Annotated in this window: 52 protein-coding genes (1 of these 52 only partly in view); 25 read left to right on the top strand and 27 right to left on the bottom strand. The window is 69.2% G+C overall.

Annotated elements, in window-relative coordinates:
* From ACFXN1_RS08665 to ACFXN1_RS08640, 6 genes are all read left to right on the top strand, one after another.
* A protein-coding gene (locus ACFXN1_RS08665; RefSeq protein ID WP_379435836.1) for an ATP-binding protein crosses the window boundary here: on the top strand, positions 1–3,944 show its 3' portion. Its footprint begins 85 nt before the window's first position; only the last 3,944 of its 4,029 coding nucleotides appear in the window; its start codon lies beyond the left edge, outside the window; its stop codon occupies positions 3,942–3,944.
* The gene (locus ACFXN1_RS08660) at positions 3,941–4,354 is read left to right on the top strand and encodes a roadblock/LC7 domain-containing protein (protein ID WP_029930951.1); all 414 of its coding nucleotides are present in this window, start codon (positions 3,941–3,943) and stop codon (positions 4,352–4,354) included. Before ACFXN1_RS08665 ends, ACFXN1_RS08660 begins: the two co-directional genes overlap by 4 nt.
* Before the next feature lie 7 nt (positions 4,355–4,361).
* Positions 4,362–4,736: a DUF742 domain-containing protein gene (locus ACFXN1_RS08655; RefSeq protein ID WP_033085504.1), complete on the top strand. Its 375-nt coding sequence runs from the start codon at positions 4,362–4,364 to the stop codon at positions 4,734–4,736.
* Positions 4,717–5,319, top strand: coding sequence for an ATP/GTP-binding protein (locus tag ACFXN1_RS08650; RefSeq protein WP_174391578.1), 603 nt, complete (start codon positions 4,717–4,719; stop codon positions 5,317–5,319). Before ACFXN1_RS08655 ends, ACFXN1_RS08650 begins: the two co-directional genes overlap by 20 nt.
* A gap of 145 nt (positions 5,320–5,464) precedes the next feature.
* Positions 5,465–7,015, top strand: coding sequence for a carboxyl transferase domain-containing protein (locus ACFXN1_RS08645; protein ID WP_379435837.1), 1,551 nt, complete (start codon positions 5,465–5,467; stop codon positions 7,013–7,015).
* Between the two features lie 119 nt (positions 7,016–7,134).
* Entirely contained in the window at positions 7,135–7,992 is an 858-nt protein-coding gene (locus ACFXN1_RS08640) for an aldo/keto reductase (RefSeq protein ID WP_379435839.1), read from the top strand.
* A 2-nt stretch (positions 7,993–7,994) separates the two neighbouring features.
* Here ACFXN1_RS08640 and ACFXN1_RS08635 read toward each other — a convergent pair whose 3' ends face one another.
* A complete protein-coding gene (locus ACFXN1_RS08635; RefSeq protein ID WP_379435840.1) occupies positions 7,995–9,125 on the bottom strand; it encodes an NAD(P)-binding domain-containing protein in 1,131 nt (376 codons plus the stop codon).
* An 82-nt stretch (positions 9,126–9,207) separates the two neighbouring features.
* Here ACFXN1_RS08635 and ACFXN1_RS08630 point away from each other — a divergent pair, with 82 nt between their 5' ends.
* The 4 genes from ACFXN1_RS08630 (at position 9,208) to ACFXN1_RS08615 (ending at position 13,900) form a co-directional block, all read left to right on the top strand.
* Complete coding sequence (locus tag ACFXN1_RS08630) at positions 9,208–9,933, top strand: enoyl-CoA hydratase (RefSeq protein ID WP_379397837.1); 726 nt, start codon at positions 9,208–9,210, stop codon at positions 9,931–9,933.
* 41 nt (positions 9,934–9,974) lie between these two features.
* Positions 9,975–11,096 (top strand): MBL fold metallo-hydrolase, encoded by a 1,122-nt coding sequence (locus tag ACFXN1_RS08625; RefSeq protein ID WP_379435842.1) that lies wholly within the window; start codon positions 9,975–9,977, stop codon positions 11,094–11,096.
* A 35-nt stretch (positions 11,097–11,131) separates the two neighbouring features.
* Positions 11,132–11,452: an antitoxin gene (locus ACFXN1_RS08620; RefSeq protein WP_379435866.1), complete on the top strand. Its 321-nt coding sequence runs from the start codon at positions 11,132–11,134 to the stop codon at positions 11,450–11,452.
* Between the two features lie 171 nt (positions 11,453–11,623).
* A complete protein-coding gene (locus tag ACFXN1_RS08615; protein WP_379435843.1) occupies positions 11,624–13,900 on the top strand; it encodes an ATP-dependent DNA ligase in 2,277 nt (758 codons plus the stop codon).
* 9 nt (positions 13,901–13,909) lie between these two features.
* Here the strand turns inward: ACFXN1_RS08615 and ACFXN1_RS08610 are convergent, their stop codons facing one another.
* Both ACFXN1_RS08610 and ACFXN1_RS08605 read right to left on the bottom strand, forming a co-directional pair.
* Entirely contained in the window at positions 13,910–14,554 is a 645-nt protein-coding gene (locus ACFXN1_RS08610; protein WP_379397831.1) for a cysteine hydrolase family protein, read from the bottom strand.
* 122 nt (positions 14,555–14,676) lie between these two features.
* Positions 14,677–15,333: a hypothetical protein gene (locus ACFXN1_RS08605; protein WP_379435845.1), complete on the bottom strand. Its 657-nt coding sequence runs from the start codon at positions 15,331–15,333 to the stop codon at positions 14,677–14,679.
* A 15-nt stretch (positions 15,334–15,348) separates the two neighbouring features.
* On the opposite strand from ACFXN1_RS08605, the gene ACFXN1_RS08600 reads away from it, so the two are divergent.
* From ACFXN1_RS08600 to ACFXN1_RS08585, 4 genes are all read left to right on the top strand, one after another.
* Positions 15,349–15,543 carry a TetR-like C-terminal domain-containing protein gene (locus ACFXN1_RS08600; RefSeq protein ID WP_379435846.1) on the top strand — a complete coding sequence of 65 codons (195 nt, stop codon included), beginning with the start codon at positions 15,349–15,351 and terminating at the stop codon, positions 15,541–15,543.
* 214 nt (positions 15,544–15,757) lie between these two features.
* Positions 15,758–17,836: an ATP-binding cassette domain-containing protein gene (locus tag ACFXN1_RS08595; protein WP_379435867.1), complete on the top strand. Its 2,079-nt coding sequence runs from the start codon at positions 15,758–15,760 to the stop codon at positions 17,834–17,836.
* A complete protein-coding gene (locus tag ACFXN1_RS08590) occupies positions 17,833–18,597 on the top strand; it encodes an energy-coupling factor transporter transmembrane component T family protein (RefSeq protein ID WP_379435848.1) in 765 nt (254 codons plus the stop codon). The genes ACFXN1_RS08595 and ACFXN1_RS08590 overlap by 4 nt, the downstream gene beginning before the upstream one ends.
* A gap of 161 nt (positions 18,598–18,758) precedes the next feature.
* A complete protein-coding gene (locus tag ACFXN1_RS08585) occupies positions 18,759–19,397 on the top strand; it encodes an ammonium transporter (protein ID WP_379435849.1) in 639 nt (212 codons plus the stop codon).
* 38 nt (positions 19,398–19,435) lie between these two features.
* Here ACFXN1_RS08585 and ACFXN1_RS08580 read toward each other — a convergent pair whose 3' ends face one another.
* Positions 19,436–20,665, bottom strand: coding sequence for a lipase family protein (locus ACFXN1_RS08580; protein ID WP_379397821.1), 1,230 nt, complete (start codon positions 20,663–20,665; stop codon positions 19,436–19,438).
* Positions 20,666–20,958: 293 nt separating this feature from the next.
* On the opposite strand from ACFXN1_RS08580, the gene ACFXN1_RS08575 reads away from it, so the two are divergent.
* The 3 genes from ACFXN1_RS08575 (at position 20,959) to ACFXN1_RS08565 (ending at position 22,624) form a co-directional block, all read left to right on the top strand.
* Positions 20,959–21,600, top strand: coding sequence for a YitT family protein (locus tag ACFXN1_RS08575; RefSeq protein ID WP_379435851.1), 642 nt, complete (start codon positions 20,959–20,961; stop codon positions 21,598–21,600).
* 84 nt (positions 21,601–21,684) lie between these two features.
* Positions 21,685–22,110, top strand: coding sequence for a DUF4260 family protein (locus ACFXN1_RS08570; protein ID WP_379382886.1), 426 nt, complete (start codon positions 21,685–21,687; stop codon positions 22,108–22,110).
* On the top strand, positions 22,103–22,624 hold the full coding sequence (locus ACFXN1_RS08565) for a TetR/AcrR family transcriptional regulator (RefSeq protein ID WP_379435852.1): 522 nt from the start codon (positions 22,103–22,105) through the stop codon (positions 22,622–22,624). The genes ACFXN1_RS08570 and ACFXN1_RS08565 overlap by 8 nt, the downstream gene beginning before the upstream one ends.
* Positions 22,625–22,648: 24 nt before the next feature.
* Here ACFXN1_RS08565 and ACFXN1_RS08560 read toward each other — a convergent pair whose 3' ends face one another.
* On the bottom strand, positions 22,649–23,800 hold the full coding sequence (locus ACFXN1_RS08560) for a lipase family protein (RefSeq protein WP_379435854.1): 1,152 nt from the start codon (positions 23,798–23,800) through the stop codon (positions 22,649–22,651).
* Positions 23,801–24,180: 380 nt separating this feature from the next.
* Between ACFXN1_RS08560 and ACFXN1_RS08555 the strand changes: the two genes are divergently transcribed.
* Positions 24,181–24,561, top strand: a complete 381-nt coding sequence (locus ACFXN1_RS08555; RefSeq protein WP_379435855.1) for a hemophore-related protein — start codon at positions 24,181–24,183, stop codon at positions 24,559–24,561.
* Between the two features lie 175 nt (positions 24,562–24,736).
* On the opposite strand, the gene ACFXN1_RS08550 is transcribed toward ACFXN1_RS08555, so the two are convergent.
* Entirely contained in the window at positions 24,737–26,191 is a 1,455-nt protein-coding gene (locus ACFXN1_RS08550; protein ID WP_379435857.1) for a flavin-containing monooxygenase, read from the bottom strand.
* Positions 26,192–26,286: 95 nt separating this feature from the next.
* Here ACFXN1_RS08550 and ACFXN1_RS08545 point away from each other — a divergent pair, with 95 nt between their 5' ends.
* Positions 26,287–27,354 carry an AraC family transcriptional regulator gene (locus ACFXN1_RS08545; protein WP_379435859.1) on the top strand — a complete coding sequence of 356 codons (1,068 nt, stop codon included), beginning with the start codon at positions 26,287–26,289 and terminating at the stop codon, positions 27,352–27,354.
* On the opposite strand, the gene ACFXN1_RS08540 is transcribed toward ACFXN1_RS08545, so the two are convergent.
* The 4 genes from ACFXN1_RS08540 to ACFXN1_RS08525 all read right to left on the bottom strand — a co-directional run bounded on the left by ACFXN1_RS08540 (position 27,335) and on the right by ACFXN1_RS08525 (position 31,328).
* Complete coding sequence (locus ACFXN1_RS08540) at positions 27,335–28,114, bottom strand: metallophosphoesterase (protein WP_379435860.1); 780 nt, start codon at positions 28,112–28,114, stop codon at positions 27,335–27,337. The genes ACFXN1_RS08545 and ACFXN1_RS08540 overlap by 20 nt on opposite strands.
* A 135-nt stretch (positions 28,115–28,249) precedes the next feature.
* Positions 28,250–29,038, bottom strand: a complete 789-nt coding sequence (locus ACFXN1_RS08535; protein WP_379463530.1) for an RluA family pseudouridine synthase — start codon at positions 29,036–29,038, stop codon at positions 28,250–28,252.
* 46 nt (positions 29,039–29,084) lie between these two features.
* Positions 29,085–30,443, bottom strand: coding sequence for a wax ester/triacylglycerol synthase family O-acyltransferase (locus ACFXN1_RS08530; RefSeq protein WP_379397801.1), 1,359 nt, complete (start codon positions 30,441–30,443; stop codon positions 29,085–29,087).
* 159 nt (positions 30,444–30,602) lie between these two features.
* On the bottom strand, positions 30,603–31,328 hold the full coding sequence (locus tag ACFXN1_RS08525; RefSeq protein WP_379397799.1) for a hypothetical protein: 726 nt from the start codon (positions 31,326–31,328) through the stop codon (positions 30,603–30,605).
* A gap of 222 nt (positions 31,329–31,550) precedes the next feature.
* On the opposite strand from ACFXN1_RS08525, the gene ACFXN1_RS08520 reads away from it, so the two are divergent.
* Complete coding sequence (locus ACFXN1_RS08520) at positions 31,551–32,414, top strand: LLM class flavin-dependent oxidoreductase (protein ID WP_379444436.1); 864 nt, start codon at positions 31,551–31,553, stop codon at positions 32,412–32,414.
* A 12-nt stretch (positions 32,415–32,426) separates the two neighbouring features.
* On the opposite strand, the gene ACFXN1_RS08515 is transcribed toward ACFXN1_RS08520, so the two are convergent.
* Entirely contained in the window at positions 32,427–32,831 is a 405-nt protein-coding gene (locus ACFXN1_RS08515) for a hypothetical protein (protein ID WP_379397797.1), read from the bottom strand.
* A gap of 251 nt (positions 32,832–33,082) precedes the next feature.
* On the opposite strand from ACFXN1_RS08515, the gene ctaD reads away from it, so the two are divergent.
* Together ctaD and ACFXN1_RS08505 are read left to right on the top strand one after the other, a co-directional pair.
* Positions 33,083–34,819 (top strand): cytochrome c oxidase subunit I, encoded by a 1,737-nt coding sequence (gene ctaD, locus ACFXN1_RS08510; RefSeq protein WP_379444438.1) that lies wholly within the window; start codon positions 33,083–33,085, stop codon positions 34,817–34,819.
* 169 nt (positions 34,820–34,988) lie between these two features.
* Positions 34,989–35,888, top strand: coding sequence for a zinc-binding alcohol dehydrogenase family protein (locus tag ACFXN1_RS08505; RefSeq protein WP_379444439.1), 900 nt, complete (start codon positions 34,989–34,991; stop codon positions 35,886–35,888).
* 45 nt (positions 35,889–35,933) lie between these two features.
* Here ACFXN1_RS08505 and ACFXN1_RS08500 read toward each other — a convergent pair whose 3' ends face one another.
* From ACFXN1_RS08500 to ACFXN1_RS08490, 3 genes are all read right to left on the bottom strand, one after another.
* A complete protein-coding gene (locus tag ACFXN1_RS08500; RefSeq protein WP_379397791.1) occupies positions 35,934–36,422 on the bottom strand; it encodes a MarR family winged helix-turn-helix transcriptional regulator in 489 nt (162 codons plus the stop codon).
* Between the two features lie 421 nt (positions 36,423–36,843).
* Entirely contained in the window at positions 36,844–37,605 is a 762-nt protein-coding gene (locus ACFXN1_RS08495; RefSeq protein WP_379444441.1) for an SDR family oxidoreductase, read from the bottom strand.
* 348 nt (positions 37,606–37,953) lie between these two features.
* On the bottom strand, positions 37,954–39,534 hold the full coding sequence (locus ACFXN1_RS08490) for a serine/threonine-protein kinase (protein WP_379444442.1): 1,581 nt from the start codon (positions 39,532–39,534) through the stop codon (positions 37,954–37,956).
* A gap of 329 nt (positions 39,535–39,863) precedes the next feature.
* Between ACFXN1_RS08490 and ACFXN1_RS08485 the strand changes: the two genes are divergently transcribed.
* Positions 39,864–40,706 carry a helix-turn-helix transcriptional regulator gene (locus ACFXN1_RS08485; protein WP_379444444.1) on the top strand — a complete coding sequence of 281 codons (843 nt, stop codon included), beginning with the start codon at positions 39,864–39,866 and terminating at the stop codon, positions 40,704–40,706.
* 15 nt (positions 40,707–40,721) lie between these two features.
* Here the strand turns inward: ACFXN1_RS08485 and ACFXN1_RS08480 are convergent, their stop codons facing one another.
* From ACFXN1_RS08480 to ACFXN1_RS08440, 9 genes are all read right to left on the bottom strand, one after another.
* Positions 40,722–41,711, bottom strand: coding sequence for a cation diffusion facilitator family transporter (locus tag ACFXN1_RS08480; protein ID WP_379397779.1), 990 nt, complete (start codon positions 41,709–41,711; stop codon positions 40,722–40,724).
* A 111-nt stretch (positions 41,712–41,822) separates the two neighbouring features.
* Positions 41,823–41,999: a hypothetical protein gene (locus ACFXN1_RS08475; RefSeq protein ID WP_354830724.1), complete on the bottom strand. Its 177-nt coding sequence runs from the start codon at positions 41,997–41,999 to the stop codon at positions 41,823–41,825.
* Positions 42,000–42,361: 362 nt separating this feature from the next.
* Entirely contained in the window at positions 42,362–43,018 is a 657-nt protein-coding gene (locus ACFXN1_RS08470) for a hypothetical protein (RefSeq protein ID WP_379444445.1), read from the bottom strand.
* Between the two features lie 153 nt (positions 43,019–43,171).
* Positions 43,172–43,357: a 4-oxalocrotonate tautomerase DmpI gene (gene dmpI / locus ACFXN1_RS08465; RefSeq protein WP_036545806.1), complete on the bottom strand. Its 186-nt coding sequence runs from the start codon at positions 43,355–43,357 to the stop codon at positions 43,172–43,174.
* 195 nt (positions 43,358–43,552) lie between these two features.
* Positions 43,553–44,437 carry a LysR substrate-binding domain-containing protein gene (locus ACFXN1_RS08460; RefSeq protein ID WP_379444446.1) on the bottom strand — a complete coding sequence of 295 codons (885 nt, stop codon included), beginning with the start codon at positions 44,435–44,437 and terminating at the stop codon, positions 43,553–43,555.
* A 69-nt stretch (positions 44,438–44,506) separates the two neighbouring features.
* Positions 44,507–45,418, bottom strand: coding sequence for a dienelactone hydrolase family protein (locus tag ACFXN1_RS08455; protein WP_379444448.1), 912 nt, complete (start codon positions 45,416–45,418; stop codon positions 44,507–44,509).
* Between the two features lie 119 nt (positions 45,419–45,537).
* Positions 45,538–47,028, bottom strand: coding sequence for a flavin-containing monooxygenase (locus ACFXN1_RS08450; RefSeq protein WP_379444449.1), 1,491 nt, complete (start codon positions 47,026–47,028; stop codon positions 45,538–45,540).
* The gene (locus ACFXN1_RS08445; protein WP_379444451.1) at positions 47,021–48,091 is read right to left on the bottom strand and encodes an FO synthase; all 1,071 of its coding nucleotides are present in this window, start codon (positions 48,089–48,091) and stop codon (positions 47,021–47,023) included. The genes ACFXN1_RS08450 and ACFXN1_RS08445 overlap by 8 nt, the downstream gene beginning before the upstream one ends.
* 69 nt (positions 48,092–48,160) lie before the next feature.
* Positions 48,161–48,790, bottom strand: coding sequence for a nuclear transport factor 2 family protein (locus ACFXN1_RS08440; RefSeq protein WP_379444453.1), 630 nt, complete (start codon positions 48,788–48,790; stop codon positions 48,161–48,163).
* A gap of 86 nt (positions 48,791–48,876) precedes the next feature.
* Between ACFXN1_RS08440 and ACFXN1_RS08435 the strand changes: the two genes are divergently transcribed.
* A complete protein-coding gene (locus tag ACFXN1_RS08435) occupies positions 48,877–49,290 on the top strand; it encodes a hypothetical protein (RefSeq protein ID WP_379444454.1) in 414 nt (137 codons plus the stop codon).
* 65 nt (positions 49,291–49,355) lie between these two features.
* Here ACFXN1_RS08435 and ACFXN1_RS08430 read toward each other — a convergent pair whose 3' ends face one another.
* Positions 49,356–49,991, bottom strand: a complete 636-nt coding sequence (locus tag ACFXN1_RS08430) for a DUF4097 family beta strand repeat-containing protein (protein WP_379444456.1) — start codon at positions 49,989–49,991, stop codon at positions 49,356–49,358.
* A 128-nt stretch (positions 49,992–50,119) separates the two neighbouring features.
* Between ACFXN1_RS08430 and ACFXN1_RS08425 the strand changes: the two genes are divergently transcribed.
* Positions 50,120–53,299, top strand: coding sequence for a BTAD domain-containing putative transcriptional regulator (locus ACFXN1_RS08425; protein ID WP_379463529.1), 3,180 nt, complete (start codon positions 50,120–50,122; stop codon positions 53,297–53,299).
* Here ACFXN1_RS08425 and ACFXN1_RS08420 read toward each other — a convergent pair.
* The 3 genes from ACFXN1_RS08420 to ACFXN1_RS08410 all read right to left on the bottom strand — a co-directional run bounded on the left by ACFXN1_RS08420 (position 53,283) and on the right by ACFXN1_RS08410 (position 56,334).
* Positions 53,283–54,092, bottom strand: a complete 810-nt coding sequence (locus ACFXN1_RS08420; RefSeq protein WP_379405850.1) for an ABC transporter permease — start codon at positions 54,090–54,092, stop codon at positions 53,283–53,285. The genes ACFXN1_RS08425 and ACFXN1_RS08420 overlap by 17 nt on opposite strands.
* A complete protein-coding gene (locus tag ACFXN1_RS08415) occupies positions 54,089–55,033 on the bottom strand; it encodes an ATP-binding cassette domain-containing protein (protein WP_379444460.1) in 945 nt (314 codons plus the stop codon). The genes ACFXN1_RS08420 and ACFXN1_RS08415 overlap by 4 nt, the downstream gene beginning before the upstream one ends.
* Before the next feature lie 101 nt (positions 55,034–55,134).
* Positions 55,135–56,334 (bottom strand): TetR/AcrR family transcriptional regulator, encoded by a 1,200-nt coding sequence (locus ACFXN1_RS08410; RefSeq protein ID WP_379444462.1) that lies wholly within the window; start codon positions 56,332–56,334, stop codon positions 55,135–55,137.
* Positions 56,335–56,487 lie beyond the last annotated feature (153 nt).

Genomic DNA, 56,487 nt, shown 5'->3' with positions numbered 1-56,487 from the left:
CCGTGCCGCTGTTGGTTGCTGTTGTGCTGGGAGCGTCCAGGATCTCGGCGGAGTTCGCCGACTCCAGCCGGCTCTCGACGGCGACCGATCATGTCGGGGTCATCCCGGCGATCACCGGTCTCAGTGCTGATGCGGCGCAGGTCGCCAGTGGTCAGATGGTCATGCTGGGTCCGACCCAGTCGCTGACCTCGGATCCGGAGCTTGCGCAGTTGGATACGGCCATCGCGTTCGCCGAGAAGGCCGCCGCGCGGTTGAGCGATATGCCCAGCGCCCGCTCGGCGCTGGACGAGATGATCGTGGGCGCCAAGGCGATCCGGTCCCAGGGCCTGGCGCCGTCGAAGTCGATCCCGGACACCGTCACCGCGGTCGAACGGATCCGCGGCGACAGCGTGCGCACGGTGGAGAACATCGTGTCCAGCGTCGCCGACAAGAACGTGGACCAGTCCAAGCTGCGCCTGGTCGACTCGCTGAACAGCCGTTGGATGCTGTTCAACGAGGTCGCCGGTATGGCCGAGGCGCTACGTAACAACCCCAAGGATGGCCTCAAGGACATCCAGATCGGCGTCAATACCGAGCGGCAGATGCTGGCCGTGCTCGCGCACCGCTTCCCGGACGGTGACGCCACCATCGCGGAGCTCGATCGGCAGGCCGACACCCGCGTGCAGCTGGTCAACGGCCCGCAGGCGCTGGCCGGGCAGCTGCCCGTCGCCGAGCTGAAGGATTCGCTGGTCGCCAGCATCAACGGCTACCAGTCCATCGCGACCGCCTCCACCAGGGACATCGTGTCCCGGGTGGACGATCTGGCCGCGGCGGCCCGCTCGGGCGCCATCCGCTACTCGATCATCGTCATCGCCACCATCCTCGGCGCCCTCGCGCTGGCCGTGCTGATCGCGCGCGCGATGATCGTCCCGCTGCGCCGTCTGCGCCTGGCCGCCCTGCGCGTCGCCGAATACGACCTCGGCCAGGAAGTTTCCTCGCTGCGTGACGGCGCGGATCCCGAAGACGTTCCGCTGGAACCGATGCCGGTGCACACCGACGAGGAGATCGGCCAGCTGGCCCGCGCCGTCGACGACATCCACGGTCAGGCACTCCGCCTGGCCGCCGACCAGGCCGCCATGCGTACCCAGGTCAACGACATGTTCGAGACCCTGGCCCGCCGCTCCAAGTCCCTTGTCGATCACCAGCTCTCGCTCATCGAGGCGATGGAGTACGACGAGAAGGACCCGCGCCTGCTCGAAAACCTCTTCCGCCTCGACCACCTCGCCGCCCGTATGCGGCGAAACGGCGACAACCTGCTGATTCTGGCCGGTACCAAGCAGCGCCGGACCAAGTCCGCGCCCGTCGAGATCGCCGACGTGCTGCGCGCCGCCATCTCCGAGGTGGAGGACTACGAACGCGTCAAGCTGGGCGCCACCCCGCGGGGTGCGCTCGTCGAGCCCGCCGCCTCCGACCTCGCGCACCTGTTCGCCGAGCTCCTGGACAACGCGCTGCGCGCCTCGCCCCCGGAGACGGACGTCAAGTTCACCTTCGCGCAGGCACACGATCAGGGGCTGCTGATCGAGGTCGCCGACCGCGGTATCGGTATGCCCCCGGCCGAAATGGCCGAGATCAACCGGCGGCTGGAGGCCGTGGCCGAGGTCGGTCCGGACACCGCCCGCCACATGGGTCTGTTCGTGGTCGGCCGCCTGGCCGAGCGCCACGGCCTGACCGTGCGGCTGCGCCCGACCTTCGACATCGCCCGGGACCCGGGCGTGACGGTCACCGTGCACGTGCCCAAGCCGCTGATCGTCTCGGCGGGCGGGCCGATCTCGGTACCGCCGCAGCAGGGTCAGACGCCGCCGTCGGCTCCGGCTCCCACGCCGGCCGCGCCGCAGGGTGCGGGCAACCAGGCCGGTGCGCCGTCCTCCATGCAGATGCGCGCGGTCACCCGCACGGCGACCGGCAATGTGATGGTCACCGTGGATCCGGGTGTGAGCGGGCCGATTCCGGCTCCGGCGGGACAGACGCCGGGCGCTGCCCCGGCCCCCGCCGCGGCCAGCGCCTCGACCGGACTGCCCACGCGGCAGCCGGGCGCCCAGGTGCCGGGCGGTCTGCCGACCCGGCAGCCCGGTGTGAACGGGCCCACCGTCAAGCACACCCTGGCGGCTCCGGGCGGGTCGAAGCCCGCCGGCCTACCCCAGCGTGATCCGGGTGCGCACGGTCCGTCCGCGCCCTCGGCCCAGCCGGGCGCCAATCAAGCGCTGGGAGGTGGAGCGACGCAGCGCGGCCAGAGCCCCGAGGGCCCGTCGCAGCCGCGGGGCGGTCTCGCCGCCAACATGCTCAAGCGTCAAGGTGCCCCGGGCGGCCTGCCGCCGCGACCGGGCGAGCCGGGGGGCGCGCCCAGCGGTCCGGGCCAGGGCGGTTTGCTGCAGCCGGGTCAGTCCGGTGCGATGCCGCAGCGCAATCCCTCCGTCGGCCTGCCGCAGCGCGATGCCGCGCCGGGTGGAGCTGCGTCGGGACCGGGTGGTCTGCCGCAGCGTCAGCCGGGCACCAACGGTGCGCCGGGCCGCGAGGCCGGCCTCGGCCAGCCGCAGCGCCCCGCGCCCGGCGGCCTGCCCCAGCGCGACCCGGGTAGCAATGGTGCGCCGCAGCAAGCGCGCGGAGCGGATTCGGGTCCGACCCGTCGTGAGCCCGCCGCTGGTGGTCTCCCGCAGCGTGACTCGGCCGCCGGTGGTCTGCCGCCGCGTGATCCTTCGGCCGGTGGTCTGCCGCCGCGTGATTCCGCTGCCGGTGGTCTGCCGCGTCGGGAGCCGGGCGCCAATGGCGCTCCGCCGCAGCGTGGTCCGGGTGCTCCGGGCCAGGGGCTGCCGCAGCGGGGCGCCGCGCCGCAGCGGGACGGGGGCAATGGCCTCGCCGCCGCTCCGGATTCGGACGTGCCGGGTCTGCCCAAGCGTGATGGCCTCGCGCCGCGCGACGGCGGCCTGCCGCAGCGTGATCCGGCCGCGGGTGGTCTGCCGCAGCGTGGTGCTGCGGCCGGTGGCCTGCCCCAGCGCGACGCGGGCAAGGGTCTTCCCCAGCGCGACGCGGGCAACGGTCTGCCGCAGCGTGGTGCCGCCGGTGCGGATCCGTTGTCGGGTGGACTGACTCAGCGTGATCCGCTGGGTGGGTCTCTGCCGCAGCGTGATTCTGCCGCCGGTGGTCTGCCGCAGCGCGGTGGCAACGGCCTGCCGCAGCGGGATGCTGGCAGTGGTCTGCCGCAGCGTGACGCCGGTAGCGGTCTGCCGCAGCGGGAGTCGGCCGGCGGTCTGCCGCAGCGTGGTGCCCCGGGCGCTGATCCGCTGTCGGGTGGTCTGACTCAGCGTGATCCGCTGAGCGGTCCACTGCCGCAGCGTGATCCGGGCGCGGGTCTGCCGCAGCGGGGCGCGACCGGTCTGCCGCAGCGTGATCCGGGTGCGGTGCTGCCGCAGCGCCCGAGCCCGATTCCGGGTGTGGGCCTGCCGCAGAACGGCTCCGACGCTGTCAAGGAGCCAGGACGGCACAGCTTCCGCTCGAATCCGCAGAAGGCGGCGTCGTTCTTCCAGACCCGTTTGCAGCCAGCCGATTCCGGTGGCGATGCGATCATGGGCGGTACGCCGATTTTCGCCGAGATGATGTCGGCGTGGCTATCGGATCCGAATGCCGACCGGTCCCAGGTGGCGTCGTCCTTCGAATCACCGGGTGACGAGGGCTGGCAGGCGGCTCGCCGCGTCAATGAGTCCGCGGCGGACAAGCGGACCGCCGCGGGTCTGCCGCAGCGCGATCCCGGTAACCGACTTGTGCCCGGTGGTGTCACCGGAAACGCTGACAAGGCGGCCCATCGGGACCCAGAATCCATCAGGTCAAGTCTGAGTCGTCACCAGCAGGGCGTCCGGGATGGCCGCGCGATGAAAGCTATGAACCTAACCGGAGATAAAGGAGACCGATGAACCCCGATCTAGGTGGTACGAAGCGTCAGCTGGATTGGCTGGTTTCGAATTTCGCCAATGAGGTTCCCGGCGTTGCGCACGCGGTCCTGGTATCGGCTGACGGCCTGCTGATGGCCGCGAGTGCGCAGCTGCCCGTGGACCGTGCCGAACAGCTGTCAGCGGTGACCGCGGGGCTCGCGAGCCTCTCGGTGGGTGTGTCGAACTTGTTCGAGGGCGGCACCGTGTTGCAGTCGGTGGTCGAGATGGAACACGGCTACCTGCTGCTCATGGCGGTCGGTGACGGCTCGTACCTGGCGGTGCTGACGAATACGTCCTGCGACATCGGCCAGGTGGGATACGAGATGGCCTTGTTGGTCGAGCGAGTGGGCCAGACGGTTCAGGCCACACCTCGCGTCACGATGGGTTCCTGATGGCGGGATGGACATAGATAACGAACGCGTTGGGAGCGCCGAGCCGAGCCTGGTTCGCCCTTATTCACTGACGGCCGGTCGCACCCGGCCGAAGGTGGAGCTCGCCCTGGAGGCGCTCGTCGCATCGCATCCGGTCGCCCTCGAGCGGCAGTTCGAACTCACCAATATCGAGACGTCAATCGTGGAGTTGTGCAGAGAATCGCCGTCGGTTGCCGAGGTAGCCGCGCGTCTGGGCATCCCGCTCGGGGTCGCGCGGGTGCTGGTCGCCGACCTCATCGATGCCGGCCATGTGCGGGTATCGGCGACATTGAAAGACGATTCCAGCGACGATGAACGTCGCGAGCTGATCGAAAGGGTTCTCAGTGGACTCCGGCGTATTTGATTCGACGACACAGGTCGACACGCGCACCAGCAAGCCCACGTCGGCCAAGATCGTCGTGGCCGGTGGTTTCGGTGTCGGCAAGACCACCCTGGTCGGTGCCGTGTCGGAGATCGTTCCGCTGCGCACCGAGGCTTTGGTGACCAATGCCAGTGTCGGCGTGGACTCCCTGACCGGGGTCCCGTCGAAGGCCACCACCACGGTGGCCATGGACTTCGGCCGCATCAGCCTGGCCGATGACCTGGTGCTGTACCTGTTCGGCACGCCCGGCCAGTACCGCTTCTGGTTCATGTGGGACGACCTGATCAAGGGCGCCATCGGCGCGGTGGTGCTGGTCGACACCCGCCGGCTGGAGGACAGTTTCGCCGCCGTCGACTACTTCGAGGCGCGGAACCTACCCTTCCTGGTGGCCATCAACGAATTCGATGATGCGCCACGGTATCCGGTCGAGGACATTCGCCAGGCCCTGGCGGTGCCCGCGGACGTGCCGATCCTCTCGATCGACGCCCGTCGCCGGGAGCCGGTGAAGCAGGCTCTGGTCGCGGTCACCGAGTACGCACTGCGCAAGGTTGTGCAGGGGTACTGAGTTGAATTGCGGCGGCTCCGCCGCCGCGGTTCGCGGCCCTGTTACCTCGGCCTTCCCTCCTCCGCTCCGCTCCCCCGCTCCGTCAGTCCAGGCCGAGGCGGGCCGCGAACTGAGGATGTGCCATCTGTAGCTACTCTCATGCCTCATGAAGATCTCGGCGCGGGAGCTGCTCGGCGCATTGCTCGATCCCGGTTCCTTCGTGAGCTGGGATCGGCCACCCGTTGCGGTGGCGGCATCGGCCGGGTATCGCGGGGATTTGCTGGCTGCTGCGGCAACGGCGGGCACCGATGAGGCGGTGCTCACCGGGGAGGGGTTGCTGCGCGGGCGGCGGGTCGCCGTGCTCGCGTGTGAGTTCGGGTTTCTCGCGGGGTCCATCGGGGTGGCCGCGGCCGAGCGCATCGTGTCGGCGGTGGAGCGTGCCACCGAGCTGGGACTGCCGCTGCTCGCCTCGCCGACCTCCGGCGGCACCCGAATGCAGGAGGGCACAGTCGCTTTCGTGCAGATGGTGACGGTCGCCGGGGCCCTGGCCGCACACAAGGCGGCGGGGCATCCATATCTGGTGTATCTGCGCGACCCGACCATGGGCGGGGTGTTCGCCTCGTGGGGATCGTTGGGGCACATGACATTTGCCGAGCCGGGCGCACTGGTCGGTTTTCTCGGGCCGCGAGTTTACAAGGCGCTGTACGGGAAACAGTTCCCCGAGGGCGTGCAGACGGCCGAAAACCTTTACCACAATGGCGTTATCGACGGAGTCGTCCCGGTGCCGGTCTTCCGCCGGATCGCACATCGCGCCCTGAACGTCCTGTGCGACGGACCGCTGCCGCTGCCCGAAAAGGACTGCGGCCCACACCGTTCCGAGGAGGGCGTCGGTTCCTTCCCGGCGGGTGCGGAGCAGCGGCGCGGCCCGGCGCTGCTCGATACCGGCGACGTCGACGGCTGGCAGTCGGTGCTCATCTCGCGGCGGGCCGATCGGCCGGGAATCCGGGAGTTGCTGCGCCACACCACCGATCGAGTTCCGTTGTCCGGCACCGGACAGGGCGAGCTGGATCGCACCGTCGTGCACGCGCTCGCCCGTTTCCGCGGGCAGCCCTGCATCGTCTTCGGTCACGATCGCGCGGGGCAGTCACCCGAGAACACCATGGGCCCGGCGGCGTTGCGCGAGGCCCGGCGCAGCATGCACCTGGCCGCCGAACTCCACGTCCCCCTGGTCCTCGTCATCGATACCGCGGGCGCCGCGCTGTCCCGGGAGGCGGAGGAGCGCGGCCTGGCGCCCGAAATCGCCCGCTGCATAGCCGATCTCGTCACCCTCGACACTCCGACGGTGTCGGTGCTGCTCGGTCAGGGGACCGGCGGTGGCGCGCTGGCCCTGCTGCCGGCGGACCGGGTACTGGCGGCCGCGAACGGCTGGCTGGCTCCGCTCCCGCCCGAGGGTGCGAGCGAGATCGTCTACCGCAACACCCGGCACGCCCCGGAACTGGCCGCTGCCCAGAGGATCCGCGCCCAGGATCTGCGGGCCGACGGAATCGTGGACCGCGTCGTGCCCGAGTATCCCGATGCCGCGGACGAGCCGGTGGATTTCGCGCTGCGCATGGTGGCGGCCATTGCCGACGAACTGGCCGGTCTCACCGGTAGGTCCGCCGCGGATCTGCTGGCCGCACGGCAGCTGCGATACCGTCGCCTGGGTCTCGGGTCGTAGTTCTCCTCATATCCCACCACGGCGACGCTGAGAAGTTGCCGCCGTGCGAATCAGATTCGGCTTCTTCCTTATAGTGTGTTCGGTTGACGGGGTGGAACAGCGCTTCTACCTTCGGAACGGTGACTTATCGGTTCGAGGCCAGCGACGTCCCAGCGATAGTGCTCAATGATGGCCAGGTCATGCCGAAGCTAGGGTTCGGTGTGTACAACGTCGTCGGCGACGAGGCGGTCGTCACCATTACGACGGCCCTCGAGCTCGGCTACCGGAGCATCGACACCGCCGCCTTCTACGGCAATGAGGAGGAGGTCGGCCGCGCGGTCCGCGAATCGGGCCTACCGCGGGACGAGGTGTTCGTCACCACCAAGCTGTGGAACGCCGACCACGGCTACGACGCCGCGATGCGCGCCTTCGACGCCAGCGTCAAGCGACTGGGCCTGGACACCATCGATCTGTTCCTGATCCACTGGCCGTTGCCCGCGGCCGATCTGTACGTCGACACCTTCCGCGCGCTGCAGACGCTCAAGCGGCAGGGCCGGGTGGTCTCGATCGGCGTCTCCAACTTCACCAGGGCGCACCTGGAACGGGTGATGGTTGAGACCGGTGAGGTGCCGGCCATCAATCAGGTTGAGCTGCACCCGTATTACGCGCAGTCGGAGCTGCGTGCCTTCCATGCCGCGCACGGCATAGTGACCGAGGCGTGGAGCCCGCTGGGGCGCGGGGCCGAGTTCAACGACTCGGTCATCATCGCGCTGGCGGACAAGCTCGGCCGGACGCCCGCGCAGATCATCCTGCGCTGGCACATGCAGCTGGGGAACGTGGCCATTCCGAAGTCCACGATGCCGTCCCGGATGGCGGAGAACCTGGCGGTCTTCGATTTCGAGCTGTCTGGCCGGGAGATGACGCAGATCGTCGGCATCGACAAGGGCGCGCGGCAGGGTGCGGATCCGAACATTTTCGATATGGACGCCCCCGCCTGAGCTCACGGCTCGTGCTGGGTGGGAATGCCCAGGTACGAGGTCAATTCGACGGCGGCGGCCCGGCCCGCGCGATTCGCGCCGATGGTGCTGGCGGACGGGCCGTAGCCGATCAGGTGGATGCGCGGATCGGCCTCGACCCGGGTGGCGAGCCGACCGCCCATGGCGATGCCGCCGCCGGGACCGCGCAGCCGCAGCGGGGCCAGATGGTCGAGGGCGCTGCGGAATCCGGTGGCCCACAGGACCACCTCGGCATGCTGGAAAGTGCCGTCGGCCCAGCGGATTCCGTCGGCCTCGAGGTGGTCGAACATGGGCCGCCGGTCCAGCACGCCGCGGTCGCGCATGGCCCGCACCCACGCGTCCTCGGGCAGGCCGGTGACCGAGACCACCGAGCCGGGCGGGAGTCCGCGCCGCACACGGTCCTCCACCATGGCCACCGCCGCCCGCCCGTCCTCGGGCGCGAATTGCCCCGAGCGGAACACGGGTTCGCGCCGGGTCACCCACGTGGTGCCGGTGACCTGCGAGATCTCGTCCAGCAGTTGGACGGCGGTGATCCCGCCGCCCACCACGACCACGTGCTTGCCCGCGAATTCCGTTGCGGTGCGGTAATCGTGGGCGTGCAGCTGACGCCCCGCGAAGGTGTCCGCGCCCCGGTAGTAGGGAATGAACGGCTTGTCCCAGGTGCCCGTCGCATTCACCAGCCCGCGCACCCGCAGCGTCGCGTCCGGTGTCAGCTCCGCGTGCAGCAGCCCGTCGACCTCCTGATCCGGGCAGGTGGCCGGGGTGGCCCGGTCGCACACCAGGCTGACCGATACCGGCCGGTGCACCCGCAGATCGAAGCGCTTCTCGTAGAGCTCGAAGTAGTGCGGCACGGCCGTGGCCGCCTGTGCGTTCTCCGAGCCCTCGGGCAGCGTCTCCGCGAACGGCATGCCCGGAAGATCGTGCACCCGATTGACGTTGCTCAATGTCAGTGACGGCCACCGGAACTGCCACGCCCCGCCGGGCGCGGGAGCGTGGTCGACAATGAGAAAGTCCTGCTCCGGCCGCAAACCGAGCCGTCGCAGGTGATATCCGACCGACAAACCGGCCTGCCCGGCGCCGATTACGAGGATGTCGACATCGGGTGCTGCAGTCACCGGCCCGACGGTACGCGCACCTAGAGTGAAGGCCGATCATGGGTCGAAAGTGCAGGTGAGTTGGACAGTGGGGAAGGGAAAGATGCTCGGAGTCAGCCGCGATGGCGAGGTAGTGACCATCGAACTGCAGCGTCCGGATCGACGGAACGCCCTGAACGAGGAGCTGATCGGGCTGCTGCGCGCGGCGCTCGAGGAGGCCGCGACCTCGGCCCGCGTGATCGTGCTGACCGGCCAGGGGCCGATCTTCAGCGCGGGCGCGGATCTGGACGGCGTGTATTCGGACGAGTTCCTGACCGGGCTGCTCGGCATGCTGCGCACCATCGAGACGATCCCGGTGCCGGTGATCGCGGCCATCAACGGCGGGGCGCTGGGCGCGGGCGTGCAACTAGCCCTGGCGTCGGACCTACGGGTCATGACGCCGGACTCCTTCATCGCCGTGCCGGCGGCGAAACTCGGTATCTCCGTGGACCGTTGGACCGTGCGCCGGTTGTCCAACCTGATCGGGCCCGGTCCGGCGCGCACCATCCTGATGGGCGCCGAGCGGGTGCAGGCCGCGGACGCGTACCACTTCGGCTTCGCCAACCGGATCGGCACGCTGGCCGACGCGCAGGCCTGGGCCGAGCAGATCGCCGAACTCGCGCCGCTGTCGCTGCGGCATCTGAAACTGGTCTTCAACGACGACGACACCCGCGGCCCCGACTCCCTGGAGCAGACCGCGGCTCTGGACGCGGCGTGGCAGAGTGCCGACGCGCAGGAGGCGCGCACGGCACGTCAGGAGAAGCGGCCCGCGAAGTTCGAGGGCAAATGAACGGGCAGCGCGCGACCGCGAAGGCGCGGAAACTGGTGGGTATGTCTGCGGGTGCATTCGGTCTTTCCTGGTTGGTGCGGGCGGCGTGGGGGATTCCCTCCGCCATGGGCGCCTCCATGTCCGCCATCGCGCCGACGGCGCGCGGGGCGACCACCTATCGCAATCGGCAGTTCCACAACACCGAACCGAGCAGCCAGATCACCGGTTCCCCGCTGGAACTGCTGTACCAGCTGGCCACCCAGCGCGACCGGGGCCGCCCGGCCGGGACGATCCCGCTGGTGACGCCCGCGCTGCCGGAGCAGGCGGGGGACCTGGCCGTCACCTGGTACGGGCACGCCACCTGCCTGATCGAGGTGGACGGCTACCGGGTGCTGGCCGATCCGGTGTGGAGCGAGCGGGTCTCGCCGTCGCCGCTGGTGGGTCCGGCCCGGCTGCATCCGGTGCCGTCGCCGCTGTCGGAGCTGCCGGCGCTGGACGCGGTGCTCATCTCCCACGACCACTACGACCATCTGGATCGCGACACCGTGATCGAGCTGGCGGACAGTCAGGACTGCGTGTTCATCGTGCCGATCGGCATCGGCGCGCATCTGCGGCACTGGGCGGTGCCCGAGCACCGCATTGTCGAATTGGACTGGGCAGCTTCGGTTTCGCTGTCGGAGCTGCAGCGGGATCATCGTGACGGCACCGATCTGGTGATCACCTGCGCGGAGGCGCGGCACTTCTCCGGCCGCGGGCTGGTGCGCAACACCACGCTGTGGGCGTCCTGGTCGATCGCCGGTCCCACCCGCCGGGTCTACTTCGGCGGCGACACCGGCTACACCAAGGCCTTCGCGGAGGCGGGTGCGCGGCTGGGCCCGTTCGACCTGACCCTGCTGCCCATCGGCGCCTACGACCGGCACTGGCCGGATGTGCACATGAACCCCGAGGAGGCGGTGCGCGCCCACGCCGATCTGTGTGTCGGCGATGCGGGCTACGGGCTGCTGGTGCCGATCCACTGGGCCACCTTCAATCTGGCCTTCCACGGCTGGTCGGAGCCGGTCCGCCGGTTGGCCGAGGCGGCGGAGGCGGCGGGGACACGCATCGCCGTGCCGAAGCCGGGCGAGCGGATCGACCCGATTGGCCTCCCACCACGGGATTCGTGGTGGGAGGATGTTCGCCAATAACGGACCGAGATTGAAGGAGCAGCGCTGTGAGTCTCATGGACACGCTCAAGGGCTTGGTCGGCAAGGGCAAAGAGGTGGCGGCCCAGAACGCCGAGAAGATCGAGCAGGCGGTCGATAAGGCCGGACATGTGATCGACGAGAAGACCGGGGGGAAGTTCTCCGCCCAGATCGACAAGGGCGCGGAGGCGGTCAAGTCGGCCATCAAGCCCGAGGCGGTCGCCGAGGCGCCGGCTGCGGCCCCTGCGGAGGCTCCCGCAGCCGAACCGGCCGCGGAGCCGGCACCCGCCGCGGCGGCGGCCGAACCGGCCCCGGAACCCGCTGCGGAGGCCGCGGAAGGCGAACAGCCCAAGGCGTAATCGTCGCGGCGTCTCGCAGTGGTCGCACCGGTCGTTCCACGGGCTGTTCGGGAGTGGCGGGATCCCCGTCGCTGACCTGAACGGCCCGTTGGCATTTCACGGATGGCGCGAGTTCCTCCGGGTCGCTTCGGGTTGCCGGTTTTTGCCGGGACCCGGACCTAAACTGCTGTCATGGGGTCCCGCAGGGATTTCGGGGGTATCGAGGTTGGGCTGACCAACCTCGACAAGGTGCTGTACCCGGCCACCGGCACCACCAAGGGGGCGGTCATCGACTATTTCACGGCCATCGCCCCGGCCCTGCTGCCGCATATCGCGCAGCGGCCGGTGACCCGCAAGCGGTGGCCGAACGGGGTGGACGAGCAGTCGTTCTTCGAGAAGAACCTCGCCGAGCACGCGCCGAAGTGGTTGGCGCGGAGGACGGTTCGGCATTCCGATCGGCCGGTCACGTACCCGCTCGTCGACAATCTCGCGGGCATGGCCTGGCTCGGGCAGCAGGCGGCGCTGGAACTGCATGTGCCGCAATGGCGTTTCGACGGGGCCGAGGTCGGGGACATCACCCGCCTGGTGTTCGACCTGGATCCCGGGCCGGGGGCCGGGCTGGCGCAGTGCGCCGAGGTGGCGCTCATCCTGCGGGACGTGGTGCGCGAGGTGGGGCTGGAGGCCTACCCGGTCACCAGCGGCTCCAAGGGAATTCACGTCTACGTGCCGCTGGACCGCAGACTCGGGCCGAACGGGGCGTCGGCGGTGGCCAAGCAGGTCGCCACCAACCTGCAGCAGCTGCGGCCGGAGCTGGTGACGGCCACCATGGCGAAATCGGCGCGTGGGGGCAAGGTGTTCCTGGACTGGAGCCAGAACAATCCGGCCAAGACCACCATCGCGCCGTATTCGCTGCGCGGGCGCACCGAGCCGTGGGTGGCCGCGCCCCGGGCCTGGACGGAGATCGAGAAACCGAAACGGCTGCGGCACTTGCGCTTCGACGAGGTACTGCGGCGCTGGCGGGAGCAGGGGGATCTGCTCGAAGGATTGGACGAGCCACTGCCGGAACCGGTTCCGGACCGGCTCGACACCTACCGCTCCATGCGTGACCCGCAGCGCACACCCGAACCGGTCCCGCCGGGCCCGCCGGACGCCGGTCCGGGGAATCGGTTCGTGGTGCAGGAGCATCACGCCCGGCGGCTGCACTGGGATGTCCGGCTGGAACGCGAGGGCGTACTGGTGTCCTGGGCGGTGCCCAAGGGCCCGCCCACCGATACCGGCGAGAACCGCCTGGCCGTGCACACCGAGGACCATCCGATGGAGTACCTCACCTTTCACGGGACCATCCCCGAGGGCGAGTACGGCGGCGGCGAGATGACCATCTGGGATACCGGCACCTACGAGACCGAGAAGTGGCGTGACAACGAGGTCATCGTCTGGCTGCGCGGGCAGCGGCTGACGGGACGGTACGCACTGATACAGACCAACGGCAACCAGTGGCTCATGCACCTGATGAAGGATCAGACGCCGCCGGGGATGGAAGGCAATGGGGCGCAGCCGGTTCCGGCCACGCCACCGCGCACCCCCGCGCCCATGCCGCGGGGACTGAAACCCATGCTGGCCACGGCGGGTGATGTGGGGACCCTCGACGCCGAGCACTGGTCCTTCGAGACCAAGTGGGACGGATTCCGGCTGATCGCCGAGATCGAGGACGGCGCGGTCACGCTGCGCAGCCGAGCCGGGCATGTGGTCACCGGGAAGTATCCGGGCCTGGCGGTGCTGGGTTCGGAACTGGCCGGGCACAGCGCGGTGCTCGACGGCGAGGCGGTGGTCTTCGACGATCACGGCGGCGCGAATCTCGGCCTGCTGCGGGAGGATTCGACGCGGGCGGTCTTCCTGGCCTTCGACCTGCTGTATCTGGACGGCACCTCCCTGGTCCGCAAACGCTACGACGACCGGCGGCGGGTGCTGGAAGCCCTTGCCGGGCAGGCGCGTTCGCTGATCGTGCCGAAACAGCTGGGCGGGTCGGGCGCGGAAGCCCTGCGGTACAGCCAGGATCACGGCATGGAGGGCGTGGTCGCCAAGCGGCGGGACTCGGTGTATCTGCCCGGGCGGCGCGGGCAGTCGTGGATCAAGACCCGGAACTGGCGGACGCTGTCGGTGGTGATCGGCGGCTACCGGAGATCGGAGGTGCGGCAGTTCGCTTCGCTGCTGGTCGGTGTTCCGCACGAGGGGGAGCTGTACTACCTGGGCCGGGTCGGCACCGGGTTCAGCGAGCAGGAGATGAGCGGCCTCGCCGATCGGCTGCGCCGCCTGACCCGCAAGACCAGCCCGTTCGACAATGAACTCACCGCCGACGAGCGCAAGGACGCGGTGTGGGTGACGCCGAAACTCACCGGCACCGTGCGCTTCATGAACTGGACCGAGACCGGACGCCTCTGGCATCCGGCCTGGATTCCCAGCTCCGACTGACCGTTTCGGCTAGCTCGACTTCTCGAGCAGCGGCACGATGGTGTCGATATCGGTCACGATGGCGTGGCCCTGGAAGGCGAAATCGTCCCAGGCGCGCTGCTGTCCGGGCTCGTCCCGCCCGCCGACGCCGTCCCGGATCACGACCGGGATGAAACCCAGATCGGTGGAGTGGCACACGGTCGGCGCGATGCCGATCTCGAGCGCGACGCCGACAATGGCGTACGCGCCGATCCCGAGGTCCCGCAGGGTGGAGGCCAGCGGGGTGCCCTCGAACGCCGACATCGAGGTCTTGTCGAAGACGGTCTCGCCCGCCTGCGGCCGAAGTTCCGGCACCAGCTCGAATCCCGGGGTGTCCCGCTGCAGGATCGGCACCACGTCGTCCGCGGAGTCCACGCCCTGCCAGCTCATTGCCATGCGCAGCGCGAAGGTTCCCATGAGGCGCTTCGGCAGGAAGAAGTGCCGCAGGAAGATCACGGGGTAGCCGCCGCGCCGCGCGGCCTCGACGACCCGCGCGACCCGTTCGGTGATCGCCGGGCCGTCGTCGAGTTGCCCGAGCACCCCGGCCTGCATGTCGTACACGACGACCGCCATCTTCTCCGGCGAACACACGTCCTCGAGCGTCTCCGGAATCTCCAGCCCGTTGCCGCGCCGCATAAGCCCTCCGCAATCTCCCACTGCCCCACCCTCTTTCGCCACCCTACCCCGCCGGCGAACCATGATCAGGGACCTCGCGGTGCGGGGAATCGGGCGACATCCCCAGGTGGAAGCTCCCTGGCTCAGGCGGCGGAGCGGGCTGGGCGGGGCGTGGGCACCAGGCCGAAGTGGATGAGGCTCTCCGCGGTGTCGAGCAGGGAATCCGCTACGGGGCGCATGGTCCAGTTCAGGTCGTGCTCGGCCTTGGCGGCGGTCAGGTGCGCTGCGCGGCCGAGGAAGCGGACGGCGGTGCGGGCGTCGGGGTTGAACCGGGCGCTCAGGCGGACGAGCCAGTCGGGGAGCACGCGGGTCGCGACCCGGTAGCGCTGAGCGAGGATCTGCGCCATCTGCGGGAAGGGGACTTCCTCGCCCGCGCAGATGTAGCGATTGCCCGCGGCCTGCGGGGTTTCCATGGCGAGCCGATGCGCCACCGCGAGGTCGCGGACATCCACGGTCGCGAAGTTCAGCCGGGGGACGCCGGGCATGCCCCCGGCCAGCAGGGCCCGAATGCCGTCCACCGAGGTGCCGGCCTCGGCGCGCAGGATGGGGCCGATGATCATGCCCGGATTGATCACTGCCAGTTCGAGATTCGGGTGTTCGGCGGCGAAATCCCAGGCGGCGCGCCCGGCCAGGGTCTTGCTCTTCTGGTAGGCGTCGCACTGTGCGGTGTCGGACCAGTCCGCCTCGGTGAGCAGATGGCCTTCGTTGCCGACCTCGACCGCCGCGATGGAGGAGGTCACGACGACCCGCTCGCCATGGCCGAGGGGTATGTCGGCTTCGCCCGCGACCACGCCGCCTACTTCCGGATCATGTTCCGCCCCGAGCTGTCCCAGCCCGAGAAGCACCCCGACACCGAGGCCGCGGGCGACGCCGCCTACGCCATCCTCGAAGCCCTCACGACCCGCATCACCCACATCTTTGCCAACCTCATCGACCAGCGTTCGGCCTAGCGGCCGGCCATGCGGGCCGATCGGCGGGACGGCCGGGTGGGCCATGCCATAGGGGCCGGTGTTTCCGCTCATCGACCGCGGATATTTGTGGCGGCATTGCCGGCAGTCTGTGGAGATGTTGAGAGGTCACGGTGGGTTGGGGTGCGGACACGGCAGACTGGTAGGCGTGACTGATTCGTACCGGATTCGCGGTGGGCTGGCCGAGCAGGTTGGCGTGTCCCGCGCCGGGAGCAGTGCTGGGGCGACGCTTTCCACGGGGGCGTTGCGGCCCATCGAGCTGGCCGCGTCGGCCGTGCTGGGCGGGGCGACGGTGGGGCTGGTGACGCTCGGGGCGCTGGTGCCGTTCGCCGCGGCACTGCAACTGGTGGCGGCGGTGCCCATGGGGCTGCTGGCGCATCGGCACCGGTTCCGGGCGCAGCTGGCGACCACCATCGCGGGGGCGCTGGTGACATTCGTCGCGGCTGGGCTGCTGCCCGCCGAGAACCTGGTCGGCGTCGCGGTGATCGGTGGGATCATCGGCACTGTCAAGCGCAGGCGAGGCGGTCTGCCCGCGGTGGTGGCGCTGTCGGCCGTGGCCGGATCCGTGATGGCCGCCCTGACGGTCGGCATGCTGCTGGTTTTCGCCCAGTCGCGGCACCTGCTGTTCGACAGCATCCGCAACTCCGCGGAAGGCATCGAAAACCTGGCGGCGCGCCAGTCTTCGCTGGAGCCGCTGGGCCGGGCCGTGTCCGACTACACCGACACCGTCCTGCACTGGTGGTGGGCCTTCGTGGGCGGCGGCATCATCGCCGCCATGGTTGCCAGCGGAGTCTTCTCCTGGTTCGTGCTCGGGCGGGTGCTGGATCGCCTGTCCTGGCTGCCGGGCCGCGACAGCCTGCTGGACGCGCCCGCGGATCCGCGTCCGGTCGCGCCGCTGCCGGTCACGTTGCGGGAGGTCGCGTTCCGATACGGGGGAGCGCGCACCGATGCCCTGCACAATATCGATCTGACCGTCGACGTCGGCGAATTCGTGGCGGTGGTCGGCCACAACGGGTCCGGAAAATCCACGCTCACCAGGATTCTCGCGGGTCGCCCACCGACCGCGGGCACGGTCACCCGGCTGGGCTCGGCCGGTCTGGGCGTGCGTGGCGGCACCGCCATGGTGCTGCAGCGACCGGAAAGCCAGACGCTGGGCGTGCTCGTCGCGGATGACGTGGTGTGGGGCCTGCCCACCGCCGATGCCGCGGCCGTCGATATCGACGGATTGCTGTCCGAGGTCGGCCTGGCCGGTATGGGCGGCCGCGAAACCTCGACCCTGTCGGGTGGCCAGCAGCAGCGGCTCGCGGTGGCCGCCGCCCTGGCCCGGCAGCCCACGCTGCTCATCGCCGACGAGGCGACCTCGATGATCGACCCCGAGGGTCGTCGTGACCTGGTCGCATTGCTGGCCGACCTGCCGCGCCGGCATCCGATGGCCGTGGTCCTGGTGACCCATCACGAGGCGGACGCGGCTGCCGCGGACCGGGTGGTCCATCTGGAACAGGGCCGCTCGGTCGGCCATTTGCCCGCCTGGCCGCGCCCCGTTCGCGATCCACGCCGCCGGCCCATGGGCGACACCGTCCTCGAATTGCAGGGCGTCGGCCACACCTACAACCGCGGCACCCCCTGGGAAGCGCCCGCCCTGCACGACATCGACCTGAGCGTCCGCCGCGGCGAAGCCCTGCTCATCGTGGGCGGCAACGGTTCCGGCAAGTCGACGCTGGCCTGGATCATGGCCGGGTTGACCATGCCCACCGGCGGCACCTGCGTGCTGCGCGAACCCATGGGTACCACCCGGCCGGTGCACAAGCGGATCGGGGCCGTGCAGCTGGCCTTCCAGCATTCCCGCCTGCAACTGCAGCGCCAGGACGTCGGCACCGAGATCGAGGACTGGGGTGGCCGCGGCAGTTACGCCGTCGCGCGTGCCCTCGACGCCGTGGGGCTGGACCGGGCGCTGGCCTCGCGCTCGGTCGAGGAGCTCAGTGGCGGGCAGGCCAAGCGGGTGGTGCTGGCGGCGATCGTGGCGAGCCACCCCCAGGTGGTGGTGCTCGACGAGCCGCTGGCCGGACTCGATCCGGAGGGCCGCGCCGGCGTGGTGGAACTCCTTGCCCGGCTCCGGGATTCGGGTCTGACCCTCATCGTCATCTCGCACGACGTGTCCGACATGGCCGCGGTGTGCGACCGCACCATCCACCTGCGCGACGGCCGCCTCGTCGAGAACGGTTCCGCCGCAGTGCACGACAACCGGATTCAGGATTTCACCGGAGGTGTCCGATGAGCAGTGTCGTCCTCCGCGAGGTCCCCGTCGACAGCCCAGTGCATCGACTCTGGGCCGGTACCAAGATGATCGGCGTCTTCGCCGTCAGCGTGCTGCTCATGTTCATCCCGTCCTGGGCGCTGCTGGGTGTCGCGACGCTGTTCCTGGTGGCGGTGTTCCTGCTGGCGAAGCTGCCGCTGGGCACGCTGCCCCGTCTCCCGTGGTGGATGTGGGCGGGCGTGCTGATCGGGGCGGCCATCAACGCGCCCGTCGGCGCGTCGGCGCTGCTGCGGTACGCGCAGGTGATCCTGTTCGGCTTCCTGCTGCTGGGTGCGTCGTTCCTGGTCGCCTGGACCACGCCGATGGGTGAGGTGGCGCCCGCGCTGGCCAGATTGGGTGCGCCGCTGAAACGCATCGGCTGGACACGCCATGGGGTCCGGCACGCGATTCCGGTGGACGAGTGGGCGGTGGTGGTCGCGCTGACCCTGCGCGGCCTGCCGCTGCTGCTGGAGGAGATGCGCATCCTGCGCGCGGCTCGCAAACTGCGGCCCAAGGATTCGCTGCTGCATCGCGCGTCGGAGAACCCGCTGGTCGACATTCTGACCGCGAGCATGGCGGTCTCCAGCCGGCGCGCGGGCGAACTCGGCGAGGCCATCACCACCCGCGGCGGCACCGGCGAGCTGACCGCCCGCCCGGGATCGCCGGGGCGCGCGGACGTGGTGGCGCTGCTGGTGGTGGCTTTGGTGTGCGCCTTGGGAATCGGCGTCGAACTGCTTTTTTAGCAACACTCGAGCCGAAAATAATTCGGGGTGTCGGTGCCGCGCGCTACCGTGTCTGCCAGTAGAACGCGTTGCCGATGCAGCACGGGCTCACAGTCGCAAAGGGGGAATTCTTTCAACTGAGCCGTGTGTTGCCACAAACACCTGATCAAGATTGGAAGACCATGATGCTGCGCAAGATCACCGCTATCGCCGCGCCGGTTGTCACGGCAGTCGCCATCGCCGGAGCCGGTGTGGCACACGCGGATTCGACGGTTCCCGACATCGGCTACCAGACCCAGCTGGTCGGCAATACCGTTGTCACCACCCTCACCAACGGCAGCTTCGAGCTGGCCGGGCGAGCGGTGAACATCAAGGACTCCGCGGGGGCGACCGTCCTCAGCTTGCCGCTGGCCTTCGAGCAGGACGGCCTGAGCTACCCGGTGCCGGGCACCGTCAGCGATGACGGCGCCACCCTGTCCCTGACCGCGGTCAAGGATGTCGCCGCGGCCACTCCGGTACTGCACCCGGTGGCCTCGACGAACGAGAACCAGCACGCCCTGGAGGCGTTCAGCACCCAGTTCGGCATCGGCACGGCCATCGGCAGTTTCCTGGGCCTGGCGGTGGGCGCGGCGGTCGGCGCGATCGGATTCCTCGGTGGCGCTTTCGGTTTGGCGACCGTCCCGGTCGCCGCGGCTATCGGCGCGGTCATCGGCACCCTGGTGGTCGGCGGGCCCGCCCTGCTCATCGCCGGCATCGACCTGATCAACACGCTGAACGCGGCGCCCGGCACCACCAAGTGGGCCCAGCCCGGCGACCAGTAACGCCCCGGCGCGGGTGCACCGGCCGCTGCGGACGATCGTCAGCGCACGGTGCACCCGGCGTCCACCGGGTCGCCATTGAAGCGATCCGACAGAAAGTTCATGGCCCCCAAAGCTTCTCCGGCAGCGGCCGGATTGTGGCCCGGTATCGCCGAGTGCACGGCGGTGAGGTTCGCGCCCAGCGCGCAGTAGCGGTCCACCAGGGCGCTGAAGCCCGCCGACGGGATCACGTCGTCGTTGTTGCTGTGGTACAGGTACAGCGGCACGTCGGGCGCCCAGCCGCCCAGCTCCTGATGGCTGGTGGCGGCCCGGAAGGCTTGGCTGTCAAGGATGTCCGGGACGCTCGAGTAGTCGTCGACGTGCCCGAAGAAGTGGCGGGCCACCAGATCGCCGCCGCAGGAGGTCGCCTCCTGCGCCAGCAGCGCCCGGCCGCTGTCATTGAGCGTGTCCGCCAGTCCGGAGCCGGAATCGTTGCGCGCCAGGGCAAGCAGGATCAGCACCGCGAGCCCGGCCTGATAGCCGCCGTCCACGCCGCGCGCGATGGCGGGGATGTCGGCGGGCACGCCACCGGAGGTCACGCCCGCGAACCAGATCTCGGGCGCGTAGCTCGCCCGCAGCTGCATGGCCCACAGGGTGGCGAAGGCGCCGCCCGAGTAGCCCCAGGCTCCGAGCGGGCTGGCGTCCGTGATACCCAGTGGTGCAAAGGATTTGGCGGCGCGCACGCCGTCCAGCACGGCCCGGCCGGAGTTCACGCCGTCGAAGAATCGGGACTGCGGGCCCTCGTAGTCCGACACCACCACCGCCCAGCCGCGGCGGAACGCCTCGGCCAGGAAGGGCACGTCCAGCAGGGTGGTGGCAATGGAGAAGTCGCGCCCGCCGCGCAGCGCGAACGATGGGGCGCAACGGGTTCCGAGGCTGTCCTCGGCGATCTGATACGACAGCAGCGGGCGATCGCCGGGACCGGTCCAGGGCATGAGCGGCGTCATGACGGTGGCCACGTCGGCGGCGGCTTCCCCGGTGGAATCGGTGGTGCGGTACTGCACCTGCCAGCCCGCCACCGGGAGCGGCAGCCCGAAGACGGCGATGGGCCGGGAGTTGAGGATTGCCCCGTTTGCGAACTCTCCCAGGTTGATCGGCGCCGCGTAGAACGGATCATTGTCGGGATAGGGGACGTCGGCGCGAGTGCCCGGCACCGCGACCGCCGCCGCCACCAGGGTCACCGCGCCGATCAGCCCGGCGCGCCACCAGCGCCGAACCTTGTGTGAGCGCACCGTGAATCCGCGCGTGCGTACCCCGAACCATGCGCCGTCCCGCCGCATAACGCCTCCAGCGTCGAACCATCCGACGCTCCGGACATCACGGACCCGCTGTTCGCGCCGACAAGAATTCCGGCGCATCGGAGAATCAAAATTACGTCGCGCCGGTCCTCGCGGTCAACGCGTCTCCGCGCGTCGTAACTACGGCGTTGCGCGGTTTCTTGTACGAAAAGATATATCCAGATTGGTATCCAGATCTTTGCGACTGGCTCTACCGGTTGCATGCCAGTTGCCGCCATGCTCGGTCAATGTTGTTGCGCCGCCTCATCGCCCTGTATGTCGGACTCTGGTTGTACGGCTTCTCCATGGCCGTGATGATCCGCGCCGCGCTCGGCCTGGATCCGTGGGATGTGTTCCACCAGGGCGTGGCCGATCAGGTGCCGCTGAGTTTCGGTACGGTCGTGGCGATTACGGGCGCGGCGGTACTGCTGGCCTGGATTCCCCTGCGGCAGTGGCCGGGTCTGGGCACGGTCAGCAATGTCGTGGTGATCGGCGTCTCGGTGGACGCGGGGCTGTGGTTGCTGCCGGAGTTGCACGCGTTGCCGATCCGGATCGCGGCCATGGGTGCGGCGGTGGTGCTCAATGCGATTGCGACAGTGCTCTATATCGGCGCGGGCATGGGGCCGGGTCCGCGTGATGGCCTGATGACTGGCCTGGTTCGGCGCACGGGCAAGCCGGTGTGGGTCATCCGGACAGGGCTGGAGGCGACGGTGTTGTCCGTCGGTTGGATCCTCGGCGGCAGCGTCGGGGTGGGCACGGTCGTGTACGCGTTCGCCATCGGACCGCTGATCCAGCTGATGATCCCGTTCGTGGACCGGTTCCTGCCGGGCTTCCATCCCGCGGAATCGGCCGGTTCGCCCGCCGCGGAGACCGAGCCGATGGCCGCCTGACCATCCGGGGTTGACGGGCTAACAGCGTTAGCCTAACGTTGTGGCTAACAACGTTAGCCCCAGTTAGAAGCCTCGGAGGGTCCGATGACCACCATCGCCGCCAACCTGCCGGCCACCACCGATCACCGCCTCCCGGCCCTCGTCCGCAAGGCCGGATGGATCACCTGGACCGTCTTCCTCGCCGCCTTCGCCATCCTCGAGGGCGTCAATCACGGCACCGGCTCCTGGCTGGCCCTGACGGCCGGCCTCATCGCCCCCGACCTCACCTTCTTCGCCGCCATCGGCGCGAAAGACCCTGTGCAGCAGGGCCAATTGCCCCGCCGGGCCGTCCCCTTCTACAACACCGCCCACCGCACCTGGATCCCCCTGGCCCTGGCCGTCGCGTACACCTTTGCGCCCCTCCAGATCCCGGCCCTGTTCACCTTCCTGCTGGCCTGGATGCTGCACATCGGCATCGACCGCATCGCCGGCTATGGCCTCCGCACCGCGGACGGATTCCTCCGTGCCTGACCCGACCGGACCACTCACCGAGCGGCAGCGGCAGATCGCCGCCGCCGCTCGCACCCTCTTGGACACCCAGGGCCCCGAGGCCTTGACCATGCGAAACGTAGCCGAGGCCTTGGGCATCAAAGCCCCCTCCCTCTACAAGCACGTCCCCGACAAGACCGCCCTCGAAACCCTGGTAGTGGCACAGGCTTTCACCGAGGTGGCGCAGGCTCTGGAAACCGCCTCCGCCCAGGGCCTCCCGGGCGTGGCCCAGGCCTACCGCGACTACGCCCTGGCCCACCCGCACGTATACCGCCTCATGAACTACCGCCCACTCCGCCGCGACCTACTCTCGCCCGACCTGGAAGAGCGCACGGCACAACCACTCGTCGCGGCGGTCGGCGGCGACCCGGCCCGAGCCCGCGCCCTCTGGGCCTTCGCCCACGGCATGGTGAGCCTCGAAATCGACGGCCGCTTCCCCAGCAACGCCGACCTCGCGGCCGCCTGGCAATCCGGCCTCGCCGCCTTCGGCGAGTAGCGGCCGATCCGCGCAATGAGCGCCTCAGCGCACGTTGCAGCCGGGGGACATCGGTTTGCCGGCGAAGCGGTCGGACAGGAAGTTCATGGCTCCCAGGGATTCCACGACGGCCGCGGGGTTGTGGCCGGGGATCTGTGAGTGGATGGCGGTCAGATTTGCGCCGAGGGAGCAGTAGCGGTCGACGAGGGCGCTGAAGCCTCCCGCCGGGATCACGTCGTCGGCATTGCTGTGGTAGAGGTACAGCGGGGTATCGGGGGCCTGGGCGCCCAGTTCCTGACGGATGGCGGCGGCCTTGAATGCTTCGCTGCCGATGAGATTCGGTGCGGCCGAGTATTCGTCGAGGTGCCGCATGGCGTGGTGGACCACCAGGTCGCCGGCGCACGAGCTGGCCTCTCGGGCCATTAGCGTGCGGCCGTTGTCATTGAGTATCTTGGCCAGTCCGGTGCCGGAATCGTTGCGCGCCAGGGCGATCAGGATGAGGACGGCGAGCCCGGCCTGGAAGCCGCCGTCCACCCCGCGCATCATGGAGGGGATGTCCACGGGCACGCCGCCGGAGGTCACGCCCGCGAATCGGAGCTCGGGTGCGTAGCTCGTCCGCAGCTGCATGGCCCACAGGGTGGCGAAGGCGCCGCCCGAGTAGCCCCACGCGCCGAGTGCACTGTTGGTGGTGATGCCGAGCGGGGCAAAGGATTTGGCGGCCCGCACGCCGTCCAGCACGGCCCGGCCGGAGTTGATGCCGTCGAAGAAACGGGACTGCGGGCCCTGGTAGTCGGATACCACCACCGCCCAGCCGCGCCACAGCGCCTGCGCCAGGAACGGGACATCCAGCAGCGTGGTGATGATGGAGAAGCCGCGTCCGCCGCGCAGCGCGAACGATGGCGCGCACCGCGTTCCGAGACTGTCCTCGGCGACCTGGAACGCCAGCAGCGGGCGATCACCCGGCCCGTTCCACGGGGTATCGGGCTTCAAGACCGTGGCCATATCGGCGGCGGCCTCACCGCTGGAGCCGGTGGTTCGGTATTGGACCTGCCAGCCCGTTACCGGCAGCGACTGCCCGAACACCGAGATCGGCCGGGAGTTGAGAATCGACCCGTTCGCGAATTGTCCGAGGTTGGCAGGCGCCGCATAGAACGGATCGTTGTCGGGGAAGGGGATATCGGCGCGGGCGCTGGGCACCGCGATTGCCGTCGTCAGCAGTGTGACTGCGCCGATCAGTCCGGCGCGCCACCAGTATCGAATTGTTCGCGATAATTTGGTCGATCTATTCGTGCGTTTCCCGAACCGTGCGGCATCGAGCTTCAAAACGCCTCCAGTGTGTATCGGCCGACGCTCCAGATACCACGGACCACTGCTTGCGCCGCCAAGAATTCCGGCGCACGGGAGAACAAACTATGTGGCCTGGTACGCGCGGTCAACGATGACTCGCGCGTGGAGACAAAGGTGTTGTGCGGAGTCCAGCGCTCCGGCCCCCGATGCCCTCGGCTACCCTTCGGTCCGGCCCGGCCGAGGGCCGGTTGTCATCCGCAGATCCAGCTACTACGAAAGGTTGGTCTCACATGAGGTTGATCAGTGCGCGGTACGCAGGCGTGATTGCAGTGACGATTGCCGGATTCGCCGCCGGTGCGGCGCTGTCCGGTGCGGGAGTGGCGGGCGCCGATCCGATGAGCGATCTCGAACCGCTGCTGAGCTCGAGTTGCTCGTTCGACCAGATCGACGCCGCCTTCCATCAGGTGGAACCCGAGATCGCTGCGCAGCTCGATGCCGCACCCGCGCGCAAGGCCGCGTTCCGGATGGCCTACGACCAGCCGATGTGGCAGCGGCGCCTCGCCTTCCAGGCCCTGCTCGTCGAACAGCAGCAGACGGGCGCGCCCACCGACATCAACTCGGACTTCGGTCCGCACCTGCGCCAGGTCACCGACAGTTGCCACCGGTACTGACCAACGGGTTGCCCTTCTGATTCTCATTGAGCGGTGAAGCCGAGGAATCGGGAAGGTTCGGTGCTGGTGGCAGGCGGCCGCAGCAGATCAATCGGTGTCCGCTGCCAGCACCGTATTCCCTACCACGGTTGAGATGACTTGGTGGGCAAGGAACTTCGCGTCCATGGGCTACTGATCAGCCTCGGATCGGGGTGAAGGTGTAGTCGGGGAGTCGGAGGGCGCGGGTGCGGCGGCGGTAGCTGCGGGTGGTGCCGGGCCAGTTGTTGGTGATGCGGCCGGAGGGCGTCCGATACCAGCTGGTGCAGAAGTTCCACGGGGTGCGGGCCAGGCGCTGCTGAAGGGCGTCGTTGAAGGCCAGTTCGACTTCGGGTCGGACTTCCAGATAGGTGCGCGGTCGTTCGGCGAGGAGTTGCAGGGCGCGGCGGATGTAGTGGGCCTGGGATTCGATCATGTAGATGATGGATCCGACGCCGAGGTTGGTATTGGGGCCGTAGACCATGAACATATTGGGGAATTCGGGGACCGTGATGCCCAGGTAGGCGTGGGCGCCGCCGTCCCACGCGTCGCTCAGGTTGCGGCCGCCGCGCCCCCGGATCTTCATGGGCCACAGGAATTCCGTGCCCTTGAAGCCGGTGCCGTAGATGATGACGTCGGCCTCGTGCAGCACGCCGTCGGCGGTGCGGACGCCCTCGGGGACGATCTCGCTGATGGCGGTGGTCTCCACGTGCACATTGGGCTGGGTGAGGGCCGGGAAGTAGTCGTTGGAGAACAGTCCGCGCTTGCAGCCGATGGGGTAGTTGGGGGTGAGCTTGGCGCGCAGCTCCGGATCGGCGACCTTCACCTCCAGATGCTTCTCGGCGATCCGCGCGACCGCGCGCACGATGCCGGGGAACTCGACCATCCCCAGCGATATGAACTCGGCGAGCAGCCACCACGAAAGGCGTTCGGCCTTCGGCATTCCCGGAATCGAGATGAGGATCCGCTGATGCACCGGCTTGTAGTCGGTGTCGAACTTGGGCAGCACCCAGGCGGCGGTGCGCTGGAAGACGGTCAGATGAGCGGCCCGCGGCTGGATCTCGGGAATGTACTGGATCGCGCTGGCCCCGGTCCCGATGCAGGCCACCCGCTTGCCGGCCAGTTCGACCCCGTGATCCCACCGCGCCGAATGGAAGGACTCCCCGCCGAACACCTCGATGCCCGGAATCGGCGGCATGGCCGGGCGCGACAGCTGTCCGACGGCCGGGACCAGCACATCCGCGCTGCGCGTCACGCCGTCGGCGGTGCGCACCGTCCACTGCCCGGTCGTCTCGTCGAACTCCGCCTCGGTGACCTCGGTCCCGAACACGATGTGGTCCGGCAGCCGATGCCGCTCGGCGATCCCGCGCATGTACGCCCAGATGTCCTCGCGCGTCGAATACCGCTGCCGCCACTTCGGTCTGGGCTCGTGTGCGAACGAGTACAGCGGCGACGGCACATCGCAGGCCGCCCCGGGGTAGGTGTTCTCCCGCCATACCCCGCCCAGGTCGGCCGCCTTCTCCAGGATGGTGAACTCGCGGAAGCCATTGCGCTGCAACTCGATCGCCATGCCGAGCCCGCCGAATCCGGCGCCGATGATGATGACGGACGGCATTGTGGTGCTCCTCACATCGAAGACTCTTCTCACTGTAGGAGCGAGCGTTCGATTTGGTGGGCGACCGGATCGAGAATTTCGGCCATAATCAGGCTATGGGCACGGTGCAGGAGGCGGGGATTCGCGACTGGAATTTCCCGCGCGGCGTGGCGAGTGTCGCCCTCATGGTCGGATTCGCCCGCGAGCACGGGGTCCCGGCCGCCCGCATGCTGCAGGGCAGCGGGTTGAACGAGAAGCAGCTGGCCAATCCGGACGAGCAGATCGACGCGCACACCGAACTGGCGGTGATCCGGAACCTGGTGCGCGAACTGGGTGCCCGCCCCGATCTCGGGCTGGAGGTGGGCCGGCGGTACCGCATCACCACCTTCGGCATCTTCGGCTTCGCCTGCGTCAGCAGTCCCACCCTCGGTGAGGCCATCTCCCTCGCCCTGCGCTACCTGGAGCTCAGCTTCACCTTCTGTATTCCGGCGGCCCGCTGGCGGCCGGGTGAATTCGTGGCCCGCATCCACGACGAGCGGGTGCCCGCCGACGTCCGCCGCTTCCTGGTGGAACGCGACGTCACCGCCATGTTCCAGATGCTGTCGGACCTGATGGGTCACCGCGTCGAACTGCTGCGCGCCGACTTCGATTTCGAGCCACCGCCCGACCTCCGCCTCTACACCGAAATCTACGGGCTGACACCGAATTTCGAGGCCGAGCACAACGTGTTCAGCATGGATCCGGCGATCCTGGAGCAGCCGCTGCCGCAGGCCAACGAGCACACCTGGGCCATGTGCCTGGCGCAGTGCACCGAACTGGTCTCCCGCCGCCGCGCCCGCACCGGCATCGCCGCCGAGGTGCGGGAGCTGCTGGTGCCGCGCGGCGGCCTGGACGGTTTCGCGGTGCCGCCCGGAATCGATTCGGTGGCAAGGGATCTCAATATGAGCACCCGCACCCTGCGCCGCCACCTGGACGCCGCGGGCACCAGCTACCGGCAGCTGCTGGACGAGGTGCGGCGCGCGCTGGCCGAGGAAATGCTCACGGCCACACCGCTGTCGGTGAGCGATGTGGCGATCCGGCTCGGCTACGCGGAGGCGTCCACCTTCATTCACGCCTTCAAACGCTGGACCGGCACCACGCCCTCGGCCTACCGGCGCGGCGCGCTCACTCCGTCGGTTCGCTGAGCCAGCCGCCCATGGCGATGGGCCGGAACATCGACAGCAGCCGGCCGTCGGTAATGGAGTGGAAGATCATCGACGGGTCGGGCGCGAAGTCGATCGGCACGTGTCCCGGTGCGGCCGTTTCCCATTCGCAGCCGATGGTGGAGGAGACACTCGGCGCCACGATCAGCGGCTTGCCCGCGAACTGGGTCATGAGCCCGGCGTGCACGTGGCCGGTGAGGACGGCGGCGATGCGGTCGTCGCCCGCCACGATCTCGGCCAGGCGCTCCGGATTGGTGAGCCGGATGGGATCCACGACGGTGGACTGCACCGGCACCGGCGGATGATGCATGGCCACCAGCACCACCTCATCGTCGGGGGCGGCCGCCAGGACCTCGGTGAGGAAGTCGTAGGTCTCGTCCTCGAGCAGGCCCTCCGGTTTGCCGGGGATGCTGGAGTCCAGCAGGGCCAGGGTCACGCCGTCGATCCGGTAGGACTGGTTGATGGGTCCGGTGCCCGAGGTGGCGGGGAAGAGCACGCTGCGCATATTGGCGCGGTCGTCGTGATTGCCGGGCAGGATCAGCACGGGCAGATCGGCGGTCAGGGCCGCGCGCGCCTGCTGGTACTCCTCCACATCGCCTTCGTCGGCGATGTCCCCGGTGACGATGATGACGTCGGGTCGCTGCGGCAGCTCGGCGAGAAAGGCCATCACCCGTTCGGCGCGTTCGACATTGCGGGCGCCCATATTGAAATGGGTGTCACTGAGCTGAGCCAGCAGAACCATCGGCGTTCGCTTTCTGTGAAGGGCAGCATCATTGCGCCCGGCTGTGCCGCCGCACCGCGGTCACCCCAATCAGGCTAAATGACCTGCCCTGATGCGGTCTCGGTGAGACCCGCCACCCAATATAGCGAAGTCGTATCAGTAACCGGTCGATGTGGTGCGGGTCATGAGTTCGCCTGCGCTGCTCAACAGTTGCCGCGGATCGGTGGTGACCGGGGTGTCGCCGATCCGCCAGAAGTCGGCGCCGGGCTCGGCCTCCAGTTCGAGTGTGCCGGTGGGACGCCAGGACGCGTCCAGGGTCAGACGCCACGAATGCAGATGGGTGCGGGGAAATGCGCCGGACCGGTCGAACAGCGGGTCGCCGACGATGGGATGACCGATCCAGGCCAGGTGCACGCGAATTTGATGCCGCCGCCCGGTGATCGGGCGCAGTACCAGCACGGTATGGGAATCGGTGCGGGCCAGGGTGGTGAATTCGGTGACCGACGGATAGCTCTTGCCCGCCGCCACGTCCTGCTCGTCGACCAGCCAGGTGTCGCCCGCGCGGTGAATGCTCTCGCGGGGCGCGGCGATTCGCACCCGGTTCTTGCGGCCCACACTCAGCGGCAGGTCGATGACGCCGTGGTCGGGCAGGCCCGTGGAGGCGGTGACGGCCAGGTACGTCTTCTCCGCGGTGCGCTTGTTGAACTGCCGGGTGAGCTGCCCGTGCGCGGGCAGCTCCTTGGCCAGCAGGACGAGACCCGAGGTGACCTTGTCGATCCGGTGCACCGGATACAGCGTCTCGCCCTGCGCCGCGGCCATTTCCACGATGTCGGTGTCGTGGCGTTCGCCCGTCACCGAGATCCCGGCCGGCTTGTTCAGAGCCAGGACCGCCTCGTCCTCGAGGATCAGGCACTCGGTGCGCAGTTCGGGCCACGATGTTTCCACGCGGACCAGCGTAATGAGGCCCGGCGCGGCCCCGTGCCACGAGGCGTCAGGCGACGGCTCGCTCCAGCTCGGCCAAGCCGTTCTCCAGGTGGTCGGTCATGCGATCGAGATCCGGCACGGTGCGGCGGCAGCCGACCAGGCCGAAATCCAGATTGTCGCCATTGGTGGTCAGCGTGATGTTCATGGCCTGCGATTCGAACGGAATCGACAGCGGGTAATTGGCGTCCAGGCGCGCACCCTGCATATAGACCGGTTTGCGCGGCCCGGGCACATTCGAGATCACCAGGTTGAACGGCATGCGCGGCAGTGCTTCGAAGCCAGGTAGTAGCGACACCCCGAACGGTGTCATCAGCGCGGCCGACAGCAGCATGGCCTCCAGCTTCGGCAATTGCGTGAACACCCGTTTGGCGTCGCGCATGGAGGTGCTGATGGTTTCCAGCCGGACCGCCGGATCCTCGATGTGGGTGCCGAGGTTGGTCAGGCAGGCCGCCACCAGATTGCCCTCGGAGGTATCGGATTCGGCGGCGCTGCGAATGTTGACCGGCACCATGGCGATCAGTGGCTCGTCCGGCAGTGCGTCACGCTCGAGCAGATAGGCGCGCAGCGCGGCGGCGCTCATGGCCAGCACGATGTCGTTGACGGTGGCCCCGGTGGCCAGCCGGACGGCATTGATCCGCTCCAGCGGCCAGGATCGCACCGCGATGCGCCGGGCCCCGCCGATGGAGGTGTTGAGCACGGTGCGCGGGGCGGTCATGGGCAGGGTGAGCCGTCCGTCGATGGCGCCCCGCAACGGCGCGGCGATCGATCCGGTGGCGCGCAGGATCCGCGGCACCGCCCGGCGCAACTGCGTCCAGGGGCTTTCGGTTTCGGGGCTGTCGTCGCGCGGCACCGGCGCCGTGCCCCACGGGACGGTGAGCCGGCTGTCGAACGGGTCGTCGGTGAGGGTGCGCTGCAGCAGCCGCATGGCCGAGACGCCGTCGATGAGAGCGTGGTGCATCTTCACGTAGACCGCGAAGCGGCCGTCGGACAGGCCCTCGATGAGCCGGGCCTCCCACAGTGGGCGGTGCCGGTCCAGCAGAATGCCGTGCAGGCGCTCGGTGAGGTCCAGCAGATCACCCATGCCGCCGGGCGCCGGCAGCGCGGAACGCCGCAGGTGGTAACCCAGATCCACGGTCTCTGCGTGGGACCAGGCGAGGCTGGAGAAGCCGCCCAGCAGTCGACTCGGTTTGCGCCGGAATCGGGTGCGGACATCGGTTTTCGCGGCCATCGCCTCGAAGAGTTCGTGGGTGAACTCGGGGCCCGCGTCGACGGGCGGTTCGAACAGCTGCAGACCGCCCACGTGCATGGGATGCTCGCGGGATTCGATGGCCAGGAAGATCGCGTCGAGAGGGTTGAGCAGGTCCATGGGAGCCGCCTTAGCCGGGTGGGGCACAACTGCCCGGAGCGGATACGGTGCGGCGACGCTGCCCCCCGCTGCGTTAACGGTTAATCAGGCTATCACTCTATATGATTCAGCCCACATCGACCTGTTGGCGCAAACTCCCAGCTCTGCACGGCGTGTCCGCTATCGAGGCGCGAGTTCGGCCGCCCGCCACGGGACTTCCCGCTCGGTGTCGGCTCGCGACGCGAAGGTCATGGCGACGATCGTGCGGCGGCCGTGCGCGAAGGGGTGTACCCGGTGCAGGGTGGTGTCGGCGCGCATCAGGTAGAGGTCGCCGGGCTGTATTTCCCACGAGTGGATCGGATTGCGGGTCAGGGTCCGGTATATGTCGGCGTGGTCCCAGTCGCGGCGGGTGTGCGCCACCGTCTGCACGAAGCCGCCGTCCGCCAGCGGCGGGCACTCCACCACCAGGACGAGGGCGAAAGCGTAGTCGTCCCAATGCCATTGGTCGACCGAGTCGTCGTGGTGCAGGCGGCTGACGCGGTAGCGCTCGGCCTCGGGGCAGGCCAGGACCGGTTCGGCGGCGACCACGGAAAGGCTGTGCCGCAAGGGTTCACAGTCGTAGAGCTGCGGGATGCAGGAGGCGTGGGCGGCCACCTCCTGCTCGGTCAGCTCGACCTGCTGCCGGGCCAGGCCCTCGCCCTCGGGCAGCAGGTCGCCCCATTGTTTGTGATGATCGAGCAGGGTCAGCGCCTCGGCGGCGAGGACCCGTTTGACCCGGTGCGGGAGCAGAAATCCCAGCCGTGCGATTCCGGTCTCCGCCAACCGGTTCCGCGCGTGGTGCAACGCCGAGGGATCCACTCCCCTCAGGTGCCGTAGGGCGATGTCCACCGTGCTGTGAGCCGGCATCGCGCACGTCCCTTCACCCGGCCGTCGCGAACGGCCCACTGCCGAAAAGACCGGGTCGTGACCCGGGCGACCCGGTCTCAATTGTATTCCGTTGCCCGGCAACGACTATGGAATCGGGTTGCCAGTTGATCACGATCTGGAACGGCTGCCGCCGCCCGGACGCGCCGAATCCGCCCGATTTCGCCCGGGCGCCCCCGGCGGCGCGGTAGCTTGATATTCGCTATGGCGGATTACGGGCATGAGCTCCGGTTCGGGATCTTCGTGCCGCCCGAGGCGGCGCGCGGGCGTCTGCTGCTGCGCCTGGTGCGTCACGCCGACGAGTCCGGGCTGGAAGTGCTGGCGGTGCAGGATCATCCGTATCAGCCCGCCTTCCTGGACACCTGGACCCTGCTGTCCTATCTGGCCGGCGTCACCCGCAACCTCACCCTCATGCCCGCGGTCGCGAACCTCCCGCTGCGCCCGCCCGCGGTGCTGGCCCGCAGTGCCGCCAGCCTGGACCTGCTCAGCGGCGGCCGGGTCGAACTGGGCCTGGGCGCCGGCGCGTTCTGGGACGCCATCGAGACCATGGGCGGCACCCGCCGCAGTCCCGGCCAGGCCCTCGCCGCGTTGCGCGAGGCCATCGCGGTCGTTCGCGCGCTGTGGGGTGAGGGTGAACGCTCGCAGCTGGCCGGCCAGTTCTATCCGCTGCGCGGCGCGAAACCCGGTCCGCGCCCGGCCCATCCGATCGGCATCTGGCTCGGCGTCTACGGTCCCCGCGCCCTGCGCCTGACCGGCGAACTGGCCGACGGCTGGCTCGGCAGCGTCGGCTACGCCCCGCCCGCCACCCTGACCACCATGATGACCGCCATCGACGCCGCCGCGCGCGGGGCGGGTCGCGTTCCGGCCCTGATCCGCCGCGCCTACGTCATCGACCCGACCATGACGCCCGGCCAGCTCACGGAAGTGGCCCTGGCCCACGGTATCAGCGAATTCCTGCTCCCCGTCGACCCCGGCGGCGACCGCGCCACACACCATTTCGCCACCGAGACGGTGCCCGCGGTCCGGTCCGCGGTCGCCTCGGCGCGCGCCGGTCACCCGGTTGTCTAGCCCCGGAGACAGCTATCTGGCCCCGAAGAATCGGTTGTGCATGATCTGGCGGATGGGGGAGAGCAGTCCGTCGAAGGTCACCCGGTCCGAGCGGACGGTGTGCAGGCTGGCGTCGCCGCGCCTGGGGTCCTCGCAGATGACGCGCAGCTTCTTGGCGTTGCTGTGCACCGCGCCGAGCGTCAGGGTGGCGGTGCCGTCGGCGCCGACGATGCCCCACGGACCGCTGATATCGGACGCCGCGATCTGGCACTTGTTGTCCGGCTTCTCGCCGGTGACCCGGGCGGTCACCTCGGTGCGGCCCTGGATCACGGCCTTGGGTTCGCCATGGGCATCGGTGGCGGCACCCACGGCGAGCACGGTGCCGAGGCTGCCGACCACGGCGACGGTGAGAACGCGGGTGCGCAGTGATCGAGACATAGCACCGATATTGGACCCTGCCTCGTGAGTATTTCGTGATGGCGCGGGATGAACTGCCAATGAACAACGCACCAAACCTGTTCGAGACCGCCATCGACGCGCAGGGTTGCCCTGCAGTATCTTGCATTCCAATCGCTGTTCACCCCGACCGGAGTGTTTTCGGCGAGGATCGATTTGCTGTCGGTACGCTGTGCGCCGTTCTATGTGCCCTGATTGGTAGAGCTGGACGGAACCCTCCCGAGGAGGATGTGGTGACTGCAGTTGCTCCAAAGCCCGAACAGAATCTCGAGGCGATCCGCCCGTATCCGCCGCGACACGGTCCCAAGGGCTCGTTCGTCCTCAAGGTGATCACCACAACCGATCCCAAGATGCTCGGGATGATGTACCTGACCACGGCCATCAGCTTCTTCCTGATCGGTGGTCTGATGGCGCTGCTCATGCGCGCCGAGCTGGCCCGGCCGGGTATGCAGTTCCTCTCGACGGAACAGTTCAACCAGCTGTTCACCATGCACGGCACGATCATGCTGCTCTTCTATGCCACCGCCATCGTGTTCGGATTCGCGAATGTGGTGCTGCCGCTCGAGATCGGCGCGCCCGACGTGGCGTTCCCGCGCCTGAACGCGCTCAGCTACTGGCTGTACCTGTTCGGCGGCACCATGGCGACCGCCGGCTTCCTCACCCCGGGCGGTGCGGCCGACTTCGGCTGGACCGCCTACACGCCGCTGTCGGACATCGTGCACGCCCCGGGCGTGGGCGGCGACCTGTGGATTCTGGGTCTGGCCGTCTCCGGCCTGGGCACCATCCTCGGTGGCGTCAATATGATCACCACCGTGGTCTGCCTGCGCTGCCCGGGCATGACGCTGTTCCGGATGCCGGTGTTCGTCTGGACCATCCTGGTGACGAGTTTCCTTGTCCTGATTGCCTTCCCGATCCTCACGGCCGCCCTGTTCGCGCTGGCCTTCGACCGCCACCTGGGCGGGCACATCTACGATCCGTCGAACGGCGGCAGCATCCTCTTCCAGCATTTGTTCTGGTACTTCGGGCATCCCGAGGTGTACATCGTCGCGCTGCCGTTCTTCGGGATCATCTCCGAAGTCATCCCGGTGTTCTCGCGCAAGCCGATCTTCGGCTACACCACCCTGGTCTACGCGACCTTCGCCATCGCGGCGCTGTCGATCGCGGTGTGGGCACACCATATGTACGCGACGGGCGCGGTGCTGCTGCCGTACTTCTCGTTCATGACCTTCCTCATCGCGGTGCCGACCGGTGTGAAGTTCTTCAACTGGATCGGCACCATGTGGCGCGGTCAGCTCACCTTCGAGACGCCCATGCTGTTCGCGGTCGGGTTCATCGTCACCTTCCTCTTCGGTGGTCTGTCGGGTGTCATCCTGGCCTCGCCGCCGCTGGACTTCCACGTGTCCGACACCTACTTCGTGGTCGCGCACTTCCACTACGTGCTCTTCGGCACCATCGCCTTCGCCACCTATGCCGGCATCTACTTCTGGTTCCCGAAGATGACCGGCCGCATGCTCGACGAGCGCCTGGGCAAGTGGCACTTCTGGACCACCTTCCTCGGCTTCCACGCCACCTTCCTGGTCCAGCACTGGCTGGGTGCGCAGGGCATGCCGCGCCGGTACGCCGACTACCTGCCCAGCGACGGATTCACCACGCTGAACACCGTTTCCACCATCGGGTCCTTCATCCTGGGCGCGTCGGTGCTGCCGTTCGTGTGGAACGTCTTCAGCTCCTACCGCTACGGCGAGGTCGTGACCGTGGATGACCCGTGGGGCTACGGCAACTCCCTCGAGTGGGCCACCTCCTGCCCGCCGCCGCGGCACAACTTCTACGAGCTGCCGCGCATCCGCTCCGAGCGCCCGGCCTTCGAACTGCACTACCCGCACATGAGCGAGCGCATGCGCGCGGAGGCGCATGTGGGGTGGGGCTCGAGGCAGCACGCGGTGGAGGAGTTCGAGAAGGCTCCCAGCTAGCTCGTTCCGCACGTCGGGCGCGGCGGCCGTCTCCGGACGGCCGTCGCGCTTTTTTTGTGCGCTGAAGAGAAAAATTTTAGGTTTGACATAGAGAGAGCATTGAGGATAAATTTAGGTCTTACATAGAAATGTCGGCGGAAGCGCCGGGTCTCACCGAAAGGCACTGCCAGTGCGCAAGATTCAGTTTTCCGGCCGTAGTCCCGTCGTCGTCACCGCCGCCGAGCTCGTGCCCGGCCCGGGCCAGCTGCTGGTGCGCACCGAGCTGGCGGGCGTCCACCTCGGGCTGGTGCGCATGCTGCAGCGGGACGGCGGCCCCGACGGCGGTGAGATCGTCGGCACCGTGGTGGCGGCCGGACCGGACCTCACCGACTGGGCGGGCAAGCGGGTCGGTGGTGTGGTCTTCGAGGGGGCCTACGCCGAATATGCCCTCGCCGCACCGCAATTGATGTCCGAGATCCCCGCCGGGGTGGATGCCGCAGACGCGCTCACGCTGGTGCGGGGCGGCGTCATCGCCCTGGGCCTGCTGCGGACGGCACGGTTCGCCGCCGGGGAGTCGGTGCTGGTCACCGGCGCGGCCAGCGGGGTCGGGCATCTGGCCGTCCAGCTGGCCCGGGTGCTGGGGGCGGTGCGGGTGATCGCGGCCGTCGGCAGCCTGGACAAGGCCGAGTTCCTGCGCGACTGCGGCGCGGACGAGGTCGTCACCTACGCGGACGCCTGGACCGAGCGGGTGGACATCGTCCTCGACGGCGTCGGCGGCGACATGGCGCAACGCTGCGTGGACATCCTCGGCCCGCACGGTCGACTGATCGCCTTCAGTGCGTTCGGCGGAAATATCGACGCGGGCAGCCTGCTCGGCGAGCTGAAGACCGTCGGCGGCTTCTCGATGGGCCTGCTCAGCCGCACCCGGACCGATCTGCTGGAGGGGTGGCGTACAGAACTGTGGAACCTGCTGGCGTGTGGGCGAATTCGTCCGCGCCACACCATTCTTCCGCTCGACGAGATGGATGCCGCACTCGAGCTCATCGAGACCCGCGGCAATCGGGGCCGGGTCGCGGTGCGCATCGCCTGAAGTCGGGGCGCACCCTCGGAAGCGGGTGCGCACCCCGGCGATCCGTCAGGGGCGAGGCCAGGGCCGCCCGTCGAGGCGCTCGATATCGGTGTTGAAGCGTTCGAGATAGCTCGCGAAGGCGGCCACGTCGTCGGCGGACCAGTTCATCATGACGCGGTCGAGGCCCTCGGTATTGGCCTGACGCTCGGCCTCCAGGGCCTGTTCGCCGGTGTCGGTGATGCGGAATTTGCGGGCGATGCCGCCGATGGGGTCGGGGATGCGGTCGACCAGTCCGGCGCGCAGCAGGGCGGCGGTCTGCCGGTTGACGGTCGAGGTGTCGAGGCCGAAGGCCTCGGTGAGCTGTCCGATGGACATCGGTCCCTCGACGCTGAGGCGGCTGAGCAGAACGTAGGCGCTGCGATCGAGGCGGGTGCCGTCGCGGCGGTAGCGGGCGGCAATGGAGTAGCGGCCGAGCAGCATGGTCTCGAATTCCACGCGGGCCGTAGGTTTTTCGGACGAGACCGGATTTCCGGACGAATCCGCGGGCTGTCCCATGCCGTCCTTTCGTCGCGAGCTGCGGAATCTGTCTATCACAGCGGGAAGAGTGATCGCCGTCCTGGCACCGGCCCGTCCCCTGATCATTCGTCCTTTGCGGCACGAGTCGAATAGCAGCGGACTTGCTGTTGCGGTGCGATACTGTCCGAATTCGGAGCGCGAAACTGCCGCTCTCCGGCGCAATCCACAGGTCTCGACTCCGGCAGGGACAAAGCTTGGCGATTCTCCGGATATTTGCGAGACCGCAACGACGTTCGCCGGTAGCTCTACCGACTCGCCCTACGATTGGCAACGGCAGCTACGACGGTGGAACGACACCAGCACGGCCGTCGCGCTGACGCTACCCCAGCTGCTCAACCGCGCTGATCTGACGGAAGTGGCTGCCGCCCGGCCGATTTCGCCGGGCGGCTACCCGATCCGCTCACGCCTGCTGGGTCGGCAGGACCACCACCTGGCGCAGGTTCACGTGCGCCGGACGGCTGACGGTGTAGGCGATCAGATCGGCGATATCGTCCGCGCGCAGCGACTCCATGAACCCGAACATGCCGTCCAGCTCGCCACTGAGCTCGGCATTGTCGATGTGGCTGCCGAGTTCGGTGTCGGTGAGGCCGGGCTCGATATTGGTGATGCGCACCTTGCGTGCGCCGAGCTCGGTGCGCAGCGTCGCCGACAGCTGGGTGATGGCGGCCTGGGTGGCGCCGTACACCGCGTAGCCGGGGAAGGCCACGTGCGCGCCGATCGAGGAGATGTTGACCAGGTCGGCGGTGCGGCCCGCGTCCGCGGCGGCCAGCAGGTCCGGCAGGAAGGCGCGGATCATGCGCAGGCGCCCGGCCACATTGGTCTCCAGCATGCGGGTCCACTCGTCCTCGCGGCCGTCGGTGATCGGGTTGGGCAGCATGACGCCCGCCGAGTTCACCACCAGGTCGACCGGGCCGAACGCGGCGTGCACCGCGTCCGCCGCGGCGGTCACGCTCGCCGAGTCGGTGACGTCCACCGGCACCGCCAGCGCGATCCCGCCCTCGGCTTCGATCTTGGCGGCCAGGGTGTCGAGACGGTCCGCGCGCCGCGCCAGCAGTGCCACCCGGGCCCCGTTGCGGGCCAGCAGCAGTGCGGTGGCCTCGCCCATGCCGCTGGCGGCTCCGGCAATGACGGCGGTGCGGCCGGACAGGTTCTCGTAGCTCATGTCGAATGCTCCTTCGCTCTCTGCGTGTGCATTCATCCTGCGAGCGCGCGCGATCGGCAACGAGGGTTGCGGTTTTCCTGGGTCTGCCGGTACCAGGATGGGTTCGTACGCTGGACCCCATGCAGAACGATCTCGGCGACTTCCTGCGCTCGCGCAGCTGGCCGGGGTGATATATCGGTTACGCACTCCTTGGACTTGCGCCGAGACAGTTGAACCCGACCTTCACCAAGGGTTCCATGCCGGACCGGCACGGTCTCGAGCAGCGAACGACCTTACACGCCAGCAGAATTGGATCAGTTCGCAGCACTCGGGCACGCCGGATAGGGCCGTGCTCACGATCTGCGTCGGCTAGCGGATCGGCACTGTCACGCCGGGCGATGAGGGCTCCCCGTGCAGGATCAGATGGCTCGGAGTGACGTCTTTCTTTTTGCCCATATCGTCATTCTTGTTGCCTTCTTTATCGGGGAGTTCGAAGGCCAGCGGAATCGTGGTAGTGGTGCCGGGAGCGAGCTGGTGGAACTCGCCGTTGTACGGGTGAAGCCTCGCTGTGGCGGTTGCATCGGGGGCTACCGAGCGGCCGTCGACGGTGATCAGGCGCTGAGCGGCGATGGTGAACAGTTGCTGGCGTCCGGATATGTTCGTGACCGTCAGTGTCACGATGGTGTAGACGCGGTCTGCGTTCGCCGGGGCGGTGATAACTACTCCGGAAACCACATCGCTCACGGTGAAGGCGAAACTGCCGTCGTACACCGTGTGCGCCGGGTCTGCGGGCTGACTGCCGATCGTGAACGGCGGCGGACCGGACGCTGTTGTCGCCGAGGAAGAGGGCTGCGCCGGGATGCTCGTACCTGGGCCCGACCCGGTGTCGAGGCCGCTGGTAAACAGCCACAGAATCACCGCAGCGATGAGTGCAATCCCGGCCGCCGCCGATATCCATTTGGGTCCCAAAGGATTTCGTCGTGGATCGGAATGTGCGGCAGGGGCAGGTGAGGATGCGTGGGACTGGTGCGTCACTGGGTGAGTCGCCGCCGGGCCGGTGGCAGTTATGACGCGGGTCGGCGGGCTGGGGCCGGGGGCTGCCGAGTCCAGGATCGGTGGGGGCGGTCGTGCCGGTGCAGGCAGGTCCAGGGCGGCTCGCGCGGCAGCGGCGAATTCTCCCGCGCTTGCGTAGCGATTGTCCGGGTTCTTGGCCATGCCGCGGGCGATCACATCGTCGAGCGCGGTCGGGACAGCAGGGGCAGCCTGCGAGGCGTGCGGTGGTTCGGACATCAAATGCGCGTGCATCTGCTGTGCCGGGTTGCCGCTGAAGGGCGGATGCCGGGTGAGGGCTTCGTAGAGTACACAGGCCAGTGAATAGATATCGGAGCGCGCGTCGAGCGTGCCGGTGAACCGCTCCGGTGCCATATATTCCAACGTGCCCACGACCAGACCGGTGGCTGTGAGTGCGGTGCTGTCGGCGGCGCGGGCGATACCGAAGTCGATCAGGTACACGAAACCGGTAGTGTGCTCGAGGATATTGCCCGGCTTGACATCCCGATGGATAAGTCCCGCCGCGTGTGCGGCATCCAGCGCCTCGGCTGCCTGGGCGATGACCTCCACAGCCCGAGCCGGAGCCATGGTGCCTGACCGCAGGCGCGCGGCCAGGTCGATGCCTTCGATGTAGGCCATCTCCAGGAACAGATGCCCGTCGATTTCACCGAAGGCGCGAATGGGCACGATATGCGGGTGGTGCAGCTGAGCCCCCAACCGAGCCTCTCGCTCGAAGCGACGCCGATAGCCCTGATCTGCCGAGTTCGCGGCAGACAACACCTTCACCGCTACGGTGCTGCCGGTACGGTCGCGCGCCAGCCATACCTCGCCCATGCCGCCACTTCCCAGCAAGCGTTCGAGACGATAGGTCCCGAACGAGCCGCCGTGCTGCCCGGACATGCTCTGACCGTACCCCCGGAACAGACCGCTGCACGACCGCGACGGCACCGGGTGTACACAGCGCCCGCTACCGGATGCCCTATCGCAGCGATGACCCTGGGAAACCTTGACAGACGTGGAATCTGAGTGTGGATATGAAACGGGTTGTCGACGCCTACGGTGGCTACGACGTGACCGGTGGCCGGGTTATCCGGTACTTGCCGATATCCAGGAGCTCCGACGGGTCGGTATTGCGCTCGGCCGATCGGATACGAGACAAGCGGCCGCGATAGAAGCCGAGCACCGTATCGCGTGCCTCCGTACCAGGATGGGTTCGTACGCTGGACCCCATGCAGAACGATCTCGGCGACTTCCTGCGCTCGCGCCGCTCCCGCATCCAGCCCGCGGACGCGGGGCTGCGCGAATACGGCCGCCGCCGGGTCCCCGGCCTGCGCCGTGAGGAGGTGGCGCAGCTGGCCGGGGTGAGCGTCGACTACTACATCCGCCTGGAACAGGGCCGCGGCAAACATGTTTCGGATGCCGTGCTCGACGCGGTCGCCCGTGCCCTGCGGCTGAGTGATCAGGAGCGGCTGCACCTGTACGCGCTGGCCCGGCCGGGCGGCACCGTCGACGCACATTCGACCACCGTGTCCAGCGTCTACAGCGACACCGTCCACCCCGGTGTCCGGCTGGTGCTCGACGCCCTCACCGCGCCCGCCTTCGTGCTGGGGCGGCGCATGGATGTGCTGGCCTGGAATACCCTGGGCGACTTGGTATCCGGCTTCTCGCGCATACCCGCCGCGGAACGCAACCAGGCGCGTTACCTGTTCCTGGATCCCGCCGCATCCACCTTCTATCCCGACTGGGAGACGGTGGCCGGCGAGACCGTCGCGTTCCTGCGGCGCGATGCGGGACTGCATCCCGACGATCCGCGGGTGGCGGCGCTGGTCGGGGAACTCTCCGCCCGCAGCGCGGTCTTCCGGCGGCTGTGGGCCGCGCATCCGATCAAGGAGAAGACGCGCGGCGCCAAGCTGATTCAACATGCCGAGGCAGGGCGGCTGGAACTCGGCTACGAAACCCTCGCGCTGCCGGGCGATCCCGATCAGCTGCTGGTCGTGTACACCGCCGCGCCGGAGTCACCGGCCGCGGCGGCGCTGGCCCGGCTCGCCGGGCCGCACTCCGTGCGTGCCTGAACCAGCGGTCGACTCTCAGTTCGTGGCAATGGATTTGCGGTGCACCGGGCCGTGTGCGTCCTGGCAGTGCGGGACGTGGTCGTGCTCGGTGTCCGGGCATTCCGCGTGGTCGGTGTAGTCGACCTGGAGCACGCTGTGATCGATGTGGTGCTTGTCGGAGAGCATGCCGGCGACCGCGGCGCGCACCGCCTGGCTGTCGGTGCCGGGCGCGACCAGGATGTGCGCCGACAGCGACGGGGTACCGGAGGTGATCTCCCAGATGTGCAGGTCGTGCACCTCGATGACGCAGTCCACCTCGGCCATCTCCCGGCCGATCTCGATCGGGTCGAGGTGGGCGGGCGCGGCCTCGAGGAAGATGCGGCCCGAGGCGCGGACCAGGCTGACGCCGGCTTTCACCATGAGCACCACCACGATCAGGGTGGCGATGCCGTCGGCGCGGGCGAAGCCGGTGAGCATGATGATCAGACCGGCGACCGCGGTGGCGATGAAGGCGAAGAGGTCGTTGAGGATGTGCTGATACGCGCCCTCGACATTGAGACTGGTCCGGTTGGCGCGGCTGATCATCCAGCCGGCCAGCACGTTCACCACGATGCCGACCAGCGCGGTGGCCAGCACCAGGCCACCGGTCACCTCGGGCGGGTTGATCAGGCGGCGGACGGCCTCGTAGGTGAGCCAGGCCGCCAGGCCCAGCAGGGTCAGGCCATTGGCCTGGGCGGAGAGGATCTCGGCGCGCTTCCAGCCGTAGGTCATGCGGCCCGCGGCGGGCCGGGCCGCCAGCCGGATGGCCCACAGCGCCAGCACGATCGAGGCCGCGTCGGTGAGCATGTGGGCGGCGTCGGAGAGCAGTGCCAGCGAGCTGGCGACCAGACCGACCACGACCTCACCGAGCAGGAACGCCACGATGACTGCCAGCGCGCCGGCCAGCCAGCGCTTGTCGCTGTCGGCGGTCGCGCCGTGTGCATGTCCGGCGTGGTCATGCCCGTGTGAATGCTCGTGCCCGCCCATAACCCTCCTTCGTGTAGTGCCCGACGAACACCATATGCATGAATCGCTATGTATGCAATGTTTGTGACACGTCCGATTCGGGTGGTTTGCCCGGAGAAAGCTCCGCCCTCTTCATGAGAGGTCGCGGAACGTCATGAGGAACCCGGCGAACGCGATCACGAACAATGCGACGAACCCGGCTGCCCGCAGCCACAGCCAGGGCCAGTCCCGGACCCACAGCCCGGTGAGCATGACCCCGACCAGCATCAGCGCCCCATAGAACGGCGTCCGCTGCGGATGGCGACCCATAGCTCCTGCATACGCCTGTTGCGGGGATCGAGCACTCGCGGCACGCCGGGTTCGCGCGGGATCGGTTCGCCTACTACTGCGCCGCGGGCGTCCCGCATCGCTGGTGGGCGCACACGCCCGAGATCACGACACGGCCGGTGTCGGTGGCCGACGCGCTGGTGATTCGCCGGCGGCCGCACCGTTCCAGGCTGACAGCGCCCCGTCCGAGGGCCGAAAAGCCTAGAATCACAAGGGTGGACGCAATTCTGACAACCATCGGTGTGGTCGTGGTTATCGGCATCTCCGGCGCGGCCTATGCCGCATTTCTGTTGCTACGCGGTCGTAAATAGTTCGGGGGCAACGGGTTCGGCGTTGCCGGGCGGTCAACTCTGGACTCGGGGCCAGGGGTAGAAGGCCAGGTGGATGAGCAGCACCACCAGTGCGGCCAGCAGGATGGCGGCGATCGGGTGGGCGCGGCGCTCCAGGTAGCCGATGGTGCGAAACAGGGTGGGGAAGGGCACATCTCGGCTGAAGAACATGGCCAGAATGCTGGGCACGATGACCCACATCAGGGCGATCAGTCCGTAGAGGACGTACGCACCCAGGTAGGACTGCGGGTGCATGCCGCGGTCGGTGGCGGCGAACAGGACACCGAAGACGAAGGTGCCCACCGCGGCCAGCAGATACCCCGCGCCCAGCAGGGTGATCGGCGAATACGGGTTGGTGACACGGCCGTTCACGGTGAGGGTGCGCCCGGCGACCAGCTGTGGAGTGGGCTCGGGCGGGGTGGCCAGTTGCGGGACAGCGTAATACGCCAGCAGCACGATCACCGACACGACGATGAGCCGGACGAACGAGTGCTGAGTCTCCAGATGTCCGATGGTGTTCGAGATGGTCGGCCAGCTCGCCAGTCCGAAGACCGACGCCAGCTCCGAGGTGGCGATCGCCAATCCCGCGAGGCCCCACATGCAATAGCCCCAGAATTCCACCGAGCGCCCCGCCGCTGTCGGTACGGCCGCGCTGCCGACATCCTCCGTCATGCTGCCGTTGTATCACTAAAACGGGGGTCTACCTGGGAGCATGCACAGTCGATGCCGGGTTGTCACGGGTCCGACATCTAACGGTACCGGCGGGTCGGTTCGGGTGCGCCACAGCTGGTTTCGGCTCCCCCTGGCGGCCCGCCGGTGTACCGGCTATTTGCCGTCGGCGGTCAGGCGACCGGCCGTGCCCCAGCTATCGGCGGGGGTCTCGTGGATCCACACCTGCACGGCCTCGGCCGGAATCTGATAGGCGTCCACGAAGGCGTCGGTGATGCGGCGGACCAGGTCCCGCTTCAGCTCGACGGTGCGCGGGCCCTGCTGCACGGTGACGATAGGCATGACTGTTCTCCTTCGCGAAAACTGCTGGGATACCGGCCATCTCGGAACCCGGGGTTCCGATCTCCGATCCGTTCGGCGGCCTGAGAACAGTTCACCGGAAAACCACACCCCGACCAATGAGCAGGTCGTTCGCGCAGCGATAAGCGATCCTTATCGCCTGTGCGCCCGCGAGATCCCTGTGCGCCCGCGAGATCCCTACGCGCGCGCGAGCAGAGCGCCCAGCAGGCGCAGATTCGGCGACACCGCATCCGCCCGCACCGCCAGCGCGATGGGCAGGGTCAGACCCGCATCGGCGAAGGGGCGGAAGGCGACCCGCGCGTTGTGGACCTGCCGCGCATTCGATTCGTAGACCACCGTCCACATGGGCGAGCCCGCGCCGATGGCGGCCAGGGTGTCCTGGAGGGTGGTGGAGGTGGGCGCGGGCACCGGCTCGAATCCGGCGCGCACACATGCGTTCAGCACCAGATCCACCAGCGCCGGGTGGTTGCGCCTCTCGGTCAGCCGCAGCGGCACCGTGGCCAGGTCCGCCAGCCGGACCGAATCCTGGGTCGCCAGTGCGTGTTTGGCGGGCAGGGCCACCACCAGCGGATCGTCCCAGGCGGGCAGGAAGTCCAGTTCCGGGCTCTCACCGGGTTCCGGCGAGCGCACGAAGGCGGCGTCCAGACCGCCGTCCGCCACCCGGGCCAGCCGATCCCGCACCGGCAGCGCCACCAGCTCGACCTGCACCTGCGGCGCCTGCTCGGCGAAGGCATCCAGGACCGCGTCCAGGCGCTCGCCCAGTCCGGTCACCGTGCCCAGCCGGAACACGTCCGCGCGGCCACCCGCCAGGCCGGCCACGCTGGCCCGGGCCCGATCGGCCGCGGCCAGCACACCCCGTGCCGCGGGCAGGAAGCGCAACCCAGCCTCGGTCAGCCGCACCCGCCGCGGCGACCGGTCCAGCAATTGCACGCCCAGATCCCGTTCCAGCCGCCGCACCTGCTGGCTCACCGCGGGCTGCGCGATGTGCAAGCGTTCGGCCGCTCGCCCGAAGTGCAACTCCTCGGCGACGGTCACGAAATACCGCAACTGACGCAATTCCACGAGCCCATGGAACCATCAGTGCCCGCCCGGGGCCGTGGCGAGGCGGCGGGGTCGGCGTGACCGGCGGGGTCAGGCCAGGTAGCGGCCGTACCAGTCGAGCACCCGGTGCCAGGCCTCGGCGGCGGCGGTGGGCTGGTAGCGGGGGCCGGTGTCGTTGAAGAAGGCGTGGTCGGCATTGTCGGCCACGAAACTCTCGTGCGGGAGCCCCGCCTTGTCGAGGGCCGCCTCGGCGGCCGGGCGGGAGGCGTCGACCCGGCTGTCCAGCGCGCCGTAGACGGCCAGCACCGCGGCCTTGGATCCGGTGACCTCGCCGCCGTCGGGGAACGGGCCGTAGAAGGGGGTGGCGGCCGCGAGTTCGGGAGTGCCCGAGGTGAGCAGCAGCCAGGTCAGACCGCCGCCGAAGCAGAAACCGGTGGCGCCCAGCTTCTTTCCGGGCACGCGGCGCTGCAGCTCGGTCAGGCCCGCGCGCAGATCGGCGACGAATCGGTCCTGAGGGATCTTGCCGAGTGCGGCGGTGGCGGCCGCCTGATCGGCGAAGGTGGCGGTGCCACCCTCCTCGGAGAGCAGATCCACCGCGAGCGCCGAGTACCCGACGCCCGCGAAACGCCCTGTCACCGAACGGATGTGGTCGGTCAGGCCGCGGTTCTCGTGGATGACGAGCACGCCGCCCATGGGCTGGGACGCCTCGGCCCACGCGGCCTGCAGGGTGCGGCCCTCGGGTCCCGCGAAGGTGATCGCGGTGGGCTGCAGGGCCGTCGCGGTGCCGGGCGGTGCGGCCGGCGGGGACGCGGACGAACTCGCGGCGGCCGTCGTGGGGGAGGACTGCTTGCCCGAGTCGGCGCAGGCCGCCAGCAGCGCCACGGCCGCCGGTGTCCCCATGCCGAGCAGCCCCAGCCGGCGTAGCGCTTCCCGGCGGCTGAGCAGGCCCTCGGCGTGATCGGTGGCGATTTCCTCTGCGATATAGCGCTGCAGCGGCGTCATGCCCTCAGCCTAGGCCGCCGGACCGGTCCGGTCTCGGCCGAAACGCTGTGGATCTGCCGTCTGCCAAGATGTCTGAATGATTGCCACCATGGCTGCGGTCGCAAACTCCGCGGCCGGGGTCACCGGTAGGCGGAAATGTCGAAGGCGCCGTTGCTCTGGCGGAACGAGACCGCTGAGTCCGGCCAGAGCAGCGTGACGCGACCGGTCTGTTCGTCGCGGTACCAGCTCGTGCAGCGGCCCTGGGTCCACACCGTGTCGCGGGCGCGCTCCTCGATATCGAGCATGGAGGAGCGGACCGCCTCGGGCGTGACCTCCAGGACGGTGTCCGCGCTGGAGGCGAGATGGTCCAGCGCGCTGAGCACGTAGTCGATCTGGGTCTCGATCACATAGATCGCGGAGTTGTGGCCCAGCGCCGCGTTCGGGCCGTCCAGCACATACATATTGGGGAAGCCGTCCACGGTGGTCGACGCGTGCGCGACCATGCCGTTGCTCCAGCGCTCGGACAGCAGCGAGGTGCGGCCCCGGATGTGCTTGGCGATCGACGGCCGGGTGGCGTTGAAACCGGTGGCGAAGACCAGGATCTCGAGATCGTAGGTGTGCCCGCTCGCGGCGATGGCCAGGCCGTCGTCGATGCGGGTCAGCTCGGTCGGTTCCAGATGGACGGTGTCCAGCTGCAGGGCCGCGTAGTAGTCGTCGGAGAAAAGGATTCGCTTGCAGCCGATTTCGTAGTCGGGCCTGAGCCGCTGCCGCAGGCGTGGATCGCGGACCTGGGCCGCCAGATGGTCCGTGGCGCGCTGGTGCAGCAGATCGATCTCCGGGTGGCGGCGGCGCCGGGCGGCGATGCTGAGCTCGGCCTCGGCGAACAGCTCGTCGCGCAGCTCGGTGATGGTCCGCGGATCGGCGGCGAAGCTCGACAGCTCGTCGGGGGTGTAGAAGCGGTCCCCGCGCGGCAGCACATAGGGCGCCGAACGCTGGAAGACCACGACCTCGCTGGCCTCGCCCGCGAGCCGCGGCAGGATCTGGACCGCGGACGCGCCGGTGCCCACCAGGCCGACCCGCTTGCCGACCAGCGACACCTTCGGATTCCACCGCGCCGAATGCCAGTGCCGGCCACCGAAATTCTCCAGCTCCGCGACCGGGGGGATCCGGGGTTCGGTCAGCCGTCCGGTGGCGATGATCAGGGTGGCGGCCGAGAAGTCGCCGCGGGAGGTCCGGACGAACCAGCGCGCCTCGGCTTCGACCCACTCCGCCTGTTCCAGCGCGCAATTCAGCCGCAGATACGGTTCCAGCGCCTCCTGCTGGACGCACGACCGCAGGTAGGCGTGGATCTCCGCGCCCTCGGCGAACACCCGCGACCACCGCGGATTCGGCCGGAACGAAAAGGAATACAGGTGGGCGGGGATATCGCAGGCCACGCCCGGATAGCGGTTGTCGCGCCAGGTGCCGCCCACATCGTCGGCCTGCTCGATGATGACGAAGGAGTCCTGGCCCCGGCGGGCGAGCTGGATGCCCATGCCGATACCCGCGAAACCCGCGCCGACGATCAGCACGTCGACCCGTTCGAGGCTCGAATGTCCTTCGGCAATAGCCGGATCCGTGCTCTCAGGCATGGCCGTACCGGGTGGTGCGGCGGCGCAGCGAGCGGCCCAGCTCCGCGGCGATCCGATCGACATCGGTGACGGTGAGGCTCAGCCCGGCCTCCGGGCCGGACTCCGGCGCGAGCCGGCCGTCGAGCAGCAGACCGCCGAGATCGTTCGCGCCGCCGCGCAGCAGTTCGACCGCCACCGCCAGCCCCAGCCGGGGCCACGCGGCCTGAATATTGTCGATGCGCCCGTGCAGGAGCAGCCGCGCGACGGCGTGCACCGCCCGCGTCTGCCGCCGGAGGGCTTCGGGCACAACGGGATCCAGGAAGCCGGACGCCGCGGTCACGGGAACCATGGGCATGGCGATGAATTCGGTGAAGCCGCCGGTGCGGTCCTGGATATCGGCGAGCAGCCGCAGGTGGGCCACCTGCTGCGCGGGGGTCTCCACATGCCCGTAGACCATGGTCGAGGTGGAGGTCAGGCCCGCGCGGTGGGCGGTCTCGATCACCTCCACCCAGCGGCTCACGGGCAGATCCGGGCTGCCCTTCAACCGGGCGCGGACATCGTCGTCGAGGATGCGCGCACCGGTGCCGGGAACCGATCCGAGGCCGGAATCCTTGGCCCGCACCAGGAACTCGTCCAAGGGCAGTGCGCGGCGCGCGGCGCCGTCGAGCAGTTCCTCCGGGCGGAAGGCGTGCAGGTGCAGGGGAGCGGTCTCGGTGATGGCGGCGATCAGCGCCAGATAGTCGTCATCGCTGTCGGCGGGCAGCGGGCCCTGCATGCAGATCTCGGTGGCGCCCAGCGCGTGCGCCTCGGACACCAGCGCGGCCAGTCGCTCCCGCGCCGCGGAGCCGGAGACCACGGCGGTATCCAGATTCCGGTTCACGACATAGGTGAGGGCATCGCCGACCGTCCGCTGCCGGAGCGCATCGGCCAGCTCGCACAACCGCTCCAGCTCGGAGCCGTCCGCGTGCAGCAGCGCGATGTATCCCGCGTCCGGCAGGCCCGCCGGATTCCGCTCCGCTTCCGCGAGCCACTCCCGCACAGGCCTCGCATCGGACAAGCCAACCTCGGCGACACCACGATCCACGATCGCCACGATACCGCCGCCCCTCCGGGCGTCCCGGCCCGCTCGGTGTCGCGAACACCCGGCCCCGAATCAGGCGGGCCGGAGGCGTCCGAGCATGGCCGGGAGTTTGGTGGCTGCGAGCAGGGCGCGGAATGGCCGGCTGTCGTCGCGAGGCAGGATGCCGGCACGCTGCGTGACATCGAAAGCGTCGTAGAGGGTTTCGCCCTCCGCCATGAGGCCGTCGGCAGTGAAGTGGTAGCGGTCGACCGCCGGGCACTGGATGAAGCGGCCGTCGCCGTACAGAGCGGGGGCGCTGCCGTCGTAGGGGTACAGGCGCAGCGGGCCACGCCAGTGGCCGCTGCCGAGGTAGCGGATGACGGTGCGTACGGTGCCCTCGGGGGTGACGTCGATGTAGGCCTGGCCGGGGATCGGGTCGTAGCGCCAATCGGGGATGGCGTCGAAGAAGGCGAAGTTGTAGGTGACGAAGTCGTCGATGCCGACGATGGTCCGGCCGAAGGTCGTGACATCGGTGTAGCGCACATCGGAGGCGTAGAGCTCGTGGTTGTGGCTCATGTCCCGGGTCAGGAAGCTCCACCAGTACTTCTTGGCCCACACCAGCAGCCAGGACAGGTCGAGGCCGAGCTTGCTGTAGAACTCCAGCTTGCGCTCGAACTCGCCGAACCACGCCTGGGTGCCGGCTCGGAGTTCGGATTCGGGCACCACTCGGATCGGAACCGCCCGATTGGCTTGCAGCACATCGGGAACCGGGCCCGAGAGCCGATTGCGGCGCAGGGCTTGCTGGAACGGTGTACGACCGCGTCGACGACGAGCTGCGGTCCCGGATGTGGGACCTGCCCGCGGACGCCGGGCTTTCCGCGACGGTGCGCGCGGCCCTGGAGATCTGCGCCGACTATTTCGAGCAGGACCCGCGCCGCGCCCGCGTCCTGCTGCGCGAGCCGCTCGCCGACGACGAGCTGCGCCGCCATTCCGCCCAGCGCGCATCGGCTTTCGTCCGCGCCCTCGCCGCCGCGCTCGGCTCGGGCGCCCAGGCCCTGCTGCCCGCGGACGAGCAGGCCCTCGCGCTCACCTCCACCGCCCTGAGCGGCGCGCTGGTCGCGCTCTATCTGGATTGGATCGACGGTCGCCTCGAGGTCTCCCGCGACGACCTCGCCGACACCGCCACGGAGGTCACGCTGGCCCTGGTCGATCGCGAACGCTGACGGTTCCACTGGTTCAGGGCCGCCGGGTGGGCGGCCCCGAACCGGGGTGTCGACAACCATGCGGGTCAGGCGGCGGTGGTGTGCCCGATGGTGATGTTGCCGTAGGAGTTCCGGGCGTGGACCTCGACGATGTCCTGCGGCCGGCTGACGGGGTACAGCTGGTTCTGGATGGTGCCCTTCTGCGCGTTGGTTTCCATCCGGGCGGCGCTGCCCGGGTGGATGCCGACCGACAGGTCGCCGGTGGAGGTCTCCACGTCGATCACGCCGCGGGTGGCCTCGACGATGCGGATGTCGCCCTTCGCGACCTTCGCGGTGACCGAGCCGAGCGGGTGCTCGACGGTGATGTCACCGGCGGAGACCTCCAGCTCGCACTCGCCGAGCGGGCCCGCGCCCAGCAGGTTGCCCATGCCGAGCGAACCGGTCAGGCGGGAGCCGGCGGGCATCTCGATGGTGACCTCGACCGAGCCGCGGCCCGCGAGCGGGGAGAACTTCCGCCAGCCCTTGGGGGCCTGCACGGTCAGGGTGCCCGCGGCGAACTCGGCGCGGATCTGCTCGGCGGCGCGCACGTCCTCCTTCTTGGACGTGTCGGCCGGGCGGATCTCGACGACGGTGTCGGTGCGGTCCGAGGCGATGACGGTGACGTTTCCGGCGGCCACGTCGACGGCGACGGTGATGGCTTCGGGGGTCTGGAACGCGGTCATGGTGTTTCTCCTTCGAGGGTCTGTGCTGCTGATGTGACTACTTTCGCGAGCCCGGCTGACAGCGGCCTGACGCCGGACTGACACGTCCGCTGACATGTGTTCGGCCCGGCTGGACAGCGCACGGCAGAATGGTCCGGGTGCAGATCGGAATGCTTGGGCCGCTCGAAATCCGGGCAGACGACGGCGGATTGCTGGAGGTGCCGGGCGCCCGGTTGCGGTCGCTGCTGATCGCGCTCGCGCTGGAACCCGGCCGGGCGGTCTCGAAAGCGCGGCTGGTCGACTGGATTTGGGGCGAGGAGCCGCCGTCCGATGCGGCGAATGCCTTGCAGGCCTTGGTTTCCCGATTGCGGCGGGTGCTGCCGGACGGGTCGATCGACGTGCAGGCGGGCGGCTACCGGCTGACGGTGGCGCCCGGCGACATCGACGCCGTGCGGTTCGAACAGCTCCTCGACCAGGCCCGTGGCGGCGACGACGTCCACCAGGCCGAACTGCTGCGCGAGGCCCTCGCACTGTGGCGCGGCGCGCCCATGCGGGACATCGGGGCGCAGGACGGCGCGGCCCTCGACGCGGTGATCGCCCGGCTCGAGGGACTGCACGTCGGTGCGCTCGAGGATCGGTACGACGCGGAACTCCGGCTCGGCCGGGGCGCGGAACTGGTCACCGAACTGAATGATCTGGTGGCCCAGCACCCCGTGCGGGAACGACTCGCCGCGTCGCTGATGCGCGCGCTCGCCGCCGCGGGCCGGGGCGCCGAGGCGCTGGTCGTGTACCAGCGGGTCCGGGAGGCCCTCGCCGACGAGCTGGGTGTGGATCCCTCGCCGGAGCTGTCCGCCCTGCACGTCGCCCTGCTGCGCGGGGAGGTGGGCGGGCGGGAGGACGACCGCCGGACCAACCTGCGCGCCGAACTGACCCGATACGTCGGCAAGCAGGCCGACATCGCCGCGGTGCGCGCCCTCGTCGCCCGCCATCGGCTCACCACGGTGACCGGACCGGGCGGTTCGGGAAAGACCAGGCTGGCCACGGAGACCGGGCGCGCCCTGCTCGACGGGCTGCCGGACGGCGCGTGGCTGGTGGAGCTGTCCTCGGCGAGCGCGGGCGGTGACCTCGCGCAGGCGGCGCTGGCCGCGCTCGGGCTGCGGGACGCGCTGCTGGGCGGCGGGGCGAACGCGGAACCTATGGACCGCCTCATCGCGGCCATCCGCGAGCGCGACATGCTGCTGATCCTCGACAACTGCGAGCACGTGATCGAGTCCTCGGCGGCGTTCGCCCACCGCCTGCTCGGGGAGTGCCAGCGGTTGCGCATTCTGGCCACCAGCCGTGAACCGCTCGGCATCACCGGTGAAGCGCTCTGGCAGGTCGAGCCTTTGGCGTTGCCCGCCGCGGACGCGGACGCCGGCGCGATCGAATCTTCCCCGGCCGTCCAGCTTTTGCGCGACCGCGCCGGCGCGGTGCGCCAGGACCTCGGCGCCGATGCCCGCACCCTGGCGACCATGGCCCGCGTGTGCCGTGCGCTCGACGGGATCCCGCTGGCGATCGAACTGGCCGCGGCCCGCCTGCGCACCATGTCCCTCGAGCAGCTCGCCACCCGTCTCGACGATCGGTTCCGGCTGCTGACCGGGGGCAGCCGGACCGCGCAACCGCAGCACCGGACCCTGCGGGCGGTCGTGGACTGGAGCTGGGAACTGCTCAGCGAGGCTGAACAGGCTGTGCTGCGCCGGCTTTCGGTGTTCGCCGGCGGCGCGAGCCTCGAGGCGGCCGAACAGGTCTGTGCGAGTAGCGAATCCGAGGGGCGGCCCGCGGCGGTCGAACAGCGGGAGGTGCTCGAGCTGCTGACCGCGCTGACCGAGAAATCGCTGCTGCTCACCGCGGGCGACGGCGGGCCGCGCTACCGGATGCTCGAGACGATCAGGCAGTACGCCCGCGACCGGCTCGCGGAGGCGGGGGAGGCGGACGCGGCGCGGCGCGCGCATCTGGCGTATTTCACCGGACTGGCCGCGACCGCGGAACCGCATCTGCGCCGGGCCGAACAGCTGGAATGGCTCGCCGTCCTCGAACCCGAGCACGACAATATCGCGGCCGCCATGCGCGGCGCGCTCGCCGCGGAGGACGCGACCGCGGCCATGGGGCTGGCCGCGGCCGCCGGCTGGTACTGGTGGCTGAGCGGGCACAAGGCCGAGGGCATGGAGCTGGTCACCGCGGCCGCCCGGACGCCCGGCGAAGCCGACGACGAGACCCGGGCCACGGTCTACGGGCTCGTCGTGCATTTCATGACCTCCGGCCCGAATGACGAACACCACGTGGAGGAATGGATCCACCAGGCCTACCGGGCCGGCGGCGATCGGACCGGGGGCGGCCGGACCGGTCATCCGACGCTGGCGTTCGTGGTCGCGCTGGAACGCATGCTGCAGGGGCCGGACCAGTTCCTGCCCGCCTTCGAGGCGCTGCTCGGCGACGACGATCCGTGGGTGCGGGCGCTGGCCCGGCTGCAACTGGGCAAGTTGCGGACCGTGCTCGGCCAGGGCGGGCCGGAGGCCGATGAACAGCTGGAGCTGGCGCTGGCGGAGTTCCGGGCCGTCGGTGAGCGCTGGGGGATCTCGTTCGCGCTGACCGAGCTGGCCGACAGCCTCGCCCTGCGCGGCGAATTCGCCAGTGCGTGTGAGTATCTCGAGCAGGCGATCGCGGTGGTCGCCGAGGTCGGCGCGATCGAGGATCTGGTCCGGATGCGGTCACGGCAGGCGCAGCTGTACTGGCTGCTGGGCGACGCGGCGGCGAGCGCGGCCGCCATGGCCGAGGCCCAGCGGTACGCGGATCAGACCGGCTGGCCGATCGCGCTGGCCGAAATGGCCCTGGCCCGAGCGGAATTGGCGCGCTGGAACGCGGATCCCGAAGAGGCGCACCGGCAGATCGGCGTCGCGAAGACCCTGCTGGCGGGGGAATCGGAGCAGCCGTTCATGAGTGCGGTGATCCACGATCTGCTCGGCTATCTGGCGGACGGTCTCGACGAGGCCCGCGACCATCGGGCCGCGGCCTTCCGGGTGGCGTCGGCCGCGGGGCACGCGCCCCTGCTGGCCAAGGTGCTGGTCGGTCTCGCGGATCTGGCGCTGCGGGCGGAGCAGGACGAGCAGGCGGTGCGGCTGCTCGCGGCCAGTACCGCAGTGCGTGGCGTATCGGATCATTCCCACCCGGATGCGGCCCGGATCGAGCGGACAACGCGAAGTCGCCTCGGTGACGTGAAGTTCACCGAGGCGACGGGGGAGGGGGCGCGCGCGGTCTGGCATGAACTGGCCGAGATCACGCTCGCTTCGTGAAAGTGGCACGGGACCACAGGTATCCGACGATCGCGAACCCGGCGCACCAGGCCAGCGCCGCGGCGGTGTAGCCGCCCGACGGGTGCCCGGTGAGGAACCCGCGCAGGGACTCGATGATCGGGGTGAAGGGCTGGTACTGCGCGAACTGCCGGACGCCCTGGCCCATCTGGTCGGCCGGGACGATCGCGCTGCTCACGAAGGGCAGCATGATCAGCGGCACCACGGACATGCCCGCGGACTCCGGGGTCTTGGCGGCCATGCCCAGGGCGACGGTCAGCCAGGACGCCCCGAACGAGGTGGCCAGGACGATGCCGAGCGCGCCCAGCCAGTCCAGCGCGGTGGCCGGCGGCCGGAAGCCCAGGGCGAACGCCACTCCCAGCACGGCCGCGATGGCGACCACATTGGTGAGCATGGTGGCCACCACGTGCCCGGTCAGCACGGCGCCGCGGGAAACGTCCATGACCTTGAACCGGTTGATGACGCCCTTGGCCATGTCCGAACTCACCGCGACCGCGGTGCCGGAGAGCCCGTAGCTGATGGCCAGCAGGATCATGCCCGGTGTCGCGTAATTGATGTAGTGCTCGCCGACATTGAAGGCGCTGCCGAACACGTAGACGAAGATCAGCAGCATCACCACCGGCATCAGCGCGGCGTTGAAGATCGCGACCGGGTTGCGGGCGATGTGTTTGAAGTTGCGGCGCAACATGATCGCCGAGTCGCCCAGCGACGCTGCCAGGGCGCCGGTCGCGACGGTGCGGTTCGGGGTGCTGCCGGTGGAAACGATGGTGCTCATTGTGCGTCGGCCTCCGTGGTGGCGTGCCCGGTCAGGGCAAGGAAAACGTCATCGAGATCAGGGGTGTGGATGGAGACCTCCGCGGCCTCGACCGAGTGATCGGCGAGCCGATCCAGCAGGGCCCGCAGGGTTTTGGTGCCGCCGTTGCCGGGCACCTGCAGGGTCAGCGCCTCGCTGTCCATGGTCGCGGCGGGCAGGATCCGTGCGGCTGCTTCCAGTTCGGTGAGGTGGGTGAATCGCAGTTGGAGGTAGCTGCCGGGGACACGGCGCTTGAGGTCGTCCGGGGTGCCTTCGGCGACGATGCGGCCTCCGTCGAGAACCGCGATCCGGTCGGCCAGCTGGTCGGCCTCCTCGAGGTACTGGGTGGTGAGGAAGATGGTCACGCCGTCGGAGGTCAACTCCCGCACGATCTCCCACATGGTGCGCCGGCTGCGCGGGTCCAGTCCGGTGGTCGGCTCGTCGAGGAAGACGATGTCCGGCTTGGTGACCAGCGTCATCGCCAGGTCCAGCTTGCGGCGCATGCCGCCGGAGTAGGCGGCCGCCTGCTTGCGCGCGGATTCGGTGAGGTCGAAGCGCTCCAGCAGCGTGTCGACCACCTGCTTGCGCGCCGCGCCCCGCAGCCGGTGCAGATCGGCCATCAGCTGCAGGTTCTCTTCGCCGGTCAGCAGGTCGTCCACCGCCGCGAACTGACCGGTCACCCCGATGGCCGCCCGCACCGCCTTGGTCTCGGTGGCGATGTCGTGCCCGGCGACCCGGGCCGTCCCGCCGTCCGCCTTCAGCAGCGTGGTCAGCACGTTCACCGTCGTGGTCTTGCCCGCGCCGTTCGGCCCGAGCAGCGAGAAGATCGTTCCCACACCGATATTCAGATCAATGCCGTCGAGGATCGTCTTGTCCCCGTAAGCCTTCCGCAGCCCCGAGGCCGCGATTGCTGTGCTGTTCATGTGGACTACTGTCGCGACCCGACCTGATACCGGCCTGACACCGACCTGATACGCCCTCTGACACGGTGTTCTGCCTGGTCACGAGGGGTGGGCGAGGGCTGTCAGCCGTGGGGCGGAGCCAGCAGGGCGGCGGCCAGATGACGGGTCAGGCGGGGCGTGTCAGGGGTGGCCCGGAGGCGGGAGGTGGCGGCGAGATCGTTGATGACGCTCAGGGCGGCCTGGACTCGCAGGCGGGCTTCCAGCTCGTCCTGGCCGGGGTGGACCTGGCGCACCAGCTGCACCCACTCGGCGATGTATTCGTGCTGCACGCCACGCATACGGTGCCGATCGGCGGCGGGGAGCTGATCGATGTCGGAGGTGAGCAGCCGGATGAGACCGGCTTGCTCGAAGGCGAATTCGGTGTGGCTGGTGAGCAGCCGGTCGAGTGCGTCGGCGGCGTCGGTCGCGCGGGTCAGATCGCGGTACATGTCGGCCCGCAGGACGTGATTGCCCTGGTCGAGAACGGCGATCAGGATGTCGGCCTTGCTGTCGAAGTGGTTGTAGACGCTGGGTCCGGCAATGCCGGCGGCCGCGCCGATGTCCTCGAGCGCCACACCGGAAAAGCCTTGCTCGGCAAAGAGTTTCGTCGCCGCGGTGAGAATGGCGATACGCCGCGACGGGGACCATCCCGCCGACGGGCCGACGGGCGGTGCGGTCGCGGGACGCGGGACGGGGAGGTCGGCGGTGAGGATCGCGTCGACCATGTCGGTGAGCACCTGCACGAAACGCTGACGCGGCAGTTCCAGATTGTGGAACGAGATGCTGGACGCCGTGGAAAGCGCTGCCCAGCCGATTATTTCGGCCCGAGCGGGCGTCAGCCGCGGTGTCCGCGTGCGCAGCAGATCGGCGAACCGTGCGCCGATGCCGCGCGCCCGCTGCCGGAGTTCGGTTTTCGCGTCGGGGTCGAGGTGCCGCGCCTCCCGGTGCCAGAGCACGCCGACGGCGCGCTGACCGAGCATGGCGGTGGCCAGTGTCCGGGCGAGATCGATGTCCGGCTCGGCCCGCGCCGCGTCGAGCAGTTCGGTGACGATCTCGATGGGCTGGGCCACCACGGCGCGCAGCAGATCGTTCTTGTTGCGAAAGTGCCGGTACAGCGCGGACGGTCCGACCGCGACCGCGTCGGCGATGTCGCCGGTGCCGACATCGGCGTAGCCGCGCCGATAGAACAGTTCGGTCGCGGCGGCGACGATGAGGTCGCGGCGATTGGCGGGGCGGGTGCCGCGGGCCGGCCGGGTGGCAGCGTGCTCGGCGGTGTCGCTCATGGTCGCCGCTCCTTCTCGCTCGCCGGTGGTGGGGGGGCCGCCCCCCCCCCCGGGAGGGGGGGAACCAGACCAACCCGCCCCGGGCACCCCCCTCTCGCAGATGTCTCCCCCCCCACCCCCCCAAGTCTGTTCCCTGCCGTCGTCGGAGTATGG

The organism is Nocardia sp. NPDC059154, from assembly GCF_042755705.1.
GTDB lineage: Bacteria > Actinomycetota > Actinomycetes > Mycobacteriales > Mycobacteriaceae > Nocardia.
Note: the sequence above shows the minus strand (reverse complement) of the source record. Positions and strands in the feature narration are given on the sequence as shown.

Coding starts and splice junctions, on each gene's coding strand:
- dmpI (WP_036545806.1), bottom strand. CDS start 43,357: ATGCCTATCGTCACCGTGCAGCAGGGCCCGCGCACCGTCGAGCTGAAG.
- ACFXN1_RS08480 (WP_379397779.1), bottom strand. CDS start 41,711: ATGGGCGGGCACGAGCATTCACACGGGCATGACCACGCCGGACATGCA.
- ACFXN1_RS08530 (WP_379397801.1), bottom strand. CDS start 30,443: ATGGACCTGCTCAACCCTCTCGACGCGATCTTCCTGGCCATCGAATCC.
- ACFXN1_RS08610 (WP_379397831.1), bottom strand. CDS start 14,554: ATGCGGCGCGGCAACGGGCTGGAGATTCCGGAGACGCTCGAGGACGTG.
- ACFXN1_RS08615 (WP_379435843.1), top strand. CDS start 11,624: ATGGGGTCCCGCAGGGATTTCGGGGGTATCGAGGTTGGGCTGACCAAC.
- ACFXN1_RS08585 (WP_379435849.1), top strand. CDS start 18,759: ATGATGCTGCGCAAGATCACCGCTATCGCCGCGCCGGTTGTCACGGCA.
- ACFXN1_RS08555 (WP_379435855.1), top strand. CDS start 24,181: ATGAGGTTGATCAGTGCGCGGTACGCAGGCGTGATTGCAGTGACGATT.
- ACFXN1_RS08475 (WP_354830724.1), bottom strand. CDS start 41,999: ATGGGTCGCCATCCGCAGCGGACGCCGTTCTATGGGGCGCTGATGCTG.
- ACFXN1_RS08500 (WP_379397791.1), bottom strand. CDS start 36,422: ATGGGACAGCCCGCGGATTCGTCCGGAAATCCGGTCTCGTCCGAAAAA.
- ACFXN1_RS08450 (WP_379444449.1), bottom strand. CDS start 47,028: ATGCCTGAGAGCACGGATCCGGCTATTGCCGAAGGACATTCGAGCCTC.
- ACFXN1_RS08590 (WP_379435848.1), top strand. CDS start 17,833: ATGAGCAGTGTCGTCCTCCGCGAGGTCCCCGTCGACAGCCCAGTGCAT.
- ACFXN1_RS08425 (WP_379463529.1), top strand. CDS start 50,120: ATGGTCCGGGTGCAGATCGGAATGCTTGGGCCGCTCGAAATCCGGGCA.
- ACFXN1_RS08485 (WP_379444444.1), top strand. CDS start 39,864: ATGCAGAACGATCTCGGCGACTTCCTGCGCTCGCGCCGCTCCCGCATC.
- ACFXN1_RS08520 (WP_379444436.1), top strand. CDS start 31,551: ATGGCGGATTACGGGCATGAGCTCCGGTTCGGGATCTTCGTGCCGCCC.
- ACFXN1_RS08625 (WP_379435842.1), top strand. CDS start 9,975: ATGTCTGCGGGTGCATTCGGTCTTTCCTGGTTGGTGCGGGCGGCGTGG.
- ACFXN1_RS08470 (WP_379444445.1), bottom strand. CDS start 43,018: ATGACGGAGGATGTCGGCAGCGCGGCCGTACCGACAGCGGCGGGGCGC.
- ACFXN1_RS08545 (WP_379435859.1), top strand. CDS start 26,287: ATGGGCACGGTGCAGGAGGCGGGGATTCGCGACTGGAATTTCCCGCGC.
- ACFXN1_RS08620 (WP_379435866.1), top strand. CDS start 11,132: ATGGACACGCTCAAGGGCTTGGTCGGCAAGGGCAAAGAGGTGGCGGCC.
- ACFXN1_RS08570 (WP_379382886.1), top strand. CDS start 21,685: ATGACCACCATCGCCGCCAACCTGCCGGCCACCACCGATCACCGCCTC.
- ACFXN1_RS08550 (WP_379435857.1), bottom strand. CDS start 26,191: ATGCCGTCCGTCATCATCATCGGCGCCGGATTCGGCGGGCTCGGCATG.
- ACFXN1_RS08490 (WP_379444442.1), bottom strand. CDS start 39,534: ATGTCCGGGCAGCACGGCGGCTCGTTCGGGACCTATCGTCTCGAACGC.
- ACFXN1_RS08630 (WP_379397837.1), top strand. CDS start 9,208: ATGCTCGGAGTCAGCCGCGATGGCGAGGTAGTGACCATCGAACTGCAG.
- ACFXN1_RS08410 (WP_379444462.1), bottom strand. CDS start 56,334: ATGAGCGACACCGCCGAGCACGCTGCCACCCGGCCGGCCCGCGGCACC.
- ACFXN1_RS08430 (WP_379444456.1), bottom strand. CDS start 49,991: ATGACCGCGTTCCAGACCCCCGAAGCCATCACCGTCGCCGTCGACGTG.
- ACFXN1_RS08660 (WP_029930951.1), top strand. CDS start 3,941: ATGAACCCCGATCTAGGTGGTACGAAGCGTCAGCTGGATTGGCTGGTT.
- ACFXN1_RS08415 (WP_379444460.1), bottom strand. CDS start 55,033: ATGAACAGCACAGCAATCGCGGCCTCGGGGCTGCGGAAGGCTTACGGG.
- ACFXN1_RS08515 (WP_379397797.1), bottom strand. CDS start 32,831: ATGTCTCGATCACTGCGCACCCGCGTTCTCACCGTCGCCGTGGTCGGC.
- ACFXN1_RS08540 (WP_379435860.1), bottom strand. CDS start 28,114: ATGGTTCTGCTGGCTCAGCTCAGTGACACCCATTTCAATATGGGCGCC.
- ACFXN1_RS08575 (WP_379435851.1), top strand. CDS start 20,959: ATGTTGTTGCGCCGCCTCATCGCCCTGTATGTCGGACTCTGGTTGTAC.
- ACFXN1_RS08600 (WP_379435846.1), top strand. CDS start 15,349: ATGGCCGAGGGGTATGTCGGCTTCGCCCGCGACCACGCCGCCTACTTC.
- ACFXN1_RS08655 (WP_033085504.1), top strand. CDS start 4,362: ATGGACATAGATAACGAACGCGTTGGGAGCGCCGAGCCGAGCCTGGTT.
- ACFXN1_RS08420 (WP_379405850.1), bottom strand. CDS start 54,092: ATGAGCACCATCGTTTCCACCGGCAGCACCCCGAACCGCACCGTCGCG.
- ACFXN1_RS08495 (WP_379444441.1), bottom strand. CDS start 37,605: ATGAGCTACGAGAACCTGTCCGGCCGCACCGCCGTCATTGCCGGAGCC.
- ACFXN1_RS08455 (WP_379444448.1), bottom strand. CDS start 45,418: ATGACGCCGCTGCAGCGCTATATCGCAGAGGAAATCGCCACCGATCAC.
- ACFXN1_RS08525 (WP_379397799.1), bottom strand. CDS start 31,328: ATGCCGGCTCACAGCACGGTGGACATCGCCCTACGGCACCTGAGGGGA.
- ACFXN1_RS08645 (WP_379435837.1), top strand. CDS start 5,465: ATGAAGATCTCGGCGCGGGAGCTGCTCGGCGCATTGCTCGATCCCGGT.